The following is a 48239-nucleotide window of genomic DNA, read 5'->3' as shown; positions in this document are numbered from 1 at the left end:
CCCGCCACCCCGGCTGCCCCCCCCGCGACCCGCACCTCAGGCCAGCGACTTCTCCGCCCTCTCGACGGCATCCTGGGCTCGATCCCAGTCCCCGTCGAAGTGGTCCGCCAGAGCATGTAGCCACCGCTCGATGCCGAAGCCGACGCAGCTGGTGGAGACCGGGCCACCGCCAGTCAACGAGATGGAGCACCGCTCACCGAAGAACCTGTGGTGGATGTTCACGGAGGCTATCGCCATGTCCTGATAGACGTACTCGTGCTTGACCGGGACGAGCTGCTGGAAGGTGACCCGCCCGCCGGACTGGTCGTAGAAGGGGTCGGAGGCCGCGCGGCGGTGCAGTGGCAGACCGATCTCACCGGCCAGCGTGTTCAGGAACCGCTCCGAGTGATCGAGGTGGGCCCTGACCTGTTCCGGAGTTCCCAGCGCCACGACCTCGCGCATCCGGAACGCCTTGAGGCGGCGGAGCCCGTCGAAGTGGTCCTCGTTGCGGAAGCACTGCCCCAGCAGGGACACCAGCTCTCCGCCCTCGGGCACCTGCCGGTCGCGGTAGTGGAGGTACACCCCGTAACAGGCGCTGGACGGCAGCGCGAGACCCGCCGCGGCCAACGCACCGGGGCCGAACTCTCCCGAGACGGCCTCCTGCTCGATCTGGTCGGCCCCCGCGACAGCGACGTCCAGGGCCGAGGAGACGAGGGCGAGTTGGGGGAAGTTCCGGTAGACGTCGAGGGCGGCGAGGTCGCTGACCGGCAGCAGCGGCGGAACGGTCAGCGCGACGGCCCCCGATCCCCTGGCCCACTGGGTGCAGATGCGGTCCAACGTCTCGGCGAGCCGGGTCGGCTCCTCCTCGAGTGCGACGAGTCCCCCTGACACCCGGACACCTGTCTTGACGCTCATCAGCAGCTCCTTAACGTGAATGCCTCAAGGGCTGGGGAGGCCCCGCTGGCGGCACCGGGGCCGCGGGTCAACCGCCGGTCCGGCGGCGGGCCCTGCCGGGGCGGCGGCGGGCGAAGGTCGCGCGGCACGGACGGCGAGATCGTCACCCATGAATGTTGGAGGACCTTCCCGTGCTCCGCGACACTGGCTAAGGTAACACCTCAGAGGACCTGAGTAGCTGAGCGATTTCACGTCTTCACTAGGGAACGGAACACACTTTTCCATGAAAAAAAAAGGACAACTTGGCTTCCTGACCGGCACCCACGCGGTCAACGACCTGTACCAAGGTGCGATCCCCGCGATGCTGCCGTTCCTGATGGCCGAACGGCACTACAGTTACGCCGCCGTCTCCGGCCTGGCGTTCGCGGCGAGCGGCGTCTCCAGCCTGTTCCAGCCGCTGTTCGGCGTCCTGTCCGATCGCAGGCCGCGCAGCTGGCTGGTGCCGGCCGGGTTCGTCACCGCCGCCCTGGGGGTGGTCGCGGCCGGCCTGTCGGGGGACTATGTCGTCACCTGGCTCTGTGTCGCGCTGGCGGGGATCGGCATCGCGGCCTACCACCCGCCCGCGACGAGTCAGGCCCGTGCCGCCGGGGGCTCCTCGCAGCGGGCCATGAGCATCTTCTCCGTCGGCGGGACGATCGGCGGGGCCGTCGCGCCGTCACTGGTCACCCTCGTGATCGGGTCGGCGGGATTCGACGGGAGCTACCTGTTGGCGGTCCCCGCCCTGGCCATGGCGGTCTCCTGGGCCCTCAAGGGGCCATGGATGCGATGGCGCGGCTACACCGAGGCACCCCCGCTGGTGACCGGCACCTCGGCGAAGTCGGGGGCGGACGGCGCCCGACGAGCCGACGACTGGCGCTCCTTCGGCCGCCTGGTAGCCGTCGTCATCGGGTGGTCCATCCCCTTCGTCACCGTCACCTCGCTGGTGTCCCTGCATGCGCAGCGCGATCTGGGCGAGTCCGGGACGGCGGGTGCCGTCGTGCTCACCTGCTACACCGCAGCCGGGGCCGTGGGGACCCTGCTGGGCGGCTGGATCGGCGACCGGCACGGCAGGATGACCTCGGTCCGGGTCGGCTATCTGGCAGCGCTTCCCGCACTGTTCGGCGTGGCCTGGGCCCCGGCGTTTCCGGTCCTCGCGCTGAGCTCCACGCTGTTCGGCGCCGCCATGTTCGTGCCGTTCGCCGCGCAGGTCACCCTCGCGCAGGACTACCTGCCCAACCGCCCCGGCACGGCAAGCGGGCTGACCCTGGGGCTGGCCATGGCGGCGGGCGGCCTGTGCTCCCCCGCGTTCGGGTGGTTGGCCGATGCGAGCGGGCTACGCGCCGCCTTCTACGCGGCGCTCCTCGTGTTCACGGTCCCGGTCGTGCTGGCGCTCCGTCTTCCCGACCGCGTCGCGGGCTCGTCCGACACGCCGCCTGCGGACCTGGTGGAGGCGGGAAATATCAACAGCGGACAATAGAGATCACATCCGCTTCGCAATAGCGAATAATCGACCAACCCTTAGGGCGCGCGCCCGGAATATGAGATGGCCATTGAAAGTAATCACGCCACTACGTAGCGTCTTGGCTGGCCCGGAAACAGCTCCTCCCAGACATTGTCCAGGCAGACCCAAAAGGACCTGCACGGTCGAACCTGTGCGCCAAGAAGGAGAAATCCAATGAAGATCAACTGGTCTGACCACGAGGAACTCAAAGCGGAAGGGATCGCGCTGTCGCGGCGCTTCGTCTTCGGTCAGGAGATGTCCTGCCTCAAGGTGGTCGCCGACCAGTCCGGAGACCTGAACCTCCCGCCCCACTGGCACGAGAACGAGCAGTGGGTCGTGGTGACCGAAGGGTCCATCCGCTTCGTCTGCGAAGGGACGGAATACGAGCTCAACGCCGGCGACGTAGCCTACATCCCTTCCCGCAAGCGACACACGGCCACTTTCGTCGGCAAGGAGGGTGCCGTTCTCCTGGAGTTCTCCGCTCCCCCGCGCCTCGACCTCGTGCCGGGTTCGGTCGTCCCGTCGTCGATGATATTCGACCAGAACCCCCCGGAATGACTCACCGATTGTCAGCGACCACGCCGACTGGGGATCGATCGTGCGCAGCAACAGGTACGGCAGGGCACCTTCAGGAATAACAATCCACGACAGATTCGGGCAGGTCGCCCAGGAATTCCCCGACCGCAGTGCCGTCGTCACCACCGAACGAGCGGTCACCTACGCGGAACTCGCGGCCGGAGCCCGGCGGATCGCTCACCACCTGATCGGCCACGGCGTACGACCCGGCAGGTTCGTCCCCGTCGTGGCCCGCAGGTCACCCGACCTGGCCGCCACGCTGCTCGGCATACTCATGGCCGGCGGCGCGTACGGAATCCTGGACGTGAGGTGGCCGCTTCCCCGCGTCACCCGGTTGCTGCACGACATGCGACCGCCGGTCGTGCTGGCAGACGCCGCGGGCTCCGCTCGCCTCGACGAGGCGCGGCTCGACCACCTCACCTTCGAGGCCCTGGGGCGGGCCGCCCCGCCCGCACTGCCGGTCGACCTGCCCAGGGTGCCGCCGGACGCCTGCTCGACCCTCTTCTGGACGTCAGGGAGCACCGGCGCTCCCAAGGCGGTGTTGTCTCCGCACCGGGCCACCACGAGACTGTTCACCCCGAGCGCCTTCCTGGACCTCGGCGCGCACCCGGTCATGATCCACGCAGCGGCGGTCGCCTGGGACGCCTTCACCCTGGAACTGTGGGGGATGCTGCTCAGCGGCGGAACCGCCGTCGTGCACGAGGACGACCTCCTCCTGCCGCCCGCGATCCGCACCTACGTCCGGGACCTGGGCGCCACCCATCTCTTCCTCACCCCGTCGCTCTTCGACGTGATCGCGGGCGGCGGCATCGACTGCCTGGACGGTCTGCGTGCCGTGCTCCTGGGCGGAGACAAGCCACCCCCGGCGACCTGCCGGAAGCTTCTCGACACCTACCCGGGCATCGAGCTGTACAACGGCTACGGCCCCGTCGAGTCCTGCGTGTTCGCCACCGTCCACCGCATCACCGGAGACGACACGGGCAGGGCGTCCGGCATCCCGGCCGGACTTCCCGTGCCGGGCACGAGGCTGCACGTCGTCCGTGACGGCGCTCCGGTGCCGCCGGGTGAGCCGGGCGAGGTCGCCATCGCCGGGACAGGCCTCGCCCTCGGCTATCTGGACGCACCCGACCAGACCGCCTCCGCCTTCCGGCACGTCACGGTCGAGGGCACCAGGACCAGGGTCTATCTGACCGGCGATCAGGGCTGGCGGGACGAGTCGGGCGTCCTGCACTTCATCGGCCGCAAGGACTCCCAGATCAAGATCGCCGGGCATCGAATCGAACCGGCGGAAATAGAGTCGGCAGTCCGCACGCTGGGGAACGTGCGATCGGTCGCCCTTCCCATCCCCGACCGTAACGGAACGCCGCGCATCGTCCTGTTCGCCGAGAGGCCCGAAGAGGGTGTCACCGAACTGGAACTGCAAGGCCGCCTCAGGGAAACGCTGCCGATCTACATGGTGCCCGCCAAGGTGCACTTCGTCTCCTCGCTGCCACTTCTCGAGAACACCAAGATAGACAAGAAGGAGCTCTCGGCGCGCTTCGGCTACAGCCCCTGAGCGCCGGCCCGGATTCCCGAACCACGAGTGCCGAATCCTGTGCACAGGAAAGGAATCAAGACTTGAGCACGAAGAACCACACGGAGGAGAAGTTCTCCGTCGCGCTCGAATCCATCCAGAGCAAACGTCGGATCGAACGGGTCCAGGAGGCGGCGAATGCCCTCCTCGACCGCTATGCGACACAGCACCGTCCCGAAGAACGTTTGAGGCTCACCTTCGAACTCGTTCGGCGGAACCTCACTCCGGAAATTGCCATCGCCTTCGGGAGCCTGACCCTCGGCGCCGACGACTCGGACGAAACCGCCGGAGCCGGGGCCGTCCCGCCCGCGCCTTCCAATGGCTTACGCGGGAAGACGATTTTCCGCTGCAGGATCCACGGGCCCGACGGCAGAAAGGGGTCGCTCACCGCCTTCTACACGGAACCCGGCTCCATGGGACTGACCAACGCCGAATGGCTGGCGGCGATGCGGCTGCTGGCCGGTATCACCGGCCTGGGTATCGGGGGGTACGTGACATGCCCGGAGTAGCGACCAGGGCGTCTCCGACGCACCTTATGGCACAGCCGTACTGGTTCCGGAGCCTGCCGAGCGGGGCCGACGTCCACCGGCTCGACGAGGGGCTGTTCGCGGTGACGGGCAACGCGGCCGTGCAGGAGGCACTCGCCCACCCCGCGATCGTGGCCGAACACCCGCTGAAGGCCAGCGCGCGTGCCTTCGGCCCCAACGTGCTCGACGCCGACGGGCCCAGCCACCGGGCGTTCCGTGCCCTCCTCGCACCGATCCTGTCGGCCGGACGCATCGCGGAGTACAAGAGGTCGCTGATGCCCGGACTCGTCCGGGAGCTGGTCGGCAGCATCACCGGCGTCGAGACCAACGACTTCTACAACAGGTTCGCGCACCGGGTGCCGTACGGCATCGTGTGCACGATCCTCGGCATCGACGTCTCCCTGGCCGACCGGTTCCACGAGCTGACCCGCCCGCTGGCGCGGCTGCTGGACTATCCCACCGAGGAGACCGACGAGACCCACGCCAACGTCGCCGAGCTGCTGCGGCTGATCGAGGAGCAGCGGGCGGCAGGGGCCGCCGGCGGGCAGTCCCTGCTGGAGACGATCGAGCGGACCCGGGACCGCAAGGGCATCCTGCTGACCGACAGCGAGGTGCGGTCGACGGCGCTGCTGTTCTTCCTGGCGGGCACCGAGACGAGCAGCGCGTTCATCACCTCGCTCGTGTACTGCATGGGACGTGGTGTGTTCGGTCTGGACGAGCTGCGCGACGACCGGGCCCGGGACGACTACATCGAAGAGGTCCTGAGGCTCTACCCACCCGTGCAGACGGTCGTCCGGTTCGCCAGTGCGGACCTGACCATCCGGGGCGTGGAAGTGCCGCGGCACTCGGCGGTGCTGGCCTCGATCGCGGGCGCCAACCGTGACCCGCGGGTCTTCGACCACCCCGACCGGTTCCAGACCGGCAGGAGCACGAAGGGCTCGGTTCCCTTTGCGGTGGGAGCGCACGCCTGCCCGGGAGCCGGGCTCGCGAAGACGGAGTTCTCGCTGCTCATCGAGGAGATCATCGAGCGCTGCTCGGACGTGGTCATCACCCGCGACCGCCTCGGCATGGAGAGCCAGTCGTTCTCCCACCCCACGAACTTCTCCGTTGAATTCAGGGCGCGATAGGAAAGAGGGCACAGTGGAAAGCAAGATCGTGTCGCTGCGCAAGTGGCTCGACAGCCTGCACGAGGAGCCGTTCGACATCCAGGACGACACCGACCTGATCCAGTCCGGGGCGGTGACCAGCCTCCAGTTCGTCCAGATGGTGATCGAGATCGAGCGCCTGCACGGCCGGAAGCTGGATCCGGGCGTGATCACCGTCGAGTCGATGCGCACGCTCAAGGCCATCGATGCGGCCGTCTTCCAGGCTGCCTGATGGCAGCGGAAGGCTCCCGGGTGGCGGTGGTCTCGGGAACGTCGTCCGGGATCGGCGCGGCCGTGGCGGCGGAGTTCCTGCGTCGGGCGTACACCGTCGTCGGTCTGTCCCGGCGCGGCAACCCCGTCCTCGCGAACGAGAGCGGCTACGTCGACAGCGTCGCCGACCTGCGTGACCGGGAGGCCCTGCGGGCCGCACTCGCCTCCGTGGCCGACGTCACCGCGGACGGGGTCGGGGCCGTGGTGCTCAACGCCGGCGCCTCACCGGACCCGGCCGACCTCGTCAAGGTCGGGTGGCAGGTGGCGAGCGACGCATACGAGACCAACGTCCGCACGGCGCTGCACCTCGTGCAGGAGACGGCGCCGCTGCTCAGGCAGGGCGGCGGCGGCTCACTGACGTTCGTCGGGGCGAGCCTGGCCAATGGCTACAAGCCCGAACGCTGGGCGTACGCGGCCAGCAAGGCCGCGATGACCACCCTGATGCGAGCGTGCTCGGTCGAGTTCGCCGACGACGGAGTCGTGGCGAACGAGGTACGTCCCGGACCCGTGGCGACCGCCATGACGATGGCCGGGCTGGACGGCGAGGTGAACGACCAGATCATCCGCGCCATCAACGCGGGATTCGGCACGGACTGGCTCAAGTCTCCGCGCACGGTGGCGGAGTGGATCGTGACCATTGCCGAGTTCCCGTCGAACGGACCCACCGGTCAGGTCTTCAACTACAGCCGCAAGGTTCTGTAAACCACAGGAAAGGCGGACAGGCAGCCATGTCGACCTACCCCTCCTCGGAGCAGCTGCTCGACCTGTTCAACTGGGCCTCCCCCGGCATGCTGGTCACCGACGCCGACGACGCCGTTGTGCTGGCCAACAAGGCCGCCGCAGAACTTCTGGGAGGCACGGCCACAGCCGGCACCCAGCTCGCCGCCGCGCTGGGAATCGACGACTACGCCGCCCTGCTGGCGGCCGGGACGCCGGTGGAGAACCGGGAAGCCCGCTTCGCAAACCCCGACTTCGCCTCCGGATACGCCAACGTCGGCTTCGGCGAGGTCGACGGCAGGACCTACGGCTTCTGGGCTCTACGGCCGGTCACCACCCATCCGACGCCCTCCCCCACGCCGGGTGAAGGCTCCTCCACCGCACAGGTGTGGATCAACCAGGTGGACCGGTCCAGCGACTCCTACGCGCCGGTCGGCGCGGAGGCCGTCCGGTTCATCCGGGCGTACTACGACCACTGCCCGGTCGCTATCCACCTGATCGAGGAGGACGGCACGGTCGCCCACGCGAACTGGAAGGACATCTCGATCGTCGGGGCGAGCGAGCAGCCGGACACCTATGTCGGGCACCACATCCGCCGCATCTACGCCGACCAGGACGTCGTCGAGGACTTCCTGGGCCGCTGGGGCGAGGACGCGCCGATCATCGACTTCCGGGCGGACTTCCTCAACAACGGGGAGCGGGTCCCGGTGGTGATCTTCTCCACGGCCAAGGTCGAGAACGACAGGTTGAAGAACACCCGCTGCTTCGTCTTCCCCGACAGCCACCCGCACCGCGAACGGGACAAGGTCAGGGCGCTGGACCTCAACTTCTGAGCCGGGTAGCGCGACACGTCGCGTTCCGGGCCTTCCGGCTGTCGACGCCGACGCTCCGCGACGCGCTCCGCCTCCTGCGCGGCCGCCCGGACGCTGGCCCAGGAGTGCGGCCTACCGCTGCGACAGCGGTGCTCGACAGGAACGCCGGGCCCCGGCGAGCAGCCCTCGCCGGGGCCCGCCCATGCCCACAGGGGGCCCATCCTGCGCTGTCCCGCACTCGTCGTGGGCTCGCCAGCCACCGGCAGACCTGGAGCAACTGCTCCTGCCCTGAGCCCTCCCTTCCCACCCTCACGAAGGAGTTCCGCTGTGCGGACCATCGGCTTTCTCGGCCTCGGCACCATGGGCAGCCCGATGGCTGTCAACCTGTGCAAGGCCGGACACACCGTGTACGGCTGGAACCGCAGCGCCGGCAGGACCGGGCCGCTGCTCGCGGCAGGCGGCCGAACCGCGACGTCGGTGCGCGAGGCGGTCCGCGACGCGGATGTGGTGATCACCATGCTCCCGGACGCCCCACAGGTCGAGGCGATCGCCTACGGCCCTGACGGGGTGCTGGCCAACGCCCGGCCGGGCACGCTGCTGATCGACATGTCGACCATCGCCCCGCGAAGCTCGATGAAGCTGGCCGGCGTCGCCGCCGAACAGCGCATCCGGGTCCTGGACGCTCCGGTCGCGGGCGGCGAGGCCGGAGCGATCGAGGGCATCCTGTCGATCATGGTCGGCGGGGAGAGCCGCGACTTCGAGGAGGCAAAACCCGTCTTCGAGGCGCTCGGCAGGACCGTCACGTACTGCGGCACCCACGGTCTCGGCCAGACGGTGAAGGCCGCCAACCAGCTGGTCCTCGCGATCAACATGCAGGCGTGCGCGGAGGCGGTGGTCTTCCTCGAGAAGTCGGGCGTGGACCTCGAAGCCGCTCTCGACGTCCTGGGCGGGGGTCTCGCCGGCTCCAACGTCCTCGCCCGTAAGAAGCCCAACTTCCTGCGGCGCGACTACACCCCCAGCTTCACGATGGGCCTGCACCACAAGGACATGGGCATCGTCACCGACACCGCGCGCAGCATCGGAGCCGCCATTCCCCTCGGGGCCGTCGCCGCGCAGCTCGTGGCGTCCGCCGTGGCCCGTGGCGAGGCGGCTCTCGACCACTGCGCCCTGCTCCGTGGCGTCGAACTCCTCAGCGGCTACGACCGCGAGTAGTTCACCCGCGCCGGGCCCGGTCACACGTCGGTGACGCGCAGGCCGGCGTGCGCCTTGTAACGGCGGTTGACCGAGATGAGGTTGGCGGTGAACGCCTCCACCTGGTGGGCGTTGCGCAGCCGCCCGCCGTAGACGCCACGCACCCCGGGGATGACGGCGGCGAGGTCCTGGACGAGGTCGGTGGCCGCGCGGTCGTCGCCGAGCACGAGCACGTCGGTGTCGACCGTGTCGAGGTCGGGATCCTCCAGGAGCACGGCGGAGACGTGGTGGAACGCGCCGACCACGGTCGACCCGGTGAGGATGGCCGCCGCCTGCTGGGCCGCCGAGCCCTCGGCGACGGGGAGGGCGTACGCGCCCTGCCGGTCGAAGCCCAGCGGGTTGACGCAGTCGACCACGACCTTCCCGGCCAGCGCCGGGGCCAGCTCGGTGAGCAGCTCGGCGTGGCCGTCCCACGGCACGGCCACCACGACGATGTCGCCGGCCGCCGCCGCGTCGGCGTTCGCCGCGCCCCGGACCCGGCCGGGCAGGGCCGCGGCGGTGCTCTCCGCGCGCGCGGCGTCCCGCGAGCCGAGCACCACGTCGAGCCCGGCCGCGGCGAAGCGGCGGGCGAGGCCGCGCCCCTGCGGGCCGGTGCCGCCGAGCACGGCGACGGTACGGCCGCGAAGCGCGTCGCTGACGGTCATGCCGGGTTCCTTTCGTAGACGACGAGCGGGTTGCCGCAGGGGTCGACGACCACCGCCCGCCGCTCGTGCGGGCCGGCCTGCGGGGCCCCGGCCGTGGCGCCGGCCGCCACCAGCCCGGCCAGGCAGGCGTCCAGGTCGTCGACCTGCACGCTGAGCAGGGTCCGCCCGGCGACGGGCTGCTGGGTGGCGTCGGCGAGGCCGACGGTGACGGTGCCGTCGGTGACGGCGGCGTACCGGTCGCCGTCGCGGAACCGCACCGTCAGGCCGAGGGTGGTGTAGAAGGCGAGCTGGGCGTCCAGGTCCCCGGCGGGGACGATCACGTGCCCGATCCTCATGGGCGGAACCTCGGCATGACCTCGCGGGCGAACCGCTCGACGATCTCGATGGACCGCTCGATGGGCAGGCCGAGCCACTGGGCGCGGAAGACGAAGTGGTTGTAGCCGGCGTCGGCGAAGTCGCGGATCTTCGCGGCGATGTCGTCGGGCGAGCCGAAGAACAGCGCCTTCTCCTTGATCGCGTCCCACTGCGACTCGAAGAAGTCCATGCCGTACTGGACGTACTCGCCGTAGGAGCGGCGCACCGCGTCGCCGGCCACCGCGAAGGCGGCCTCCGCCGAGTCCGCGACGCACAGGTCGCGGTGGATCGGGAACACCGCGCCGTCCTCGTCGAAGCCGGCCGCCCGGCGCTGCTCCCGGTAGTCGGCCAGGTTGCCGACGGCCCAGTTGCGGCGCACGTTCGACGGGGCCAGCCACGGCAGGCCCTGCCGGGCGATCCGGGCGATGCCCGTCGGGCCGTTCGCGCCGACCCACACCGGCGGGTGCGGGCGCTGCACGGGCAGGACGCTGCAGCGTACGCCGTCGAGGGCGAAGTGCTTGCCCTCGTGGTGGACCGTCTCCCCCGTCCACAGCCGCTGCATCACCGCGAGGGCCTCGTTCATCCGCGACACGCGGGTGCGCCGGTCGATGCCGAACGACGCGAACTCGACGTCGCGGTAGCCGGAGCCGATGCCCAGCACGAACCGGCCGCCGGACATCTGGTCGATGGTCGCGATCTCCTCGGCCCAGTGCACCGGGTGGCCCAGCGGCAGGATGAGGATGCCGGTGCCGAGCTGCATGGTCCCGGAGTGGTCCACGAGCCGGCTCAGCAGCGGCAGCGGCTGCGGCGTGCTCAGCGACGACAGGTAGTGGTGGATGCCGAACACCGAGTCGTAGCCCAGGTCGCGGACGTGCTGGACGTACTCGACGGTCTCGCCGATGCGCCGGCCCAGGTCGTCGCCGGGGGCGTACTGGTGGTCGAGGAGGATGCCGAACTTCACGCCGCGCGCCTACTCTTCCCGGGACCGGGTGTCGCTGAGCCGGAAGTAGGGCGCGACCAGCCGGTCCCGGTCGGCCAGCGCCTGGGCGATGCCCTTCTCGCGGCGTTCCTTGAGGAAGTTCCAGTCGCCCTCGTCGAAGCTGACGTTGGTGGCCCAGCCGTGCCCGACCCAGCCGGTCATCGCGCCCAGGCCCTTGCCCCGGGCCTCCATGACCACCTGCATCATCGACTTGCCCATCATCAGGGAGTCCAGCGGCATGACCGCGATCGCGTCGGCGTAGTCGTCGACCCACTTCTGCAGCTCGTCGCGCTCGACGACCTTGGTGACCAGGCCCTTGCGCTCGCCCTCCTCGGCGCCGATGGCCCGCATGGTCAGCATGACGTCCTTCATCGTCGTCAGGCCGACCTTCTCGATCCAGTGGTACATGTCCTGCGGGGCGGGGCCGAGGTAGCGGAACGCGGGGTGGGTGAACCGGGCGTCCGGGGAGGCGATGACGATGTCGGCCGACAGCGCGATCTGGAAGTGGCCGCCGTAGCAGTAGCCCTGCACCTGGCAGATGGTCGCCTTCAGCGACTCGATGATCGGGCGGGTGAAGCCGGAGCTGAGCACGTTGCGGTCGGGCAGGATGCGCTGCCGCTGCGCCGGCCGCCGCCGCGACGCCTTGTCGGTGCCGGTCCGGTAGCCGATGTAGTGGCCCAGCTCGGCGGCGTCCGCGCCGGTGCCGAAGTGCTCGCCCTCGCCCTTGAACACGATGACCTTGACCCGGTCGTCGGTCTCGGCCTCCCGCACCAGGTCGCCGACCCGCTCGAACGCGGCGACGGGGATGGCGTTGAGCCGCTCGGGACGGTCGAAGGTGATGGTCGCGACGGACCGCTGTTCGTCGACGTCGTAGCGGACGTACTTCGCGAGGACCTCGGGGTCGACCTCCATGTTCTCGACGTCCCACTGGTGTTCCAGAAGCTCGGCTTCGGTCTTCTTCACGGCGGTTCCTTAGGTGGCGGGGGTGCGGAAGGCGGGGATCACTTCGGTGGCGAACAGCCGCAGCGAGGCGCGCAGCTTCTCGGTGGGCATGCCCAGCCACCCGGGACGGAAGATCAGGTGGTCGAAGCCCAGGTCGCGCAGGGCGGAGATCCGTTCGACGAGGAACTCCGGGGAGCCCAGCAGCAGGGTGTTGCGCACCAGCTCGTCGAACCGGTCCCGCTGCCAGCGCAGCGCCGGGTACTCGGCGTACGTCGAGTACTCGACGCGGGCGTGGGGCAGCGCCTCCTCGACGGCCCGCTCGGTGGTCGGCGCGCAGTACAGCTCGACGCCGACGGGCCGCTGCACGGTCGCCGGGTCGCGGCCGTACTCGGCCAGGGCCTCGTTGTAGACGGCCAGGTGCTCGGGCAGGAAGCGGCGGCTCGGGGAGTTGCCCGGCGCGTACCAGGCGTCGCCGAGGCGGGCCGCCCGGCGGACGGCCTTCTTGCCGCCCGCGCCGATCCAGATCGGCGGGCCGCCCGGGGTCAGCGGGCGCACCCCGATCGTGGCGTCGGTCTGCGGGTAGAACTCGCCCTCGTGGGTGACGGGCTGCCCGGTCCACAGGGCCCGGATGAGCCGCAGGCTCTCGTCGAAGCGGCGGAACCGGGTCTCCGGGTCGATGCCGAACGCGGCGAACTCGTTGTCGCGGTAGCCGGCGCCGACGCCGAGGACCACCCGCCCGCCGGAGAGGTGGTCGAGGGTGGCGAACTCCTCGGCGACGTGCACCGGGTGGAACATCGGCAGCAGCAGGATGCCGGTGCCGAGCAGCATGTCGCCGGAGCGCGGGATGAGGCTGGCCAGCATGGAGATCGGCTGGGGCGTGGCCAGGTTGGACTGGAAGTGGTTGATCGTCCACACCGAGTCGTAGCCCAGCTCGGCGGCCAGCTCGACGGTGCCGAACAGGTCGTCCAGGTGTCTGCGCAGGTCGTCGCCGTGCGGGTACTGGTGCGACGCCATGATGCCGAACCTCATCAGCTTCCCCCTCCCTGCGACACGGGTGCCGCCGCGCGGCTGGTCTTGCCGGTGGTGCTGCGTTCCAGGGCGGGCACGAACTCGACCCGTCGGGGGGTCTTGAAGTGGGCGAGGCGGTCCCGGGCGTACGCGACGACGGCGTCGGCGAGGTCGGCGTCGGTGACCGCGTCGTCGGCCTCCCGCACGACGAGCGCCACGGGGATCTCGCCCAGCCGGTCGTCGGGGCGGCCGAGCACCCGCACGTCGCGCACGAGCGGGTGCTCGCGCAGCACGTCCTCGATCTCCTCGGGCCACACCTGGAAGCCGCCGCACTTGATCATGTCGCGCTTGCGGCCGACGAGGAACAGGACGCCGTCGGCGTCGACGTAGCCGATGTCGCCGGTGTGCACCCAGCCGTCGCGGACCAGGTCACGGGACGCCTCGGCGTCGTCGACGTACCCCCGGGTCAACGCGGACCGGACGACCACCTCGCCCGACGAGCCGGTGGGCAGGGCCTCGCCCGCGTCGTCGCGGATCTCCAGCTCCACGCCCGGGTAGACCCGGCCGGCCGAACCGGGCTTCCACCGGCCGGCCTTCATGTCCCGGCCGGTCCAGCCGGCGATGTGCCCGGCCTCGGTCGAGCCGTAGTTGACCAGGATCGGCACCCGGTAGCGCTCCTCGAAGGCGCGCCGCACCGGCCAGGAGATCGCCTGCCCGGCCACGAGGACGGACTTGACCCCGTGAAACGGCAGGTCCCGCTCGGCGTGCACGATGTCGAAGACCATCGTGGGCAGCAGGAAGAGGTTGTCGAACGCGAACCGGTCCATCAGGTCGGCGAGCCGGTCGACGCCGAAGCGTTCCCAGACCACGGCGGCCCGCCCGACGAAGTACGCGAACAGCAGCGAGTGCTGGCCGCCGCTGTGGAACAGCGGCAGGGCGATGAGGTTGGGGGCGGCGTCGGGCGCGGCGGTGCCCTCGGCGTCGGTGCCGGTGCTGACCCGGGCCAGCCGCCCGAGCGACTCGCGGGTCCCGCCGTGGGTGACGCTGACCGCCTTCGGCCGCCCGGTGGTGGTGCCGCCGGTGAACAGGATGCACGCCTCGGCCTCGGGCGCGACGTCGACCGTCGGCACCCGCGCCTCGTGCCGCCACGGCAGCGCCGACGCCCCGGCGAGCGGCTCCGCGACGCTACGCACCGGCGGCGCGTCCCCGGCGGCGGCGAGGAACTCGGCGACCACGTCCGGGCGGCGGCCGTCGACGAGCAGCAGGCGCGGGTCGGTCTTCGCGACCGACTCGGCCAGTTCGGCGGCGTTGTAGAGGCTGCTGACGGTGACCGGGACCGCGCCGATCTTCCACGCGCCGAAGAGGAAGAAGACGATCTCCGGGCCGTTGGTCAGGTAGCAGGCGACGCGGTCGCCGGGGCCGACGCCCTCGGCGCGCAGCGCGGCGGCGACCCCGCCGGCGAGCAGGTCGATCTGGTCGAACGTCCACGACCGGCCGTCCTCGCCGTACAGGCCGGGCACGTCGGGGCGGTCGGCGCAGCGCCGGTCGAGGATGCGGGCGAGGTTGCCGGCGCTCATCGGGACGCCTCCCGTCCGGTCGGTGCGGTGTCGACGCGCGCGATGACCTCCGCGCCGAAGCGGGCGAGCTGCTCCATCGCCTCGTCCTGGCCGGCGCCGACGAACTGGTGGCGCAGGGAGACCTCCGTGATGCCGAGGTCGGTCTCCCAGCGGCGCAGCTTGTCGACGATCTCGTCGGCCGACCCGACGAGGCAGTCCTCGGCGAGGTAGCGGTCGAGGTCGAGGGACTGGGCGTCGTCCCACGACTTGTAGCCCGCGTACTGGCGCTGCAGGTGGGGACGGACGGCGGCGACGGCGCCGGCGTAGCTGTCGCCGAGGTACGCCTCGCGGGTCATCGGGTACTCCCGGTCGAGGGCGAAGCCGCGCTCGGCGAGGTCGGCGCGGTAGATGCCGAGCAGGCGGGCCAGCTCGGCGTCGTTGCCCTTGGGGCCGATGAGCCACGGGGCGTCCAGCCGGGCGGCCCGGCGGATCGCGGGCTCGGCGAACGCGCCGATCCACAGCGGCGGGCCGCCGGGCTGCACCGGGCGCAGCGCCAGGGACGCGCCGGGGACCTCGCCCCAGCTGCCGGCGAGATCGACGGTCTCGCCGTTCCACAGCGACCGCAGCGTCGGCACGTACTCGCGCAGGCGGCGCAGCCGGTCGTCCCAGGCGACGCCGAAGGCGGCGGTCTCCCGCTTGCGGTAGCCGGCGCCGACGCCGACGGTCAGCCGGCCGCGCGAGAGCACGTCGAGGGACGCGAGGTCCTCGGCGAGCGCGACCGGGTTCAGCAGCGGCGCGAGCAGCACCCCGAAGCCGATGCGGACCCGCGAGGTGGCGCGGGCGAGGTACCCGGCGAGCGGGATCGGCTGAACGAACGCCGACCGGGCCAGGTAGTGGTGGCCGAGGTAGACGGCGTGGAAGCCGGCCGCCTCGGCGGCGGCGGCCTGGGCGAGCACGCCGTCGATGCCGTCGACGGCGGAGGCCGACGGGTCGAACTGGGCGCTGAGGAAGCAGCTGATCCTCACCCGACGACCGCCTCGGTGACGGGCGGGGCGACCGGGGCGGCGTCGGCCTTCTCCTGGGCGCGGAAGTGCGGGATGACCTTCTCGGCGAACTCCTCCATCGACCGCAGCGCGGCCCGGCGGTCCAGCGACGGGATCCGCAGCCAGCCGATGTAGTGGTTGATGCCGAGCTGTTCGCGCAGCATCTCGATGGTCTCGATGACCCGCTGCGCCGAGCCGAAGTTGCCGCCGTGGGTCAGCGTCTGCTCCAGGGTCAACAGCTCGATGTTCTTCGCGACGGCCGCGTAGTAGGAGCGTTCCTGCTCGATGGCCTCCTCCGAGCCGGGGATGACCTTGCCGACCGACTTGTAGTAGTTCATCGCGGCCAGGGCGGCCTCCCGCAGGCCCTCCTCGCCCTCGCCGCACCAGACCTGCTGCATGAACGGCAGTTCGTAGTCGGCGATGTCGAACCCGTTCTCCCGCATGCTCCGCCGGTAGAGGCTGAAGTTCTTCTGCATGATGCCCAACGGCGTGAAGTTCGGGGAGGTGATGATCGACTCGCCGACCGCGCCGCGCTCGCGGAAGCTGTCCGGGGAGACGGTGCCCTGCAGGATCGGCGGGCCGCCGGGGGTGTGCGGGCGCGGGTAGGTCGTGACGTTGTCGTAGTGGAAGATCTGGCCGTGGTAGGAGAAGTTCTCCTGCGACAGCGCCAGTCGCAGGATCTCCAGGGTCTCCTGGTAGCGCTGCTTGGACTCCTCGAGGGGGATGCCGAAGCCGGCGAACTCGGCGGGCTGGTAGCCGCGGCCGACGCCGATGCGGACCCGGCCGCCGCTGAGCACGTCGAGGGCGGCGATGTCCTCGGCCAGGCGCAGCGGGTGGTGCAGCGGCAGCACGAGGACGGCGGTGCCGATGGTGATCCGCCGGGTCCGCTCGGCGACGGCCATGCCGAAGTTCACCGGGCTGCCGAGGATGCCGTACTTGGAGAAGTGGTGCTCGGCCAGCCAGATCGAGTCGAAGCCGAGCTCGTCGGCCAGCTGGATCTCGTCGAGGGTCTCCCGCAGCACCTGGTGGTCCGATGTGCCATCGCTCACCGGAAACAGGTTCATGATTCCGAACTTCACGGCCTCTCCTCGTTTATTCCGACCAGCCGGTATGTTACTGCCGTGGTAGATGGCCTGCAAGGGTTACGCAGGTCAGGCCGCTGCTGTGCGGCCGGGCGCCGCGCCGGCGCGCGCGCCGACCCGCAGCTCGCCGGCGCGACGGCGGTGCCACGAGCCGCGCCCGAACCGGGCGTCGAGCACGAGCGCCCGGCGCAGGAACAGGTGCGGGTCCGCCTCCATCGTGATGCCCATCCCGCCGTGCACCTGGATGCACCGCTCGGCGGCGAAGACCGCCGCGCGCCCGGCCGCGGCCTTCGCCGCGTGCACCTGGATCCCGGCGTCGGGGCGGCCGGTGTCGACCGCCCAGGCGGCGTACAGGGTCAGGTCCCACGCGGCCTTGCGCGCCGTGGCGGCCTCCGCGAGCTGGAACGCGACCCCCTGGAACGAGCCGATCACCCGCCCGAACTGCCGGCGGGTGCGGGCCTGCTCGGCGGCCAGGTCGATCGCGCCCTGCGCGACCCCGCACAGCTCGGCGGCCACCACCAGCGCGGCGCGCCGCACGCCCGCACCGGCGGGCGACACGCGCCCGGGCGCGGCCACGGTGACGTCCGACAGCGGCACCGACGGGTCGACGGAGTCGCGCGCGGCGACCCCGGCCGCCTCGGCGGTCCAGACCCCGTCGGGGCCCAGGACGGCGAGGCCGTCGGCCTGCGCCGCGTACGGCACCAGGGTCCGCACCAGCGGATCGGGCGACACCGCGTCCGCCCAGCCGGAGCCGCCCGGCACGTCGACGGCGCAGGTGAGCACCCGGCCGCCGGAGAGCACCTCGTCGGGCAGCGGGTCGGGCCGGTCGCCGCCGCAGAGCAGCTGGACGGCCGCCGCGTGCGCCGGGAACCGGCTCGGCACGAGCCGCTCGCCGAGCGCCTCGACGGCGACCAGCAGGTCGATCAGGTGCGACCCGAGGCCGCCGGCGGCCTCGGGCACCCCGAGGAGGCCGAAGTCGCCCAGCAGCAGGCCGTCGCAGGCCGGGGCGCGCCACGGGCCCGTCAGGGCGTCGCGGGCCCGGACTTTCTCCCCCGCCGCGAGGGCCGCGACGGTGTCGCCGATCTCCCGCTGCTCCGGGGTGAAGGTTGCTCGCATGTGGCCACTCCGCTCAGCGCGAGCGGGGCAGGTTCAGCACCCGCTCCGCGAGGATCGACTTCTGGACTTCCTCCGTGCCGCCCTCGATGGTGTGGGCGCGGGCACGCAGGTAGCGGCGCATCCGGGCGGCGGCCCCGTCACCGTCGAGCAGCACGCCGCCGGCCTCGTCGAGCTGCACGGCGAGGCGGTTGGCGTTCTGCACCACCTGCGCCCACAGGCTCTTGAGCGCCGACGTCTCCGGGCCCGGCACGCCGCCGGCCCGGCTCTCGCCGAGCATGCGCATCGACCCGATCCGGACCGCCTCGGCGTCGCAGTGCAGCGCGCCCACGGTGTCGAGGAACGCGCCGTCGTCGGCCATCCCGCGCGCGACCGCGAGGTCGACGACGCGGTCCACCGCCTGGCGGGCCCACACCCACAGGTTCAGCGCCATGCTGCCGCGCTCGAACGCGAGGGTGGTGAGCGCGACGTTCCAGCCGTTGCCGACGCCGCCGAGCACGTCCGAGTCGGGCACGAAGACGTCGTCGAGGAACATCTCGTTGAACTCGGTGTCCCCGTTGATCATCTCCAGCGACCGGACGGTGAAGGCGTCCATCGGGGCGAGGAAGTAGGTGATGCCCCGGTGCTTCGGCGCGTCGGGGTCGGTGCGCGCCAGCAGCAGGCACTTCGACGCGTTGTGGGCGTTGGACGTCCAGATCTTCGCGCCGTTGACGCGCCACCCGCCGTCGACCCGGGTCGCGGCCGTACGCAGGCTCGCCAGGTCGGAGCCGGAGCCGGGCTCGCTGAAGCCCTGGCACCAGTACGTCTCGCCGCGCAGGATCCCGGGCAGGTGCCGGGCCTGCTGCTCGTCGGTGCCGTGGGCGATGATCGTGGGCCCGGCCAGCATCATGCCGACCCCGTTGAGCGGGTACGGCGCGCCGCGCACGGCGGCCTCCTCGTTGAAGATGGCCTGCGCAAGCGAGTCCATGCCCCGGCCGCCGTGCGCGGTCGGCCACGACAGGCCGGCCCAGCCGCCGGCGCACAGCCGGTCCTGCCACACCCGCGACCAGTGCTCGCGCTCGTCCTGCGACAGCTCCTCCTGGTCGGGCACGTCGGCCAGCGCCTTGTCGAGCCAGTCGCCGACCTCGCGCCGGAACGCCAGGTCGGTGCCGCTGTCAGCGAAGTCCATGCCCACCTCCCAGCGGGTCGTCGTCGATGCCGCTCACGCCGAGAGCTCCTCGGAGCGCGTGAGCCGGGCCTTGTAGAGCTTGCCGTTCGGGTCGCGCGGCAGGGCATCGCGCACGACGTACGACACCGGGCGCTTCGGCTTGGCCAGCCGCTGCGCGAGGTGGTCGCGCAGCCGCGCCACGGCCGCGTCGGCGTCGGGCGCGGTGTCGGCCAGCACGACGTGCGCCTGCGGCACCTCGCCGAACTCCTCGTCGGGCACGCCGACCACGCCGGCGTCGACGACCCAGTCGTGTTCGAGCAGCGCCGCCTCGATCTCGGCCGGGTAGACGTTGACGCCGCCGACGAGGATCAGCTCGGCCGCGCGGCCGGTGACGTAGAGGAAGCCGTCGGCGTCGACATGGCCGACGTCCCAGACGGTCATCAGGCCGTCGCGGCGCGCGCCGTCGGTCTTGCCGGGGTCGTTGTGGTATTCGACCCGGTCGTCGCCCTGGCGCATGTAGACGATGCCGGTCTGCCCGACGGGCACCTCGTTGCCCAGCTCGTCGAGGATCTTCAGCGTGGAGATCGAGGCCGGGCGGCCGACCGTGCCGGGGTGGGCGAGCCACTCGTGGGGGCGCGCGATGGTGGTGCCGACCTCGGTCGAGCCGTAGTACTCGTAGACGACGGGGCCGAACCAGTCGAGGATGCGCTGCTTGACCTCGCGGGGGCAGGGCGCCGCACCGTGCAGCACGTAGCGCAGCGTGGAGACGTCGTAGGCGTCGCGCACGTCGGCGGGCAGTTGCAGCAGCCGGTAGAAGTGCGTCGGCACCATGCTGGTGCCGGTGACCCGCTGGGCCTGGACCCGCCGCAGGAAGCCCTCCGGCGTCCAACCGTCCATCAGCACCAGGGTGCCGCCGGCGTGCAGCGCGCCCATGGCCGGGGTGATGTTGGCCGAGTGGTACATCGGCGCGGAGACCAACCAGGACGCGAACGCGGAGCGTTCCATCCCGAACTCCTTGAACAGCCAGACGTACGTCAGCGCCCCGGTGTCGGCGTCGACGCCGCTGAGCGGCCGCTTGACGCCCTTCGGGCGGCCGGTGGTGCCCGAGGTGTACATCATCAGGGAGCCGGCCGGCGTGTCCTGCGGGCTCGTGTCGGGCATGCCCCCGGTGAGGGCCGACAGCGGCCGGGCCCGGTCCGTGCGGGGCGTGCCGTCGACGAACACGTCGATGTCGGGGGTGGCCCCGGCGGCGGCGACCACCACGTCCTCGACGCGGGCGGAGCCGACGACCACCTTCGCGCCGCTGTCGGCGAGGATGTAGCCGACCTCGGGCGCGGTGAGGTGGTAGTTGAGCGTCACGAGGTAGAGCCCCGACTGCATCGCCGCGAGATACAGCGCCACCATGCCGGCGCTGTTCGTCATGACCGCCGCGACCGTGTCGCCGGCCTGGAGGCCCGCCCGGGTGCGCAGGCCGTGCGAGATCCGGTTCACCTCGGCGAACAGCTCGCCGTAGGAGATCCGCCGATCGTCGGCGGTCACGATCGCGCACAGGTCCGGTTCGGCGACGGCCCACAGCCGAAACCCCGTCCGCTCCTCGCTCATCGGACTCCTTGAATTAAATTCCGACCATCCGGTATGTTGTTGTCACACAGTAAGGGAGCCGTCCGACGATGTCCATACCCGTGAGCGACGCACACGCCGCCAGCTACCGCGCCCGTCAGGTGCCGGCCCCCGTCCAGGTCGCCGACGGCGTCTGGGGCATCCCGATCCCCCTGCACGGCAGCGCCCTGCGCTACGTCACCGTCTACCTGGTCGACACCGGCGACGGCCCGGTCCTCGTCGACGCCGGCTACGACCACCCGACCTGCTGGGCGTCGTTCCAACGGTCGGTCGAGTCGCTCGGCCACCGGGTCGAGGCCATCACGACCGTCCTCCTCACCCACAACCACCCCGACCACGTCGGCTTCGCCGCCCGCCTGCGGGAGGTCTCCGGGGCGCGGATCGTCATGGGACGCGCCGACGACTTCGCCACCGCGCACCGCACCCGCGGCACCTTCCTCGCCCAGCTCCGCGCCGCCCTCGACCTCACCGGCGCGCCGGCCGACGTCGTCGACGGCATGTACGCCGACGCCGTCGCGGTCGCCGAGCACCACGAGACGCTGCGGCTCGACGTCGCCCTCGACGCCGACACCGAGTTCCGCTTCGGCGATGTGACCATCCACGCCGTGCCCGCCCCCGGGCACACCTACGGGCACACGGTCTACTTCGACGCCCGCGGCCTGGTCTTCACCGGCGACACGATGATGGCCGAGGGGCCGACCCAGCTCGCGATCGTGAGCCGGCCCGACGACGACCCGGCCGGCGACCTGCTCCGTTCCCTGGCGCGCATCCGCGACCTCGGCGCGACCGTCGCCTGCCCCGCCCACCAGTTCCCCTACCGGGACGTGGCGGCGCGCGCCGACGAGCTGTCGGCCTTCCACCGGGGCGAGGTCGACCGGGTCCGGGACCTGGCCGGCGACGGCGCCGACGCGTGGACGCTCGCGCCGCGCATGCCGTGGCGCAAGCCGTGGGACGACCTCGGCCGGGGCACCCGGCGCTTCTCCCTGATGCACACCCTCGCCCTGCTGCGCCACGTGACCGGCGCCAACCGGTAGGCGTCGGCGGGCGGCGCGTCAGCCGCGCCCGGACTCGGCGTACGCCCAGTCGGGACGCAGGTCGGCGCGCAGCTGGCGCAGGGTCCGCTTGAGCACCTTCCCCGACGGGTTCGTCGGCAGCTCCGCCACCAGGTAGACCTCCTTCGGCACCTTGAACCGGCCGAGCCGCTGCCGGGCGTACGCGATGAGGTCCTCGGCCCGAAGCCCCGGCCGGCCGACGACGAACGCCACCGGCACCTCCACCCACACGGGGTGCGGCGCACCCACCACCGACGCGGCGAGCACGAGCGGGTGCCCGGCGAGCACGTTCTCGATCTCGGCGCTGGCGATGTTCTCCCCTCCGCTGCGGATCATGTCCTTGAGCCGGTCGCGGATGTAGAGGTAGCCGTCGGCGTCGAGGCAGCCGACGTCGCCGGTGTGGAACCAGCCGTCGCGGAACGCGGCCCGCGTCGCCTCCGGGTCGTCGAGATAGCCGGGGCTCACCTTCGGCCCCCGCGCCACCACCTCGCCGTCCTCGCCGACCGGCACGTCGCGGCCGTCCGGGTCGACCACCCGCACCTGGACCCACGGCACCGGCAGGCCGACCGAGCCCTGCTTGGCCTCCTGGTGGGCGGCGTCGAGGTAGGTCAGCCCGCTGCACGTCTCGGTGAGGCCGTAGCCCTCGATCAGGCGCGCGTTGCCGAACAGCTCCCGCGCCACGGCGAACAGCGCCGACGTCACCTGCGAGTAGATGACCCAGCGCACCGACGACAGGTCGGCCGCGACGCCCGTCGCGCGGCGGAGCATGTCGAGCATCGTCGCCGCCATCACCATGCCGGTGATCCGTTCCGCCTCGATCGCCCGCAGCACGGCCGCCGGCTCGAAGCGCCGCAGCAGCACCATCGTGCCGCCGACGTGCCAGATGCCGTAGCCGGGCAGGTCGGTGCCGCCGACGTGGTAGAGCGGGGCGAAGTTGAGGATCCGGTCGCCGGGGCGCAGCCCCAGCTCCACGATCTGGGCGTGCATGTTCATGTTCACGTTGCCGTGGGTGAGCAGGACGCCCTTGGGCAGGCTGGTCGTGCCGGAGGTGTAGACGATCCGCTGCAGGGCGGCGTCGTCCAGGTCGGCGTCGGCGACCCGGGCCCCCCGGTGGGCGTCGATCAGCGCCCGCAGGTCGAGCCAGCCGTCGCCGATCGGTTCGAGGGCGAGGCGGCGCACGCCCCCCGGGCCGGGACCATCGGCGGCCGGCGCGGCCTCCACCAGCCCGCCTTCGGTCAGGGCGGCTTCGGTCAGGGCCGCGAACTCCGGGACGGTCGCGACCGCCTGGACCCGGGCGTGCGCGAGCAGCCGCGCCAGCTCTCCCGCCGTGAGCCGGTAGTTCAACGGCACGAAGACCGCGCCGAGCTTCGCCAGCGCCAGGGACAGGATGAGGAACTCCGGCACGTTGTTCGCCACGATCGCCACCCGGCTGTCCCGGCGTACCCCCTCGGCCGACAGGCCCGCGGCCAGGGCGTTGACGTCGGCGTCGAGCTGCCGGTGGGTCCACCGGCGGCCCTCGAAGACGAGCGCGTCGACGTCGGCGAAGCGCCGGGCGTTGCCGGCCAGCATCGCGGCGATGTTGGCGGTGCTCACCCGGCCACCCCCGGGCGCGGGGAGCTGCGCTCCGGTGGTGGCGTCCCGGTGCCGCCCTGGCGCAGCAGCGTCTTGAGGACCTTGCCGGAGTCGTTGCGCGGCAGCGCGGCGACGACCTCGACGTACTTCGGGACCTTGTACCGGGCCAGTTCGGCCCGGCAGTGCCCGCGCAGGTCCTCGGCGGCGGTGGCCGCGCCGTCGCGCAGGACGACGAACGCCTTCGGCACCTCGTCCCACTGCGGGTCGGGGACGCCGACGACGGCGACCTCGGCGACGTCGGGGTGCCGGGCGAGGACCCGTTCGATCTCGGCGCTGGCGATGTTCTCCCCACCGGACTTGATCAGGTCGGCGCGGCGGTCGACGAACCACAGGTAGCCGTCGGCGTCGATCCGCCCGACGTCGCCGGTGAGGAACCAGCCGTCGCGGCGGGTCCGCCGGTTGGCCTCGTCGTCGTTCCAGTAGCCGGGCGAGACCTTCTCGCCGCGTACGACGATCTCCCCCGCCACCCCGGGGGCGACGGGCCGGAAGTGCTCGTCGACGATCCGGATCTGCACGCCGGGGAACGGCGCGCCGAGCGCGCCCAGCTTCGCCTCCTCGTGCGCGGCGTCCATATAGCAGACGCCGTTGCACAGCTCGGTCATGCCGAAGGTGTCGACGAGGCGCACGTGCGGCAGGCGGCGCTTCACCTCCCGGCGCACGCCCGGCGCGACCCCGGCGAAGAGCAGGTAGCGCAGCGCGGCGAGGTCCGGCGGGTCGGGCAGGTCCAGCACGCCGAAGAGGATCTGCGCGGCCAGCACCATGCCGGTGATGCGTTCCTCGGCGGCGATGCGGGCGATGTCCGCCGCCTTGAACGTCGGCGTGAGCACCATCGTCGCGCCCGCCACGAACGTCGCCAGGCCCGGCGCCTCCAGCCCGCTGACGTGGAACAGCGGCGCGGAGACCAGGATCCGGTCGGCGGCGGTCAGCTCCAGTTCGAGGACCTGCGCGAGGTGGTTCGCGGCGAGGTTGCCGTAGGTGTGCACGACCCCCTTGGGCCGGGCCGTGGTGCCCGAGGTGTAGAGCAGCCGGTGCACGTCGGCGGGGCCCTTCTCGGCGTCGGCGACCCGCACGCCGGCCGGCTGCCCGGCGAGCAGGTCGGCCAGCCGCCGCGCGCCGCCGACGACCCGTTCGCCGTTGGCGACGAGGGTCCGCAGCCCGGTCGCGGTCGCCAGCCGGGCGGCGTCGTCGGCGAAGTCGTCGTCGTAGAGCAGGCCGGTGACGCCGGCCTGGTCGAGGACGTACGCCTGCTCGTTGACGTGCAGCCGCCAGTTCAGGGGCACCGAGATCGCGCCGATGCGGCTGAGCGCGAGCAGCTCGATGACGTACGTGGCGGTGTTGCGCCCGAGCACGCCGACCAGATCGTCGGCGGTGATGCCGGCGGCCAGCAGCGCCGCCGCGTGCCGGTCGACGTCCGCGTCGAGCGCGGCGTACGTGAACCGGCGGTCCCCGTCGACGAGGGCCTCCCGGTCGGCGCGGCGCAGCGCCTGCCGGCGCAGGTGCTCGGTGACGTTGCTGGCGGCCATCAGTTGCCGCCGCCCTCGCGCCGCCGGGCCAGGATCTCCTCCCGGGACGGCAGCGACACGAACTCCAGCAGGTTGCCGTCGAGGTCGCGGGCCGCGAACGCGGTGATGTGGCCGTAGTTCTCCAGCAGCACCCGGTTGGGGGTGGTCAGGCAGTCGGCGCCCAGCTCGACGAGCCGTTGGTGCAGCTCGTGGATCTCGTCGAGCGGCACCTCGAAGCTGAGCAGGAAGGGCCCCAGCTCCAGGTGGCCGCCGGTCGCCGTCCGGGTGGTGGCGCCGTTCCACTCGATGAGTTCGAGCTGGCCGACGCGGCTGGGCCCCTGCAGGTACTGGACCTTCCCGGTGGTGCCGGCGGGCAGGCCCAGCGACACCTCGATCCCGGGGCCGCCGACATCGGTGCGCAGCGTCCTGCGGTAGCCGAGGGCCCGCTCGTAGAAGTCCGCGGCCCGGTCGACGTCGGAGACGGTGATGGCCACGTGGTGCACTTCGCTGACCGGCATGGTGACTCGCTTTCTGGGTTGTCCGCGCGGCTCAGGCGGCCGGTCCGGGCGGGCCGGCCAGGACCCGCTGGATCAGCGTGACCTCGTCGGCGCCGCTGTCGGGCACGACGAAGTCGTCGAGCCGGCAGATGTCGTCGATGGACCCGTCGATGTCGTCGGGGGTGGCCGGCTCGGGCCCGCCGTACCAGCCGGGGGTGACGCCGAGGAAGATCCGGCCGACCCGGCCGCCGCCGACGGTGAGGATGTGCCGGTTGATCCGGCACCGCTCGGAGGCGAGGTACGTCGCCACGGCCGCGACGTGCCGCGGGTCGAACCGGTCGGCCAGGTCGCCGAGGAGGTTCTCGGTCATCCGGGTCGCAGCCGTGGGCGCGATCGCGTTGACCAGGATGCCGTGCCGGGCGCCCTCCAGCGCGAGGACGTTCATCAGGCCCACCAGCCCGGCCTTCGCCGCCCCGTAGTTGGCCTGGCCGAAGTTGCCGAACAGCCCGGACGACGAGCTGGTCAGCACGATGCGGCCGTAGCCGCGCTCGACCAGGTGCGGCCAGGCGGGACGCAGCACGTGGAACGCCCCGGCGAGGTGCACGTCGAGCACGGCGGCGACGTCCTCGTCGCCCATCTTGGCCAGCGTCCGGTCCCGCAGGATGCCGGCGTTGTGGATGACCGCGTCGAGGCGGCCGTACGCGTCGACGGCGCGGCGCACGAGGCTCGCGCCGCCCTCGGCGGTCGCCACCGAGTCGGTCGAGGCGACGGCGGTGCCGCCGGCCGCGCGGATCTCGGCGACGACCTGCTCGGCCGCGCCGGAGGAGCCCGACCCGTCGACCGCGCCGCCGAGGTCGTTGACGACGACCGCCGCGCCCCGCTCGGCGAGGCTGAGGGCGTGGGCCCGGCCGATGCCGTTGCCGGCCCCGGTGACGACGACGACCCGGCCGTCGAGGGTGACCCGGGCGCTCATCGCTCGTTCCCCAGGACCGCCACGAACGCGACGGAGGAGCCGGGCTGCCCGCCGAGGTTCTGCGCGACCGCCAGCCGGGCGTCGGGCACCTGCCGGCTGCCGGCCTCGCCGCGCAGCTGCGTGAAGCACTCGAACATCATCCGCAGCCCGGTCGCGCCGATCGGGTGGCCGAACGACTTGAGGCCGCCGTCGGTGTTGACCGGCAGCGCCCCGTCGAGGTCGTAGCGGCCGTCGAGGATGTCGCGCCAGGCCTTGCCGCGTTCCGAGAACCCGAGGTCCTCCATGAGCACCACCTCCGTCGGTGTGAAACAGTCGTGCACCTCGGCCAGGGAGATCTGCGTGGCCGGGTCCGTGACGCCGGCCTGCTCGTAGGCCTGCCGGGCCGCCGCGACCACCTCCGGGAAGGTGGTGAAGTCGTACCCGTCGGTGGCCAGCCCGGCCCCCGACCCGGCGACGAAGCCCATCCCCCGCAGGTAGACGGGCCGGTCGGTGTAGCGGTGGGCGTCCTCGGCGCGCACGAGGATCGCGGCGGCGGCCCCGTCGGAGACGCCCGAGCAGTCCATGACGCCCAGCGGGCCGGCCACGCGCGGGGAGTTCTCCACCGTCTCGGCGGTCACCGCCTTGCGGAACTGGGCGCGCTCGTTGCGCGCGCCGTTGGCGTGGTTCTTCACGGCGACCCGGGTCAGGGCGTCGCGCATGCCGCGCGCGTCCACCCCGTACGCCCGCTGGTAGGCGGGGACGAGCAGGGAGAACCCGCCGGGCGCGGTCCAGTCGACGTCGGTGCCGTCGGCGGGCGGGTAGACGGCGGACAGCCCCGAGTAGGAGGAGTCCTTCAGCTTCTCCACCCCGGTCGCCATGACCATGTCGTACGCCCCGGACGCGACGGCGTAGGCGGCGTTGCGGAACGCCTCGGAGCCGGTGGCGCAGTAGTTCTCGACGCGGGTGACGGGCTTGCCGGTCAGCCGCAGCGGCCGGGCGAGGGTCTGCCCGGACAGGCCCGAGCCCTGGGTGCCGACCCAGAACGCGTCGACGTCGTCGAGGGTGACGGCGGGCAGCGACCCGACGCACTCCCGCACCGCGTCGACGAGCAGGTCGTCGGCCGAGGCGTGCCAGTGGTCGCGGAACGGGGTGCAGCCCATCGCGACGATCGCGACGTCGTTGACCGTGCGCCTACTGGCCATCGGTGGTGTCCTTTCCGGGCGGGGCGTCCTGGGGTGCCGGGCGGAGCTTCCAGAAGTAGTTGTGGATCGCGTCGGTGGTCCACAGCCGCCGGAAGGTCGGCGTCATCGCCATGCCCACCGTGACGTCGGCGGGCGCGACGTCGGTCGCGTACGCGCTGAGCCGTCCGCCGCCGTCGACGTCGGCGACGACGACCGCGACCTCCGGCTCCGGCATGGTGGTCAGGTGATCGCGGGTCACCGACACGACCCGGGCGGTGCGCTCGCGCAGCGAGACCTTCCCGGTGGCGTCGGGCGCCCCGGCGATGCCGCAGGCGGCGCAGACCCGGCCGGGTGGCGTGGTGACCGCGCCGCAGGCGCCGCAGCGGCTGCCCTCCAGGCGGTACTTCCAGCCGGCACGGCGGTGCATCGGCGGGGCCGCCGGGGCGGGTGCCGCCGGCCGCGCCGGGCCCTGCACGTCGAGCAGCCCGCGCCAGCGCAGGTAGCGGCCGTAGCCGAGGGGCTGCCGCGCGGCGAGCTGGTCGCGCACGGACGGGCCGCCGCGCGCCGCGCGTACCCCGTCGCCGACGGCGAAGACGAACGCGTCGGCGCCCTCGGTGGCCGACAGCAGCAGGATCGTCTGGCCGGGGCGGGCCTCGTCGAGCGCGGCGGCGAGCAGCAGCCCGGGGTGGGCGGCGCCGGTGAAGCCGGTGGCCCGCTCGATCGTCGCGTCCCGGCCGTCGCCGCCCAGCGCCCGGCGCAGCGCCGCCGCCGCGCGGGGGTTCGACGACGACACGACGACGGTGTCGACGGCGTCGAGGGACGCCTCGGCCAGGGCGCGGCGGGCCGCGTCGAGGCCGGCGGCGGCGAGGACCTCGGCGGTGAACCGCTCGTCCCAGACCCGGTCGTGCCGTTCCCCGGGCAGCCGCCAGCGTTCCAGGACCTCGGCGGTCCGGCCGGCGCGGGCCAGGAGCACGGCGGCGGCGTGGCCGCCGCCGACGAGGCCGACGGCGGCGTCGCCCTGGGCCAGCTCGTCGGGCGCGCCGGGGCGGGTGGTGCGCAGGTCGGCCAGGGCGGCGGTCGCGCCGGCCCGGACGACGAGGTCGAGGGCGGTGGCGCCGCTGCGGTGTCCGCGCAGGTCGACCGCGCCGATCCCCGGGTCGAGCCCGAGGGCCTCGTGCACCACGCCGGCGGACGTCTTCGCCTCGTACGGGGCGTTGGTGGTGGCGAACAGCAGTTGCCCGCCGGACGGGCTGGCGGCGGCGACGGGGCGCAGCGCCTCGACGGCCATCGTGACGGTGTCCTCGTCGAACGCGGCGACGCCCCGGGCCGGGCCGCCGCGGCGGGGCGGGTCGGTCGCGTCGAGTCGGTTGTCGGCGAGCACGTACGCCGGGAGGTAGGCCGCGTAGGCGTCGATGCCGGGCTGCTCGGGCATGGGTGGCGGGTTCTCCTTCGGCTCCACGCGGTTCTGGTCGGGCTCCACGCGGTTCTCCTTCAGGTCCACGAGGGGATGGCGGCGAGGAGCCGTCGGGTGTAGTCCTGCTGCGGCTGGTCCAGCACGCTCGCGGCGTCGCCGGCCTCGACGACCCGCCCGCCGCTCATCACCGTGATCCGGTCGCAGAGGTCGCTGGCCAGCATGAGGTCGTGGGTGACGAACAGCAGGCCGATGCCGAGCTCGTCGACGAGGGTGCGGAACAGGCCGACGACCTTGGTCTGGGTCGTGACGTCGAGGGCGGTGGTGCACTCGTCGGCGATCACCAGGGCGGGGCGGGTGACGACGGCGAGCGCGATGGCGACCCGCTGGCGCAGGCCGCCGGAGAGCTGGTGGGGGTAGCTGTCGAGGACGCGGGCCGGGTCGGCGATGCGCATCTGCTCCAGCACCTCCAGCGAGCGGCGGCGCACCTCGGCCCGGGTGATGTCGCGGACGTGCCGGCGCAGCACCTCGGCGAGCTGGGTGCGGACCCGCATCAGCGGGTTCAGCGACCGCGACGCGTCCTGGAAGACCATGCCGACGGCGCTGCCGCGCACCCGGTCGGTGCGGTCGACGCCGGGGGCCACCACCACGTCGCCGGCCAGCGTGACGGAGCCGTGCTCGACGCGGACGTTGCGGTCGAGCAGCCCGACGACGCAGCGGGCGAGGGTGGTCTTGCCGCTGCCGGACTCCCCGACGACGCCGACGATCTGGCCCCGGCGGATCTCCAGGTCGACGTCGTCGAGCAGGCGCAGGTCGCCGCCGGCGAGCCGGGCGGTGACGGCGAGGCCGTCGGCCTTCAGCAGTGCGCTCATCGGCGCGCCTTCCGGGGGTCGTGGTGGGTGAGCAGCGCGTCGCCGAGCAGGTTCACCAGCAGCACCAGCAGCGTGATGGCGAGCCCGGGGAAGAAGGCGATCCACCACGCCTGGCTCAGCTCGTCCTGGCCGGACGCCAGCATCGAGCCCCAGCTGTTCATCGGCGGCACCACGCCCAGGCCGAGGAAGCTCAGCGCGCTCTCGACCAGGATGGCCGTGCCGACCTGGAGGGTGCCGAGCGCGACGGTCGTGCCGGCCAGGTTGGGCAGGATGTGCCGGAAGACGATGCGGGGTTCCGACGCGCCGGCCGCGCGCAGGCCGAACACGAACTGCCGCTCCCGGATCGCCATGGTCGCCGAGCGGGTGACGCGGGCGCAGACGGCCCAGCCGGTGAGCGCCAGCACGAGGAACAGCACCGGCAGCGAGCTGCCCCGGTTCGCGATGATCGCGAGGGCGACGAGGATGAACGGCAGGGCGAGCTGGGCGTCGATGAGCACCGAGATGACCCGGTCGACCCAGCCCCGGAAGTAGCCGGCGAGCACGCCGAGCAGCGTGCCGGGGCCGATGGCGACGAGCGCGCCGACCAGGCCGATGACGATCGTCAGGCGGCCGGCCGTGACGAACTGGGTGAGCACGTCCTGGCCGAGCTTGTCGGTGCCGAGGGGGTGCGCCCAGGTGCCGCCGGGCAGGAAGGCCGGCGGCTGCCGGGTCGCGGCCAGGTCCTGGCCGGCCGCCGGGAGCAGCCCGGTCAGCGGCAGCACGAACACCCCGACGGAGACGACGGCCAGCGGCAGGGACAGCCAGAACACGGAGGTACGCGCGCGCCGGCCGGGCCGCCGGGGCGGCGTCCCCGCGGCGGTCGGGTCGAGTTCGAGTTGGCTCACGCCGGTCACCTCACCCTCGGGTCGACGATCGAGTGCAGGACGTCGACGACCAGGTTGAGCAGGACGAAGACCAGCGCGCCGAAGACGACGATCGCCTGCACGAGCGGGAAGTCGCGGAACTGGATGGCCTGGAGCGCGAGCTGCCCGAGGCCCGGCCAGGAGTAGACGTACTCGACGGCGACGGCGCCCGAGAGCAGGATGCCGGTCTGCAGCACGACGATCGTCAGGATCGGCATCATGGCGTTGGCGAACGCGTGCCGCCACACGACCCGGCGGTTGCCGAGCCCCCGGGCGCGGGCGGAGTCGATGTAGGGCTCGGCGAGGGCCTCGCTCATCGAGGCGCGGGTGAGCCGGGCGATGTGCGCCATCGGGTAGACCGACATGGTGAGGGCGGGCAGGATCAGGTGCTTCGGGGTGCCCGACTGCCCGGCGGGCAGCCAGCCGAGCTTCACGGCGAACAGCACCACGAGCATCATGCCGAACCAGAAGACGGGCACGGACTGCCCGAGCAGGGCGACGGTGGAGGCGGCCCGGTCCCACCAGGTGCCCTCGCGGGTCGCGGCGAGCACGCCGAGGGGCACGCCGACGCACACGGCGAGGCCCATGCCGGCGGCGACCAGTTGCAGCGTGTACGGCAGCCGGTCGGCGATCATCGACGTGTTGGACTGGTAGAACTGCAGCGACTGGCCGAGGTCGCCGGTGAGGACGCCCCGCAGGTAGTCGAAGTACTGCACGACCAGCGGCAGGTCGAGGCCCAGCTCGTGGCGCAGCGCCTCGCGCTGCTCCGGCGGCGCCAGCGGCCCGAGGATGGTGGCGGTGGGGTCGCCGGAGAGGCGGCCCAGCAGGAACGCGAGGCTGAGGGCGATCAGCAGCGACGCGAACAGGGACGCGAGCCGGCTGCCGACCCGGCGGACGGTGCTGGCCTTCATCGGCGGGACCTCCAGCGCGCTCCGGGCATGGCCGCGAGCAGCTCGCGGGTGTAGTCGTTCTCGGGGGTGACGAAGACCTGCTCGCAGGGTCCCGACTCGACGACCCGGCCGCGGTACATGACGTGCACGACGTCGCAGAGCGAGCGGACGACGGCGAGGTCGTGGCTGATCATCAGCAGCGCCGCGCCGGTGGTGGCGCGGATCTGCCGGAGCAGGGCCAGCACGTCGGCCTGGACGGAGACGTCGAGGCCGGAGGTCGGCTCGTCGGCGACGATGAGTCGCGGGCGCATGAGCAGCGCGCGGGCGATGCAGACCCGCTGGGCCTGGCCCCCGGAGAGCTGGTGCGGGTAGCGGTCGAGCAGCTCGGGGGCGAGCCGGACGCTGCCGAGCAGCTCGGCGTCGCCGATCCAGGAGGTGCGCTCGGGTTGCAGGGCGCGCAGTTCCCGCAGCCCGGACCGCACGGACTGCCGGGGGTCGAGGGAGCCGTGCGGGTCCTGGAAGACGACCTGCACCTCGGGCCGCAGCCGGCGCAGCCGCGTACGACTGATCTTCGACAGGGAGTGGCCGAGCAGCCGGATGTCGCCCCCGCCGCGCGGGCCCAGCGCGGTGGCGGCCATCGCGAGCGTCGTCTTGCCGGAGCCGGACTCGCCGACGACGGCGACGCTCTCGCCGGCGTCGATGCGCAGCGACACGTGGTCCACGGCGCGGAAGACCTGGCCGGTGCCGCGGTCGCGGTGCTCGACGACGAGGTCGTCGACCACCAGCACGGGGGTGTCCGTCTCCGGGGTGCGGGGGTGCCGGGCGGCCTCGCCCGACACCCCCTTGCGCACTGCCTCGGTCATCGTCAGCGGGTCGTCTTCGTGAAGTCCACGGTGTTCAGGGGGCCGAACACCACGCCGGAGACGCCAGGGGCGGTCGCGTAGTTGAACACCTGCCGGTACAGCGGCACGTAGCAGTGCTTGTCCACCACGCCGATGGTGTTGAGCTGGTCGTAGATCGGGGCGGCCTGCTCGGCGCCGTCCTGTTCCAGCGCCTGCTGGGCGAGTTCGTCGATCTTCGGGTCCGGGCAGTTGCCGGTGATCGACTTCGTCTTCAGGAAGCCGCTGACGAAGTAGTCCGGCACGGCGACGTTCGGCACCCCGGCGAAGATGGAGATGCCGGGCACCTGGCGGCCGATGATCCGCTTGACGAGCGTGCCGTAGTCGAGCGGCACGTACGTCACCTTGAAGCCGGCCTGTTCGAGGCTGCCGCCGACGGCCTGGGCGACCTCCTCGATGTTGGTGTACTGGGCCGCCGGGTAGCTGATCTGCACGGTCGGGGCGGCGGAGCCGACGAGTTCCTTCGCCCGGGCGGCGTCGGCGGTCACGCTGCGCGACGGCTGCTGGCCCGGCTTGACGTTGAGCAGCCCGGCGTCGGCGACGGCCTGGCCGTCGAAGATGCCCTTGACGATCGCGTCTCGGTCGATGGCCAGGGCGGCGGCCTCGCGCAGCTTCGGGTCGTCGAAGGGCGCCTTCGTCGAGTCGAGGAACGCGATGATCTTCATGGCGGTCTCGGTGCTGACCACGTCGACGCCGGCGCTCTTGGCCGCGCTCGCCTGCGCGGGCGGCAGGTCGAAGGAGATGTCGACGCTCTTGCTCTGGATCAGCGCGAGGCGCTGCGCGGCCTCGTTGGCCCAGGTGAAGGTGACGCCGTCGTTGGTGGCCTTCGTGCCCCAGTAGTCGGGGTTCTTCTTGACCGAGATGTCGCGGCCGGCGTTCGCGCCCGCCCACACGTACGGGCCGGTGCCGACGGGTGCGGCGGCGAAGCCCTCCGACCCCTTCTCCTGGTAGTACTTCGGCGGCACCAGGTAGACCGTGGTGAGCAGGTCGGGGATGTTGTACTGCGGGGTCTTCGTCTTGACCACGACGGTGGTGGCGTCGGGCGCCTCGATCGCGGTGACGTTGGTGAAGTAGGACTTGAGCTGGGAGGCGGCGGCGTCGCGGGTGAGCGTGATGGTGTTCGCCACGGCCGCGGCGTCGGCCTTCTCGCCGTTGCTGAAGGCGATGTCGGGCCGGACCTTGAAGGTCCAGGTCGTCGCGTCGGTGCGCGTCCAGCTCGTGACCAGGCCCGTGTCGGTCGGGGCGAGGTCCTTGTCGGTGTTGATCAGGGGCTCCAGCATCGTCGCCCAGACGATCTGGGCGGAGCGCGCGCCGACGATCGGGTCGAGGGTCGCCGGCTGGGCGGCGAGCAGCGCCCGGATGGTGGCCGAGCCGGACGACCGGGCGTCATCGGAGTCGGACCCGCCGCACGCGGTGAGGCTGGCGCTCGCGACGGCAAGGGCGGCGGCCACGGCGAGGGGCCGCCGGGAGCGCAGGAATTTCGTGATCATCATGGGCGTCCTTCAGAGGCGATGGACCCGTCATGTCTCGGCCTGGGCCGGCGGTGACGTTCGCCACAAAGTACCGACCAGCCGGTATCAAGTCAACGGGTCGAGCGGGTATCTCGTCCGTGACGTTCGTGTGTCAAAGGGCCGCCCGCCAGGGGCGTTGTATTCATACCGACCGGTATGTATGATGCGGCGGTGACCATCACCCTCACCCATGGGCACGACGGACGCGTGGCGCACGTCCGCTACGACAACGCCGCGCGCGGCAACTGCGTCGACGACGCCGCGCTACGGGAACTCGTCGACACCATGACGTCCGCCGCCGCCGACGAGACCTGCGTGGTGATCCGCCTCGACATGGCCGGGCGGCACTTCTGCGGCGGCTGGGACACCTCGTCCTTCGCCGGGCTGGCCGGCGCGACCCGCGAGGCGGTCTCCGCCCGGCTGCGCGGCAGCGACGCGGCGCTGGAGGAGATCCGGCGGCTCCCGGTGCCCGTCGTCGCCGCCGTCCGGGGCCACGTCATCGGGTTCGGCGCGGGCCTGCTCGACGCCGTGCACCTGCCGGTCGCCGCCGCCGACGCCCGGCTGTCGCTGCCGGAGGCCCGCTTCGGCTTCGCGCCCGCCGGGGTCGGCCACACGATCGCCCGGGCCCTGCCCCGGGCGCACGCCTACCACCTGCTGACCGGCGCGGCGACCGCCACCGCCGCCCAGCTGCACGCGTGGGGCCTGGTCGCCCGGGTAGTCCCCGACGCCCACCTCGACCGCGAGGTCGACGACCTCGTCGACTCGCTGCTCGCGCTGCCGCGGGGCACCCTGCGGGCGGTGGTCGAGGTCGTCGAATCGAGCCTGGCCACCGGCGCCCCCGACCACGCGTACGACGTGTCGGCGCGCACGATCGTGGCCGGCCTCGCCGCGCGGGCGGTGTCCGGGTGAGCCGGCCGTTCCGGCCCGGCGAGGCCGTCTGGGTGGAGCTGTGCACCCCGCATCCCGAGCGGGCCGAGGCCTTCTACGGCGCCCTGCTCGGCTGGACGGTCCGCGCGGAGCGGCTGGGCGCCACCACCTACCGCATGTGCGGCGTCGCCGGGCGTGACGTCGCCGGCATCTCCGACGCCGCCGCCCTGCACGGTGGCCGTCCCCGGGGCTGGCTCACCTACTTCGCCGTCGACGACGTCGCGGCGTCGGCGCGGCAGGCGGTCGCGCTCGGCGGGGAACTGGTCACACCCCCGCGCTACCTGCCCGCAGCCGGCACCGGCGCGGCGGTCGTCGACCCCTTCGGCGCGGCCTTCGGCCTCTACCAGGGCGAGTCGCGCGCCGGCGTCCAGGCCCTCAACTCGGTCGGCGCGCTGTGCTGGAACGAGCTGGACACCGGCGAGCCCGCGCGGGCGGTGGCCTACTACCGGGCCCTGTTCGGCTACACCAGCCGCCAGCGCGGCGACGCGCCGACGGCCCGGCCGTACACGCTGCTGATGCTCGACGACGTCCCGGTGGCCGGCGTCCTCGAACTGGACAACGAGTGGCCCAACCTCATCCCGTCGAAGTGGATCACCTACTTCGCCGTCGCCGACCTCGACGACGCGCTGGCCCGGGTCGCCGCCCTGGGCGGCACCCCGACCGTCGGGCCGGTCGACAGCCCGCACGGACGCCTGCACCTGATCAAGGACCCCGGCGGACACACGCTGTGCCTCATCCAGCTCGAAGGCGGGCTGCGCCCCGCGCCCGACTCCTGCGACCCGGCGGTGACCCGATGATGGCCGAGCCCCTGTTCGACTCCGCCGAGTTCCGCCAGGTGTGCGGGCACTTCCCCACCGGCGTGACCGCCGTGACCGCCGTGACCGGCGCGGGCGAGGTCGCCGCGCTGACCGTGAACTCGTTCACCTCGGTCTCGCTGCGGCCGCCGAAGGTGCTGTTCTGCGTCACCAGCCACTCGTCGAGCTTCCCGGTCCTGATGGCGGCCGACCGCATCGCGATCCACATCCTCAGCCAGAACCAGGAGGACGTGGCCCGGCGGTTCGCCACCTCCGGCCTGTCCGGCGCGCAGCGGCTCGACGGGGTGTCCTGGGTGCCCGGCCCCGACGCCGTCCCGCTGCTGCCCGGCACGCCGGCGATCCTCGCCGGCCGCCGCGACGAGGTGATCACCAGCGGCGACCACGTGATCGTCCTGCTGGACGTCGACCACGTGCACCTGAAGCCGACGGGCGTGCCCGCGCTGTCGTTCTACCGGGGCCGGTTCGTCGCCCCGTCGGACGCCGCGCCGGAGTGAGCGCGTCGGATTGAACGCGCCGGCGCGACCGACCGGCGTGCCCGCGCCGGCGCGACCCGTCGGGTCGCGCCGGCGCGGCGGTCGCCCGCAGCAGCGGACTCAGCCGTGGTAGCGGAACAGGATCTCCGCCACGCAGCAGGGCTGCGACCGGTCGGCGAACTCCACGACCACCGACGCCTTGGCCTGCACGCCGCCGGGCGAGCCGTCCTGCGCCGCCGGGATCGGCCGGGCCGAGACGAGGGTCGCCGTGCCCTGGATCTCGACGCCCGGCGGCAGCGGCCGCACGAAGCGGACCCGGTCCAGGCCGTAGTTGACCCCCATCGAGTGCTCCCGCACCTCGAGGATGTCCGCGAGCAGGAGCGGGACGAGCGCCAGGGTCAGGAACCCGTGCACGACCGTCGTGCCGAACGGCCCCGAGCGCGCCCGTTCGACGTCGACGTGGATCCACTGGTGGTCGCCGGTGACGTCGGCGAACCGGTCGATCTGCTCCTGGGTCACCACCCGGGGCTCGCTCGCGCCCAGGTCCTGGCCGACGAGGTCGAGCAGGTCGCCCGGGGTGTTCACGATCGTCTTCTTCGCGGTGCGCATGGGTCGCTCCGTTCCAGCGTGTCGGTCGAGGGGTGCGGCGGGACAGGGCTGTGGCGGGACAGGGCCGTGGACTAGGCCGGGGGCCCTGGCGGGCCGGCGGGGCCCGCCGCCTGGTCCGCGACGTGCGCGACGAGGGTCTCCCACTCCCTCGCCCAGGCCGCGTCGGCGACGGCGGGCCGGGCGAGGCCCAGCATCCGGCGGACCGCCGTCTCGTCGCGGGCCGCGATGGTGGCCACCAGCGCGTCGACGTGCGGCACGAGGTCGGCGTCGGCGACGGCCTCGCTGACCAGGCCCCGGCGGGCGGCCTCGTCGGCCGTCCACGTCTCGCCGGTGACGAGCAGCCGGCGGGCCAGCGCCGGGCCGACGGCGAGCGGCAGCAGGACGCTGGAGCCCCAGCCGGGGACCTGGCCGACGGCGAGGTGCCGGTCGCCGAGGCGGGCGCTGCCGGCGGCGACGGCGACGTCGCAGGCCAGCAGCAGTTCGAGCCCGCCGCCGAAGGCCGCCCCGTTGACCGCGGCGACCGTGGGCACCGGGGCCGAGCCGATCGCGCGCACGAGGCGGCGGCCCCGGTCGAGGAAGGCCCGCAGCGCGGGCTGGTCGCCGAGCAGGCCGGTGGCCTCCGCGAGGTCCGCGCCGGCGCAGAAGCTCCGGCCGGTCCCGGTGAGCACGAGCGCCCGTACGCCGGGATCGCCCGCACCGGCGAGCCACCGTTCGAGGCCGGCGAGCACCGTGCTGTCGCACGCGTTGCCCGCGCCCGGGCGGTCGATGCGGGCCCAGAGGGCGGGCCCGCGCCGGGTGACGACGACGGTCATGCCAGGCTCACGCAGAGCTTGCCGAACGCGGTGCCGGCGAGCATCCGGGCGGCCTGGGTGCGGACGTCGGCGAGGTCGACGACGCTGTCGACGGCGGGCCGGATGCCGTGGGTGTCGACGTAGTCGACGAGGGCCCGGAACTCGTCGAGGGAGCCCATGGTCGACCCGTGGACGGTGATCTCCCGGGCGAACAGGCGCGGCAGGTCCAGCTGGGCGGTGAAGCCGCTCGTGCAGCCGCACACGACGATGACGCCGCCGGCCCTGGTCGAGCGCACCGAGTGCGCGAAGGTGGCGGGGCCGACGGTCTCGACGACGACGTCGGCGAGCTCCGGCACCCGTTCGCCGACGTCCAGGGCGACGGCCGCGCCGAGGGCGAGCGCCCGCTCGCGCTTGGCCGGGGAGCGGGAGGTGACGACGACGGTGGCGCCGGCCGCCACGGCGAGGCCGACGGCGGCGGTCGCGACGCCCCCGCCCGCGCCCTGCACGAGCACGACCCGCCCGGGCCCGACCGTGGCCTTGGTGAACAGCATCCGGTACGCGGTCAGCCAGGCCGTGGGCAGGCACGCGGCCTCGGCCCAGCTCAGGGCGGCGGGCTTGGGCACGAGGTGGCCCGCCGGCACGACGGCGCGCTCGGCGAGGAGACCGTGGCCGGCGTCGGGCAGCAGCGTCGCGTGGGTGACGGTGCGGCCGTCGGGCGCGGTGGGCAGCACCGGGTAGACGACGACGTCCCGGCCGTCGGCCACCCCGGCGGCGTCGCTGCCGATGACGTGGGGCCCGCCGTGGGGGCGGCCGGCGACGCCGCGCAGCGTCCAGATGTCGTGCATGTTGAGCGCGCCGGCCCGGACGTCGACGCCCACCCAGCCGGGGGGCGGCTGCGGGTCGGCGAGGTCGCCGACGCGGAGGGCCTCGACGGGACGGTCGGCGCAGGGCTCGACGACGTGGGCGGCCCTCATGCCGGCGCCGATCCCGCCGGCTCGACGGGTCCGTTCCAGAACGCCACGTCCGCCAGGTCGGCGCGGGCGGCGGGGCGGAAGTCGACGCCCCGGGTGTAGGCGACGGGGAGCAGGGTGATCGGCCGCCACTCGGCCGGCAGGCCGAGCACCGCCTGGACGCCGCTGGCCTTGTGGGCCAGGGCGGTGGCCAGCACCGAGCCGAGGCCCCGGGAGCGCAGCGCGAGCTGGAAGGACCAGGCGAACGGGAAGATCGAGCCGTAGTATCCCGACGCGGTGCCGCCGACCGGCCGCTGCGGCAGCGGCTTGGTGCTGCACAGGACGACCAGGACCGGCACCCGGTCGAGGTGGTCGACCAGGTACTTCACCGCGCGCAGGACCCGGGCCTGCCGTGCCTGGGCCTGCGGGTCGGCGCGGACGGTCGGCGACAGGCGGGTGGTGGTCGCCGCCTCGCCGCTGGCCAGGGGGCGTTCGACCGTCTGGTGCCAGACCTCGGTGTAGAGCCCGGACAGCTTCCGTTTGAGGGTGGGGTCGTCGACGGCGACGATGCGCCAGTCCTCGAGGTTGGAGCCCATCGGCGCCTGCTGCGCGAGTCGGAGGCACTCCTCGACGACGGCGCGGGCGACCGGCCGGTCGAAGTCCATCCGGCGGCGCACCGCGCGGGTGGTCGTCAGCACCTCGTCGATGTCGGTGATCACTCTGGCGCTCATCCGGGTTCCTCTCCCGTGCGGCGGCCGACCTCCGCGTCGAAGCCCATCAGGTCGGCGATGTGCAGGGTGTCGCAGTACTCCCGGACCTCGCCGATGCCGTCGGCCCGGACGTCGACGATCCACAGGTAGCGGTTCTGGTAACGGGCCCCGTCGGCGAGGACGGCGTCGCCTACCGCCTCGACGGCGACCAGGGTGTCGTCGGCGATCCAGCGGCGTGGGGTCACCGTGACGGCGGGCGACCGGTGGCCGCCGAACGTGTCAAGGTCGCCCCGGGCCAGCGCCGCCAGGGCCGTCGCCACGGCCGGCGGTGGGTCGCCTGGGTCGGGCGCGTCGCCGGCCACCGGGTGGTCGAGGCTGCTTCGGGGTACGGGCGCACCGCCGCCCACCACCTGCTGGGCGTGGGCGGTGTCGAGGTACTCGCGGACCGCGACGATGGCACCGGTGGCGTCGACGTCGAAGACGAACCCGTACCGGTTGGCGTACTCGACGCCGCTGGCGTGCACGCCGTGCCCCTCGACCTCGATGACGCACGTGTCGTCACCGGCGACGACGCGGCGCGGGATCTGCCGGCAACCGGTCGGGAACGCGGTGGGGCCGAGCCGGCGCATCAGCGCGAGCTTGTCGTCCATCCGCATGACGCCGTGCAGCGGGAACCGGCCGCTTCCGTGGGGGGACAGTTGCGGGTCGCCGCCGCGGCGGTCCGGGCCGGTGTCGACCCACCAGGTCGCGCCGGTGGCGCAGAGGCGGGCGAGGCCGCCGAGGCTTCCCCGGTCGAGCGCGGAGATGAAGTCCATCCCCGCCCGTACGGCGCGTGTCACCCGACCCCCTACATACCGACTGGAAGGTATCTACCACGCCCGGCCAGGCAACTCAAGGGGCAGAGTTCATACCGACCGGATGGTATTCTGTCGCGACAGGCTGTCCGACGAGGGGGTTCGTGGTGTTCGAGGCGTACCAGTTGCCCGAGGAGCACGCGGAGGTGCGGGCGGCCGTCCGCGCGGTGTGCGACGCCAAGGTCGCGCCCCACGCGGCCGAGGCCGACGAGACCGGCCAGTTCCCGCAGTCCTCCTACGACGCGCTGCGCGCCGCCGACTTCCACGCCCCGCACGTACCCGCCGCATACGGCGGCGCCGGGGCCGACGCCCTCGCCACCGCGATCGTCATCGAGGAGGTCGCCCGCGCCTGCGCCTGTTCCTCCCTCGTCCCGGCCGGCAACAAGCTGGGCACCATGCCGCTGCTGCTGGCCGCCGACGAGCAGCTCAAGCAGCGCTACCTCCCGCCGGTGGCCCGGGGCGAGGCCATGTTCTCCTACTGCCTGTCCGAGCCGGAGGCCGGCAGCGACGCGGCGAGCATGCGCACCCGCGCGGAGCGCGACGGCGACACCTGGGTGCTCAACGGGGTCAAGCGGTGGATCACCAACGCCGGGCTGAGCGAGTTCTACACGGTGTTCGCCGTCACCGACCCGACCGCGCGCTCCCGGGGCATCTCCGCGTTCGTGGTGGAGCGCACCGACCCCGGGATCAGCTTCGGCGCGCCCGAGCGGAAGCTCGGCATCAAGGGCTCGCCGACCCGCGAGGTCTACTTCGACGACTGCCGCATCCCGGCCGACCGGATCATCGGCGCGCCGGGCACCGGCTTCGCCACCGCGATGCGGACGCTGGACCACACCCGGGTCACCATCGCCGCCCAGGCCCTCGGCATCGCGCAGGGCGCGCTCGACCACGCGCTGGCCTACGTGCGCCAGCGCCGGCAGTTCGGCAGGGCGGTCGCCGACTTCCAGGGCGTCCAGTTCATGCTCGCCGACATGGGCATGAACCTGGAGGCGGCCCGCCAGTTGACGTACGCCGCCGCCGGCCGGTCCGAACGCGGCGAGCCGGACCTGACCTACTTCGGCGCGGCGGCGAAGTGCTTCGCCTCCGACGTGGCCATGCGGGTCACCACCGACGCGGTGCAGCTGCTCGGCGGCTACGGCTACACCCGGGACTTCCCGCTGGAGCGGATGATGCGCGACGCCAAGATCACCCAGATCTACGAGGGGACCAACCAGGTCCAGCGCATCGTGATGGCCCGCCAGCTCCTCGGCGGCTGAGACGGCCGGCGGCTCCCCGGCCGGCGGTCAGGCGTAGAGGCCCTCCAGCACCATCGCGCTGAACTGGCGCGCCACCTCGTCGACGCTGAGCGGGCCGCCGACGTTGAGCCACTGGTACGCCCAGGCGCACATGCCGACCAGCCCGAACGTGGCGATGCGCGGGTCGACGTCGGAGCGGAACGCCCCCCGGGCGACGCCGTCGGCGATCATCCCGGCGAAGGCCGACTCCACCAGGCCCCGCTTGCGGGTCACCTCGGCGAACAGGTCGGCGGTGAGGTTGCGCCGCTCCTGGTAGAAGATCGTCACGTGCGCCCGGTATTCGGCGACGCTGGTCAGGCTGAACCGGATCAGCTCGGCCACCCGCACCTTCGGGTCGTCGCTGCCGGCCTCGATCTTCGCGATCGCGGCGAGCTGCGCCTCCAGGTACTCCTCCTGGATGTGGCGCAGCAGGTCGTCCTTGCTCTCGAAGTGGTGGTAGAAGGCACCCTTGGTGAGCTTGGCCCGGTCGGCGATCTCCTGCACCGACGTGCGGTCGAAGCCGCGCTTCTCGAACAGCTCCAGCGCGCTGGCGATCAGCGACTTGCGGGTGTTCTCCGGGTCGTAGCCGTCGGGCCACCGCTGCCGGCGACGGGTCGACTCCGGCCGGTTGGACGTGGCACGCGCCATTGGTGGCCTCCTATCCCCTGCACAGCCCCACAATGCTACCGTCCGGTCGGAAGGAATGGGGTACGCGGCCCGGGGCGGTTCGCGCCGCGCCCCGTCGGTCAGGCCGCGCCCCCGTTGACGTACACCACCTGGCCGTTGATCCAGCGGGCCGGGCCGGCCAGGAACGCCACCACCTCGGCGGTGTCGGCCGGGTCGCCGAGCCGCCCCATCGGCGACATCGCCGCCATCGCCGCGATCGTCTGCTCGTCCTTGCCCGCCAGGAACAGGTCCGTGCCGGTGGCGCCCGGCGCGACCGCGTTCACCGTGACGTCACGCCCGCGAAGCTCCCGGGCCAGGATCAACGTGATCGCGTCCACCGCCGCCTTGCTGGAGGCGTACGCGGCGTAGCCGGGCATGGACAACCGGGGCGTCGTGCTGGAGATGTTGACCAGCGCGCCGCCGGGCCGGATCCGGCGGGCCGCCTGCTGGTCGACCACGAACGTGCCGCGCACGTTGACGCGGTGCACGCGGTCCAGCTCCGCCAGATCCAGCTCGGTCACCGGGGCGTGCGACGCCACCCCGGCCGAGTGCACGACGACGTCGATCCCCCCGTACGTCCGCTCGGCCACGTCGAACAGCTCCGCCACGGCCACCTCGTCGGCGACGTCGGCCGGCACCGCGACGGCGTCCCCGCCGGCGGCGACGATCGCCGCCACGACCTGCTCCGCCGCGGACTTGCCGGTGGCGAAGTTGACCACCACCGCGAAGCCGTCCGCCGCCAGCCGCTGCGCGACCTGCCGGCCGATGCCCTGGGAACCGCCGGTCACGATGGCGACACGCTGCGGGACGGTCATGACGATTCTCCTGGTCCTCGCGGGGCCGGGACGGCGACGCCGCCCCCCGGAGATCGAATTAGATCAAACGGCGTACGTCAAGGGCCGCCCCCACGGTCGCCCCGCACCAGGCGCCGTGGGGGCGGCGGTCCACGCCGGCCCGCCCGTGGATCAGCCGGCCGCCGGTGCCACCCAGGAGGACCGGATCAGCTCCCGCTCGGTGGCGGCGAGGTGGGCGGTCGCGGCGAGCCAGGCCCAGGCGTACCGGTCCGGGTCGGGGTCGGTGAGCCGCCCGAACGCGTCCCGGCCGCGCCGGTCCGACTCCGCCACCAGCGCCGACGCCACCGCGGCGGCGGTGGTGAAGCCGGCCCGGCGCAACGGCACCGCCAGCGAGGCGGCCTCGTCGCGGGCCGCCTCGGCCACCGCCCGGCGGCCACCCGAGACGGCCAGCTCCACCAGCCGACGCACCCGCCACAGCGGGGACTCCGCGACCGCGTCGACGTCCGGCGCCGACTGCGCCGCACCGGCCTGCGCGCGGGGCGGCAGGTGCGAGCCCTGGATCTGGTCGTAGCCCAGGTCCGCCCGCCCGTGCCACTCGGGCGGCAGCCGCAGGGTCTCGGTGGCACCCGGCACCGCGCCGACCGCGAGCGGGCGCAGCGTGCCGGCCCGGTCGGGGTCCAGCCGGCCGACCACCCGGATCCGCAGGCCCGGCCAGGACGCCAGCCGCCGCAGGTTGGCCACGTGCGCCAGCACGGGGTGCGGGTTGGCCGGCACCAACCGGATCACCGGCCCGTCCGGCACCGGTGCCCGGTCCGCCCCCACGCCGGGGGCCAGCTCGCGGGCCAGCACCTGGTCGCCGACCGCGCCGACCACCACCAGGTCGGCGCCGAGCAGCGCCGTGCCGGCCCGCCCCGCATCGGCCGGGTCGTCGACGGCGAGCTGCCCGGACACCACCTCCGCCAGCGGCCGGGCGAACAGCTCCGCCAGCGCGCCGCTGGACCAGTCGGCCCCGGTGAGGGGGGTGGCCCGCACCCCCGCGCCGGCACCGAGCCGGCCGTCCGGGGAGACCGTGCCGCCGGTGATCCGCAGGCCGCCCCGGGCCAGCGCCGCGTGGTCGACCGAGGCCGCGCCCATCTCCGTGACCGCGTGGGCGCAGTCCCTGGCGCGGTTCGGGCCGCCCGGCTTCACGTCGGCGAACGAGAGCCGACGGCCGTCGGCGGCGACCAGGTGGGTGACCACGCCGGCGTACCCGGTCGCGCTGATCACCGGTTCCCGGCAGACGCCGTACACCTCCAGCGTGCCGTCCGGCTCGTAGGCCCGCCGCAGCACGCCGACCAGCGCCGGATCGGGATCGCCGGCGGCGAGCCGACCCGCCGCGTACAGCAGGTCGTGCAGCACCTCGACCAGGTCGGCGAGCCGGTGGCCGGTCTGCCGGGACCGGTGCGCGCGCAGGCCGCGCACCAGGCGCAGCGCGGCGGCCTCGGCGCGCGGCAGGCCGGCCAGGCGGGCACCGTGCGCGGCGCGCAGCAGATCGGCCTGACCGACCGCGCCGGCGGCCGGGACACCGGAGGCGAGCACCGCGGCGGCGGCCCGCCACAGGGCGCCGGCGGCGGCCCGCTGCGCCTTCGTCGGCGCGCCACCGGCGACGGCCGGGCCGGCCGCGCCCGCCCGCCCGGCCCTTCTGGCCCGCCCGGTGCCGTCCGGGGTGGACGGCGCGGCGGGTGCCGGGTCGGGGTGGCTGGCCGGGTCGGCGACCGGGCAGGCGGCCAGGACCGCCGCGAGGTGCAGGCAGCGGGGTGCCAGCAGGCAGGCACACCGGGCCTGCTCCGGACCGGTGACCGCGCCGGTCGGGCCGGGCCGCAGCACGACCAGGGCCTCCGGCCCACACTCGACCGACACGCCGCCGTCGACCTGGCCGACCGGCACCGCGGCCAGCCGCTCGACGGTGGCGTCCAGCCGCCGGCGCAGCCGCGACGGCAGGGCCGCCACCGCCGCGGCGGCGACCGCCGGCGACACCGGCGGCAACCGGTCCGCGGCCACGGCGGTGGGGGTACGGTTCGTCAACGTGATCCTCCCCGGACACGGTCGCCCACCCAGCGGGCGAGTTCGAGCGGGCTGAGCGCGGCGACCGGCATCCCGGCCGCCACGAGCTGCTCGGCGACCGGCACCGAGTAGCAGGGCAACCCCCGGTCGTTGAGCGCGGCGCAGCCCAGCAGGTGCACGCCGGCCGACGCCAGGGTGCGGACCTCGCCGAGCAGCCCGGCCAGCGGGTAGCCCTCCTCGAAGTCGCTGACCACGGCGACGATGGTGCGGCTCGGCACGGTCACCAGCGAGCGGGCGTGGGCCAGCCCGGCGGCGATGTGCGTGCCGCCGCCGACGCGCACCTCCAGCAGCAGCGACAGCGGGTCGTCGACCCGGTCGGTCAGGTCGACCACCTCGGTGGAGAAGGCGAGGAAGTGGGTCGACAGGGTGGGCACCCCGGCCAGCACGGCGGCGGTCAGCGCCGACCACACCACCGACGCCTCCATCGAGCCGGACACGTCGACCACCAGCACCAGCCGCCAGTCGGCCTCCCGGCGGGTGCGGGTGTGGAACACCGGGCGCTGCGGCACGACCACCGTCCGGCCGTCGCCGAGCCGCCGGGTGTGTGCCAGGTTCGCCCGCAGCGTACGGGCCAGGTTGATCCGCCCGCCGGGTCGGCGGGTCGGGCGCGGGCTGGTCAGCCCGGTCAACGCCGGCCGCGCCTGGTTGGCCAACCGCGCGGTCAGCTCCTCGACCAGTCGCCGCACCAGGGGCCGCAACGCGGCCAGCTTCGCCTCGGGCAGGCCGCCCGCCAGCGACAGCACCGACGCCAGCAGCTCCACCGAGGGGCGCACCGAGGCCGGGTCGAGTTCGCTGAGCACGTCGGTGCGGCCGTTCTCGGCGGCCCGGGCGATGACCTCCTCGCGCACCGTCGTGCCGAACAGCGCCTCCAGTTCGTCGGCCCACTCGCGGGCCGTCGGGAAGGCGGGCTCCTGCCCACCGCCTGCCGAGGGGCCGAGGTCGATGCCGCCCTCGCCGCGCCCCGCCCCGTACAACTCGTCGAGGGCGCGGGCGTAGCGGCGGGCGTCGGCCGGCAACCGGTCGGGTTGCCGGCCGAGCAGCAGCCGCCACCGGTCGGCCGGGGTCAGCCCGCCGCCCGGCGCAGCCGCCGCCCGGTCCCCGCCGCCGACGGGGGCGTCGACGGCACCGGCGTCCGGGCCCGGGAGCGGCAGGGCGCGGGCGAGCAGCACGGCCCGGCCGGCCGCGTCGGCGGCGGCCCACCGGGCCAGCAGCTCGGGCGGGGCGGACAGGGACAGGTCGAGCCGGTCGCCCAGCCGTTCGGCGACGGTGTCCAGCAGCCGCTCCCGGGCCGCCGGGGTGAGCGCGTCGAACCCGCCCCGCAGCGCGGGCAGCCGGTCCAGGAACTCGGGGTCGGTGAGTCGTTCGACCCGGTCCAGCAGCGGGTCCAGCGCGGCGGGCGCGGACTGCAGCAGGGGGTGCGCGGCGGTGAGCAGGCCGCCGAGCAGCCGGTGCAGGTGCCGTCGCGTATCCGGCCCGGTGGCCGCGTCGACCCAGCCGGCCACGCGGGTGCCCAGGGTCGCCAGGTCGGTCAGGTCGAGCAGCACCCGGGCCGCCAGGGCGGCGCCCTGCATCAGCGCCGAGCCCGACCGGGTCAGGTCGTCGAGGGCGGCGTCCAGGCGCAGGCCGATCCGGTCCTGCCCGGCCCGCACAGCGAGGTCGACCAGGGCGGCGGCGTCGTCCGCGGCGTCGCTGCCGGCCAGGCCCGGCAGCCCGCGCACCGCCGCGTCCAGCAGCACGACGGCCAGCTCGGCCGCCCGCTCCCGGCTCTCGGCGGTGGTGCCGGGCAGGTGCTGCCGGCGCAGCGCCTCCAGCAGGTCCAGTGCCGCCAGCAGCTCGGGCAGCGTGCCGGTGGCGGGCAGCACGACGGCGGCCAGGTCGAGCCGGTCGGCGACCAGCTCGGGCAGGTCGCACCGGGCGGCGTCGCGGAGCCCGGCGAGCAGCTGCGCGGCGGTGGGCCCGCCGTCGGCGACCTCGCGGCGGAACCGCTCCCGCAGCGTGCCGGTCGCGGCCAGCGCCGCGGTGACCCCGCGCACGCCGACCAGGTCCAGACGGGCCGCCACGGACGGGGTCCAGGCCAGCTGCCAGCGGGTGGTCAGGGCGGCCCCGTCGCCGGTGCCGGTCACCGCGACGGGTTCGCCGTAGCCGACACCGCAGACGTGCAGGCGGTGCAGCAGGACCTCCCGCCGCCGGTCCAGGTCGGTGCGCAGCGGGTCCAGGCGGACCTCGCGGGCCTTCGGGCTGTCGGGGTGGGGCAGGCGCAGCGCGGCCAGCGCCGCCTCGACCGCCGGGCCGAGCCCGGAGCGGGGCGTGCCGGGGGCCGTCCGGCCCCGGTCGGCGCCGACCAGCACGGTCTCCAGCGCACGGGCCAGGGCGCGGCCCCGGCCGAGCAGCTCGCCCTGGCCGAGCACGGTGGTGACCGCCTCCAGCACCTCGCCCCGGCCGGGGGCGGGCAGGCCGCGCAGCCGGGCCAGGTCGTCGGCGAGCCGCACCGCCTCGGCGGCCTCGCCGGTGCCGGCGGTGTGCCCGGCCGCGCGCAGCTCCCGGCACACGTCGGTGACGGCGCGGGCGGCGGCGGCCCGGATCCGGTCCGGGTCACCGGCGGCGGCGAGGACGGCCTGCTGCCAGCGCGGGTCGCGGATCCCGGCCGGGTAGCCGGACCGGGAGTCGAGCAGATCGAACGCGTAGGGCACCAGCGAGGTGGCGACGGCGTCGCCGGGTGGGGCGCTCGACCGGTCGGCCGCCCCGCCCAGCGGGCCGTCGGTCGACCGGGCCGGGCCGCCGGTGGCGGGGCCGGCGTGACCGGCGGCGTCGGGCGCGAGCAGGGCCGGGGCGTGGAAGGCGCCGACGACGGCGGCGACCCGTCGGCCGTCCGCGCCCGCGTCGGCCAGCACCCGGCGCATGTGCTCCTCGCGGGCCAGGTCCCGCGCCGGTACGCCCTCGTCGCCGGCGCTGTCGGCGCGCATCGCCCAGCCCACCCCGAGGGCGGCCCGGCGCACGGCCTCCGGCGAACAGCCCGGGGCGCGTACCTCGACCACCCGGTCCCACATGTCGTCGCCGTCGCGGCCGGTGCCGCTGGCGCCGAGCCCGGCGGCGTAGCGCGCCGGGCGGGGGCCGGGCACGCCCTGGTCCGCGTCGGCACCGCCGACGGTCGTCGGAGCCGCGCCGGTGGCCGTCCAGCCGGGATCGGCCAACGGCAGGTC

The 48239-nt window shown here is 73.6% G+C and carries 46 protein-coding genes (1 of these 46 only partly in view); 14 read left to right on the top strand and 32 right to left on the bottom strand.

The features are described 5' to 3' along the window. Positions 1 to 36: 36 nt before the first annotated feature. Positions 37 to 894, bottom strand: a complete 858-nt coding sequence (locus LPA42_RS25200; protein WP_077937449.1) for a hypothetical protein — start codon at positions 892 to 894, stop codon at positions 37 to 39. Positions 895 to 1156: 262 nt separating this feature from the next. Between LPA42_RS25200 and LPA42_RS25195 the strand changes: the two genes are divergently transcribed. From LPA42_RS25195 to LPA42_RS25155, 9 genes are all read left to right on the top strand, one after another. Continuing rightward, positions 1157 to 2389, top strand: coding sequence for an MFS transporter (locus LPA42_RS25195; protein WP_077937448.1), 1233 nt, complete (start codon positions 1157 to 1159; stop codon positions 2387 to 2389). Positions 2390 to 2587: 198 nt separating this feature from the next. Continuing rightward, positions 2588 to 2971 (top strand): cupin domain-containing protein, encoded by a 384-nt coding sequence (locus LPA42_RS25190; RefSeq protein ID WP_077937447.1) that lies wholly within the window; start codon positions 2588 to 2590, stop codon positions 2969 to 2971. A 40-nt stretch (positions 2972 to 3011) separates the two neighbouring features. After that, positions 3012 to 4544: an amino acid adenylation domain-containing protein gene (locus LPA42_RS25185; RefSeq protein ID WP_158229412.1), complete on the top strand. Its 1533-nt coding sequence runs from the start codon at positions 3012 to 3014 to the stop codon at positions 4542 to 4544. A gap of 62 nt (positions 4545 to 4606) precedes the next feature. Further along, entirely contained in the window at positions 4607 to 5071 is a 465-nt protein-coding gene (locus tag LPA42_RS25180) for a hypothetical protein (RefSeq protein WP_077937445.1), read from the top strand. A gap of 26 nt (positions 5072 to 5097) precedes the next feature. After that, positions 5098 to 6216: a cytochrome P450 gene (locus tag LPA42_RS25175; RefSeq protein ID WP_144082624.1), complete on the top strand. Its 1119-nt coding sequence runs from the start codon at positions 5098 to 5100 to the stop codon at positions 6214 to 6216. A 13-nt stretch (positions 6217 to 6229) separates the two neighbouring features. Next, positions 6230 to 6466 carry an acyl carrier protein gene (locus tag LPA42_RS25170; RefSeq protein ID WP_074478902.1) on the top strand — a complete coding sequence of 79 codons (237 nt, stop codon included), beginning with the start codon at positions 6230 to 6232 and terminating at the stop codon, positions 6464 to 6466. Further along, the gene (locus LPA42_RS25165) at positions 6466 to 7206 is read left to right on the top strand and encodes an SDR family NAD(P)-dependent oxidoreductase (protein ID WP_077937443.1); all 741 of its coding nucleotides are present in this window, start codon (positions 6466 to 6468) and stop codon (positions 7204 to 7206) included. Before LPA42_RS25170 ends, LPA42_RS25165 begins: the two co-directional genes overlap by 1 nt. A 26-nt stretch (positions 7207 to 7232) precedes the next feature. Beyond that, positions 7233 to 8054: a PAS domain-containing protein gene (locus tag LPA42_RS25160; protein WP_077937442.1), complete on the top strand. Its 822-nt coding sequence runs from the start codon at positions 7233 to 7235 to the stop codon at positions 8052 to 8054. Between the two features lie 306 nt (positions 8055 to 8360). Then, positions 8361 to 9245: a 2-hydroxy-3-oxopropionate reductase gene (locus tag LPA42_RS25155; RefSeq protein WP_198956530.1), complete on the top strand. Its 885-nt coding sequence runs from the start codon at positions 8361 to 8363 to the stop codon at positions 9243 to 9245. A gap of 20 nt (positions 9246 to 9265) precedes the next feature. Here LPA42_RS25155 and npdG read toward each other — a convergent pair whose 3' ends face one another. From npdG to LPA42_RS25100, 11 genes are all read right to left on the bottom strand, one after another. Further along, a complete protein-coding gene (gene npdG, locus LPA42_RS25150; protein WP_077937441.1) occupies positions 9266 to 9928 on the bottom strand; it encodes an NADPH-dependent F420 reductase in 663 nt (220 codons plus the stop codon). Then, positions 9925 to 10263: a VOC family protein gene (locus LPA42_RS25145; protein WP_077937440.1), complete on the bottom strand. Its 339-nt coding sequence runs from the start codon at positions 10261 to 10263 to the stop codon at positions 9925 to 9927. Before LPA42_RS25145 ends, npdG begins: the two co-directional genes overlap by 4 nt. Next, positions 10260 to 11243 (bottom strand): LLM class flavin-dependent oxidoreductase, encoded by a 984-nt coding sequence (locus LPA42_RS25140; RefSeq protein ID WP_077937439.1) that lies wholly within the window; start codon positions 11241 to 11243, stop codon positions 10260 to 10262. The genes LPA42_RS25145 and LPA42_RS25140 overlap by 4 nt, the downstream gene beginning before the upstream one ends. 9 nt (positions 11244 to 11252) lie before the next feature. Continuing rightward, positions 11253 to 12224, bottom strand: coding sequence for an enoyl-CoA hydratase/isomerase family protein (locus LPA42_RS25135; protein WP_077937438.1), 972 nt, complete (start codon positions 12222 to 12224; stop codon positions 11253 to 11255). A gap of 9 nt (positions 12225 to 12233) precedes the next feature. Next, positions 12234 to 13232, bottom strand: a complete 999-nt coding sequence (locus LPA42_RS25130) for an LLM class flavin-dependent oxidoreductase (protein WP_052503750.1) — start codon at positions 13230 to 13232, stop codon at positions 12234 to 12236. After that, the gene (locus LPA42_RS25125) at positions 13232 to 14788 is read right to left on the bottom strand and encodes a class I adenylate-forming enzyme family protein (RefSeq protein WP_077937437.1); all 1557 of its coding nucleotides are present in this window, start codon (positions 14786 to 14788) and stop codon (positions 13232 to 13234) included. Before LPA42_RS25125 ends, LPA42_RS25130 begins: the two co-directional genes overlap by 1 nt. Next, positions 14785 to 15792 (bottom strand): LLM class flavin-dependent oxidoreductase, encoded by a 1008-nt coding sequence (locus tag LPA42_RS25120; RefSeq protein WP_158229411.1) that lies wholly within the window; start codon positions 15790 to 15792, stop codon positions 14785 to 14787. Before LPA42_RS25120 ends, LPA42_RS25125 begins: the two co-directional genes overlap by 4 nt. Beyond that, on the bottom strand, positions 15789 to 16874 hold the full coding sequence (locus LPA42_RS25115; RefSeq protein ID WP_255378729.1) for an LLM class flavin-dependent oxidoreductase: 1086 nt from the start codon (positions 16872 to 16874) through the stop codon (positions 15789 to 15791). Before LPA42_RS25115 ends, LPA42_RS25120 begins: the two co-directional genes overlap by 4 nt. A gap of 87 nt (positions 16875 to 16961) precedes the next feature. Further along, complete coding sequence (locus LPA42_RS25110) at positions 16962 to 18008, bottom strand: acyl-CoA dehydrogenase (protein ID WP_077937434.1); 1047 nt, start codon at positions 18006 to 18008, stop codon at positions 16962 to 16964. Positions 18009 to 18021: 13 nt separating this feature from the next. Then, positions 18022 to 19173: an acyl-CoA dehydrogenase family protein gene (locus LPA42_RS25105; protein ID WP_077937433.1), complete on the bottom strand. Its 1152-nt coding sequence runs from the start codon at positions 19171 to 19173 to the stop codon at positions 18022 to 18024. 33 nt (positions 19174 to 19206) lie between these two features. Continuing rightward, positions 19207 to 20754 (bottom strand): AMP-binding protein, encoded by a 1548-nt coding sequence (locus LPA42_RS25100; RefSeq protein ID WP_077937432.1) that lies wholly within the window; start codon positions 20752 to 20754, stop codon positions 19207 to 19209. 68 nt (positions 20755 to 20822) lie between these two features. Between LPA42_RS25100 and LPA42_RS25095 the strand changes: the two genes are divergently transcribed. Next, positions 20823 to 21806 carry an MBL fold metallo-hydrolase gene (locus LPA42_RS25095; protein WP_077937431.1) on the top strand — a complete coding sequence of 328 codons (984 nt, stop codon included), beginning with the start codon at positions 20823 to 20825 and terminating at the stop codon, positions 21804 to 21806. An 18-nt stretch (positions 21807 to 21824) separates the two neighbouring features. Here the strand turns inward: LPA42_RS25095 and LPA42_RS25090 are convergent, their stop codons facing one another. The 11 genes from LPA42_RS25090 to LPA42_RS25040 are packed head-to-tail and all read right to left on the bottom strand — an operon-like array spanning position 21825 to position 34055. Further along, positions 21825 to 23417, bottom strand: a complete 1593-nt coding sequence (locus LPA42_RS25090; RefSeq protein WP_077937430.1) for a class I adenylate-forming enzyme family protein — start codon at positions 23415 to 23417, stop codon at positions 21825 to 21827. Further along, entirely contained in the window at positions 23414 to 24979 is a 1566-nt protein-coding gene (locus LPA42_RS25085; RefSeq protein ID WP_077937429.1) for a class I adenylate-forming enzyme family protein, read from the bottom strand. Before LPA42_RS25085 ends, LPA42_RS25090 begins: the two co-directional genes overlap by 4 nt. After that, positions 24979 to 25476, bottom strand: coding sequence for a VOC family protein (locus tag LPA42_RS25080; RefSeq protein WP_077937428.1), 498 nt, complete (start codon positions 25474 to 25476; stop codon positions 24979 to 24981). The genes LPA42_RS25085 and LPA42_RS25080 overlap by 1 nt, the downstream gene beginning before the upstream one ends. A 31-nt stretch (positions 25477 to 25507) precedes the next feature. Further along, the gene (locus LPA42_RS25075; RefSeq protein WP_077937427.1) at positions 25508 to 26428 is read right to left on the bottom strand and encodes an SDR family NAD(P)-dependent oxidoreductase; all 921 of its coding nucleotides are present in this window, start codon (positions 26426 to 26428) and stop codon (positions 25508 to 25510) included. Beyond that, positions 26425 to 27609: an acetyl-CoA acetyltransferase gene (locus LPA42_RS25070; RefSeq protein WP_043963089.1), complete on the bottom strand. Its 1185-nt coding sequence runs from the start codon at positions 27607 to 27609 to the stop codon at positions 26425 to 26427. The genes LPA42_RS25075 and LPA42_RS25070 overlap by 4 nt, the downstream gene beginning before the upstream one ends. After that, the gene (locus LPA42_RS25065) at positions 27599 to 29068 is read right to left on the bottom strand and encodes a zinc ribbon domain-containing protein (RefSeq protein ID WP_144082623.1); all 1470 of its coding nucleotides are present in this window, start codon (positions 29066 to 29068) and stop codon (positions 27599 to 27601) included. The genes LPA42_RS25070 and LPA42_RS25065 overlap by 11 nt, the downstream gene beginning before the upstream one ends. Before the next feature lie 11 nt (positions 29069 to 29079). Beyond that, positions 29080 to 29871 (bottom strand): ABC transporter ATP-binding protein, encoded by a 792-nt coding sequence (locus tag LPA42_RS25060; RefSeq protein ID WP_077937425.1) that lies wholly within the window; start codon positions 29869 to 29871, stop codon positions 29080 to 29082. Next, on the bottom strand, positions 29868 to 30755 hold the full coding sequence (locus LPA42_RS34575) for an ABC transporter permease (RefSeq protein ID WP_043964476.1): 888 nt from the start codon (positions 30753 to 30755) through the stop codon (positions 29868 to 29870). The genes LPA42_RS25060 and LPA42_RS34575 overlap by 4 nt, the downstream gene beginning before the upstream one ends. A gap of 5 nt (positions 30756 to 30760) precedes the next feature. Continuing rightward, entirely contained in the window at positions 30761 to 31684 is a 924-nt protein-coding gene (locus LPA42_RS25050) for an ABC transporter permease (protein WP_077937424.1), read from the bottom strand. Next, positions 31681 to 32526 carry an ABC transporter ATP-binding protein gene (locus tag LPA42_RS25045; protein ID WP_077937423.1) on the bottom strand — a complete coding sequence of 282 codons (846 nt, stop codon included), beginning with the start codon at positions 32524 to 32526 and terminating at the stop codon, positions 31681 to 31683. Before LPA42_RS25045 ends, LPA42_RS25050 begins: the two co-directional genes overlap by 4 nt. A gap of 2 nt (positions 32527 to 32528) precedes the next feature. Next, positions 32529 to 34055 carry an ABC transporter substrate-binding protein gene (locus tag LPA42_RS25040; RefSeq protein WP_077937422.1) on the bottom strand — a complete coding sequence of 509 codons (1527 nt, stop codon included), beginning with the start codon at positions 34053 to 34055 and terminating at the stop codon, positions 32529 to 32531. Positions 34056 to 34244: 189 nt separating this feature from the next. On the opposite strand from LPA42_RS25040, the gene LPA42_RS25035 reads away from it, so the two are divergent. The 3 genes from LPA42_RS25035 to LPA42_RS25025 are packed head-to-tail and all read left to right on the top strand — an operon-like array spanning position 34245 to position 36309. Then, entirely contained in the window at positions 34245 to 34982 is a 738-nt protein-coding gene (locus LPA42_RS25035; protein ID WP_158229408.1) for an enoyl-CoA hydratase/isomerase family protein, read from the top strand. Beyond that, the gene (locus tag LPA42_RS25030) at positions 34979 to 35797 is read left to right on the top strand and encodes a VOC family protein (protein WP_077937420.1); all 819 of its coding nucleotides are present in this window, start codon (positions 34979 to 34981) and stop codon (positions 35795 to 35797) included. Before LPA42_RS25035 ends, LPA42_RS25030 begins: the two co-directional genes overlap by 4 nt. Further along, positions 35794 to 36309: a flavin reductase family protein gene (locus tag LPA42_RS25025; protein WP_043963085.1), complete on the top strand. Its 516-nt coding sequence runs from the start codon at positions 35794 to 35796 to the stop codon at positions 36307 to 36309. Before LPA42_RS25030 ends, LPA42_RS25025 begins: the two co-directional genes overlap by 4 nt. A 99-nt stretch (positions 36310 to 36408) precedes the next feature. Here the strand turns inward: LPA42_RS25025 and LPA42_RS25020 are convergent, their stop codons facing one another. The 5 genes from LPA42_RS25020 to LPA42_RS25000 all read right to left on the bottom strand — a co-directional run bounded on the left by LPA42_RS25020 (position 36409) and on the right by LPA42_RS25000 (position 40187). Next, positions 36409 to 36897 (bottom strand): MaoC family dehydratase, encoded by a 489-nt coding sequence (locus LPA42_RS25020; protein ID WP_077937419.1) that lies wholly within the window; start codon positions 36895 to 36897, stop codon positions 36409 to 36411. A 71-nt stretch (positions 36898 to 36968) separates the two neighbouring features. After that, positions 36969 to 37709, bottom strand: a complete 741-nt coding sequence (locus LPA42_RS25015; protein ID WP_077937418.1) for an enoyl-CoA hydratase/isomerase family protein — start codon at positions 37707 to 37709, stop codon at positions 36969 to 36971. Then, positions 37706 to 38662, bottom strand: a complete 957-nt coding sequence (locus LPA42_RS25010) for a zinc-binding dehydrogenase (RefSeq protein ID WP_077937417.1) — start codon at positions 38660 to 38662, stop codon at positions 37706 to 37708. Before LPA42_RS25010 ends, LPA42_RS25015 begins: the two co-directional genes overlap by 4 nt. Beyond that, on the bottom strand, positions 38659 to 39369 hold the full coding sequence (locus LPA42_RS25005) for a nitroreductase family protein (RefSeq protein ID WP_077937416.1): 711 nt from the start codon (positions 39367 to 39369) through the stop codon (positions 38659 to 38661). The genes LPA42_RS25010 and LPA42_RS25005 overlap by 4 nt, the downstream gene beginning before the upstream one ends. Beyond that, entirely contained in the window at positions 39366 to 40187 is an 822-nt protein-coding gene (locus LPA42_RS25000) for a nuclear transport factor 2 family protein (RefSeq protein WP_144082621.1), read from the bottom strand. Before LPA42_RS25000 ends, LPA42_RS25005 begins: the two co-directional genes overlap by 4 nt. Before the next feature lie 122 nt (positions 40188 to 40309). On the opposite strand from LPA42_RS25000, the gene LPA42_RS24995 reads away from it, so the two are divergent. Beyond that, positions 40310 to 41458, top strand: a complete 1149-nt coding sequence (locus LPA42_RS24995; RefSeq protein ID WP_077937459.1) for an acyl-CoA dehydrogenase family protein — start codon at positions 40310 to 40312, stop codon at positions 41456 to 41458. 27 nt (positions 41459 to 41485) lie between these two features. Here the strand turns inward: LPA42_RS24995 and LPA42_RS24990 are convergent, their stop codons facing one another. The 4 genes from LPA42_RS24990 to LPA42_RS24975 all read right to left on the bottom strand — a co-directional run. Then, complete coding sequence (locus tag LPA42_RS24990) at positions 41486 to 42124, bottom strand: TetR/AcrR family transcriptional regulator (protein ID WP_043963079.1); 639 nt, start codon at positions 42122 to 42124, stop codon at positions 41486 to 41488. Between the two features lie 98 nt (positions 42125 to 42222). After that, positions 42223 to 42957: an SDR family oxidoreductase gene (locus LPA42_RS24985; protein ID WP_077937414.1), complete on the bottom strand. Its 735-nt coding sequence runs from the start codon at positions 42955 to 42957 to the stop codon at positions 42223 to 42225. Between the two features lie 150 nt (positions 42958 to 43107). Beyond that, positions 43108 to 45000 carry a hypothetical protein gene (locus LPA42_RS24980; RefSeq protein ID WP_198956529.1) on the bottom strand — a complete coding sequence of 631 codons (1893 nt, stop codon included), beginning with the start codon at positions 44998 to 45000 and terminating at the stop codon, positions 43108 to 43110. Further along, a protein-coding gene (locus LPA42_RS24975; RefSeq protein WP_228986905.1) for a DUF5682 family protein crosses the window boundary here: on the bottom strand, positions 44997 to 48239 show its 3' portion. The gene runs 420 nt beyond the window's last position; only the last 3243 of its 3663 coding nucleotides appear in the window; its start codon lies off the right edge, out of view — the gene reads right to left on this strand; its stop codon occupies positions 44997 to 44999. The genes LPA42_RS24980 and LPA42_RS24975 overlap by 4 nt, the downstream gene beginning before the upstream one ends.

It is taken from the genome of Micromonospora sp. DH13 (assembly GCF_020873825.1).
GTDB classification, from domain to species: domain Bacteria; phylum Actinomycetota; class Actinomycetes; order Mycobacteriales; family Micromonosporaceae; genus Micromonospora; species Micromonospora haikouensis.
The sequence above is the reverse complement of the archived record's forward strand: the minus strand, read 5'-3'. Positions and strand labels throughout refer to the sequence as shown.

Excerpts from the sequence above, each read along its gene's own strand:
- LPA42_RS25160 (WP_077937442.1), top strand. The coding sequence starts at position 7,233 with ATGTCGACCTACCCCTCCTCGGAGCAGCTGCTCGACCTGTTCAACTGG.
- LPA42_RS25080 (WP_077937428.1), bottom strand. The coding sequence starts at position 25,476 with ATGCCGGTCAGCGAAGTGCACCACGTGGCCATCACCGTCTCCGACGTC.
- LPA42_RS25075 (WP_077937427.1), bottom strand. The coding sequence starts at position 26,428 with ATGAGCGCCCGGGTCACCCTCGACGGCCGGGTCGTCGTCGTCACCGGG.
- LPA42_RS24990 (WP_043963079.1), bottom strand. The coding sequence starts at position 42,124 with ATGGCGCGTGCCACGTCCAACCGGCCGGAGTCGACCCGTCGCCGGCAG.
- LPA42_RS25005 (WP_077937416.1), bottom strand. The coding sequence starts at position 39,369 with ATGAGCGCCAGAGTGATCACCGACATCGACGAGGTGCTGACGACCACC.
- LPA42_RS25050 (WP_077937424.1), bottom strand. The coding sequence starts at position 31,684 with ATGAAGGCCAGCACCGTCCGCCGGGTCGGCAGCCGGCTCGCGTCCCTG.
- LPA42_RS25020 (WP_077937419.1), bottom strand. The coding sequence starts at position 36,897 with ATGCGCACCGCGAAGAAGACGATCGTGAACACCCCGGGCGACCTGCTC.
- LPA42_RS25190 (WP_077937447.1), top strand. The coding sequence starts at position 2,588 with ATGAAGATCAACTGGTCTGACCACGAGGAACTCAAAGCGGAAGGGATC.
- npdG (WP_077937441.1), bottom strand. The coding sequence starts at position 9,928 with ATGACCGTCAGCGACGCGCTTCGCGGCCGTACCGTCGCCGTGCTCGGC.
- LPA42_RS25105 (WP_077937433.1), bottom strand. The coding sequence starts at position 19,173 with ATGGACTTCGCTGACAGCGGCACCGACCTGGCGTTCCGGCGCGAGGTC.
- LPA42_RS25145 (WP_077937440.1), bottom strand. The coding sequence starts at position 10,263 with ATGAGGATCGGGCACGTGATCGTCCCCGCCGGGGACCTGGACGCCCAG.
- LPA42_RS25115 (WP_255378729.1), bottom strand. The coding sequence starts at position 16,874 with ATGAACCTGTTTCCGGTGAGCGATGGCACATCGGACCACCAGGTGCTG.
- LPA42_RS25015 (WP_077937418.1), bottom strand. The coding sequence starts at position 37,709 with ATGACCGTCGTCGTCACCCGGCGCGGGCCCGCCCTCTGGGCCCGCATC.
- LPA42_RS25200 (WP_077937449.1), bottom strand. The coding sequence starts at position 894 with ATGAGCGTCAAGACAGGTGTCCGGGTGTCAGGGGGACTCGTCGCACTC.
- LPA42_RS25025 (WP_043963085.1), top strand. The coding sequence starts at position 35,794 with ATGATGGCCGAGCCCCTGTTCGACTCCGCCGAGTTCCGCCAGGTGTGC.
- LPA42_RS25100 (WP_077937432.1), bottom strand. The coding sequence starts at position 20,754 with ATGAGCGAGGAGCGGACGGGGTTTCGGCTGTGGGCCGTCGCCGAACCG.
- LPA42_RS25040 (WP_077937422.1), bottom strand. The coding sequence starts at position 34,055 with ATGATGATCACGAAATTCCTGCGCTCCCGGCGGCCCCTCGCCGTGGCC.
- LPA42_RS25195 (WP_077937448.1), top strand. The coding sequence starts at position 1,157 with ATGAAAAAAAAAGGACAACTTGGCTTCCTGACCGGCACCCACGCGGTC.
- LPA42_RS25010 (WP_077937417.1), bottom strand. The coding sequence starts at position 38,662 with ATGAGGGCCGCCCACGTCGTCGAGCCCTGCGCCGACCGTCCCGTCGAG.
- LPA42_RS25125 (WP_077937437.1), bottom strand. The coding sequence starts at position 14,788 with ATGAGCGCCGGCAACCTCGCCCGCATCCTCGACCGGCGCTGCGCCGAC.
- LPA42_RS25060 (WP_077937425.1), bottom strand. The coding sequence starts at position 29,871 with ATGAGCGCACTGCTGAAGGCCGACGGCCTCGCCGTCACCGCCCGGCTC.
- LPA42_RS25165 (WP_077937443.1), top strand. The coding sequence starts at position 6,466 with ATGGCAGCGGAAGGCTCCCGGGTGGCGGTGGTCTCGGGAACGTCGTCC.
- LPA42_RS25070 (WP_043963089.1), bottom strand. The coding sequence starts at position 27,609 with ATGGCCAGTAGGCGCACGGTCAACGACGTCGCGATCGTCGCGATGGGC.
- LPA42_RS25045 (WP_077937423.1), bottom strand. The coding sequence starts at position 32,526 with ATGACCGAGGCAGTGCGCAAGGGGGTGTCGGGCGAGGCCGCCCGGCAC.
- LPA42_RS25130 (WP_052503750.1), bottom strand. The coding sequence starts at position 13,232 with ATGAGGTTCGGCATCATGGCGTCGCACCAGTACCCGCACGGCGACGAC.
- LPA42_RS25110 (WP_077937434.1), bottom strand. The coding sequence starts at position 18,008 with ATGCGAGCAACCTTCACCCCGGAGCAGCGGGAGATCGGCGACACCGTC.
- LPA42_RS25175 (WP_144082624.1), top strand. The coding sequence starts at position 5,098 with ATGGCACAGCCGTACTGGTTCCGGAGCCTGCCGAGCGGGGCCGACGTC.
- LPA42_RS25085 (WP_077937429.1), bottom strand. The coding sequence starts at position 24,979 with ATGGCCGCCAGCAACGTCACCGAGCACCTGCGCCGGCAGGCGCTGCGC.
- LPA42_RS24985 (WP_077937414.1), bottom strand. The coding sequence starts at position 42,957 with ATGACCGTCCCGCAGCGTGTCGCCATCGTGACCGGCGGTTCCCAGGGC.
- LPA42_RS25095 (WP_077937431.1), top strand. The coding sequence starts at position 20,823 with ATGTCCATACCCGTGAGCGACGCACACGCCGCCAGCTACCGCGCCCGT.